This is a genomic window from Salmonella sp. SAL04162 (assembly GCF_046551535.1).
Lineage (GTDB): Bacteria > Pseudomonadota > Gammaproteobacteria > Enterobacterales > Enterobacteriaceae > Salmonella > Salmonella enterica.
This window is the reverse complement of the sequence record NZ_JBGDVX010000017.1, coordinates 1-57,671: the sequence shown is the minus strand read 5'-3', so window position 1 is coordinate 57,671 and position 57,671 is coordinate 1. Positions and strand designations below refer to the sequence as shown.

Here is a 57,671-nt window from a genome sequence, read left to right as displayed (position 1 = left end):
TGAATTTTTACAAAGTAAGACATGCTTTGTTTATGCTTGAAAAACATCAAATAATAAAACAATATGAAGATAAGAAAGGCACAAAAAAATATTTAAGATTTTCAGTTTGATCTTGCCTAGCTATCTCCAGACAACAGTAAAATAACTGGCATTAAACCATAACGCAGAGTTGCGGGCTGGTATCCCTCATGGGCGGTATCAATCACGATTGCCCCACGATTTTTTATGCTCTCCACATTACAGGTGGTTATGAGGATCCTGTGTCTGGTGTAATACCGCCAACACTTCAATACCAGCCGGAACTTCGCGGTAATAGATAATATGGCTCTCAACAGGGAAACGCCGCACACCGACATGAAGATCTTCACTACGATCACGTCCGGGGCCCCCTGTGTCTGAATGAAGACGACCTGGCGCAGATCCGCCACTAATACTTTCCCGGCACTCCCTGCCTGACCATCAGCAAATACTGGTAAGGCAGGGAGATATCAGGTTCAGCCTGCCAGCCCACCGATTAAACAGCTTAATCATGACTGCCTCATTACCACTCCTGTGGCTGCGGAGCTGTACAAAATGTCAGATTCGGCGGGAGCCATAAAAGTCGTCCGCTGTAAATTTTCACGAAACCGGGTACCATGTAACAGTTCATACAGCCGGTTTTTCATGCCCATTTTTGCCAACAGACGATCCTTATCCTGCCAGATTTTCTTCCTGTCTTTGTTAAGAATATTCGTCATTCCGGCCAGAGTGTGTCGTCCCCTGTAAACTTCCCGCAGTAGTTTTTGCTGGGCCGGAGTGACGCCACATCTGACGGTCGCCCGGTACATCAGCAGGGACATGTAGTTCATCAGACGTTCCGGGTTGTTAAAAATCAGCGGGACTGCGAAATGCCCCGTCGCAGGCTTCGGGGCTGACAGAAAGTCAGTCAGTTTTCCGTTAACCGGATAAAGCTTTTCTCCGAGCGAAACCCTGACCACAGTACCGGCAAGCTCCTGGTGTAGCATGACCGGAATATCTCCCCAGTAGTGAAGCACCACCCGGTCACTGAACAACAGCTCATCGCTGATAACCAGCGCCGGATGAAAAAGAAGTGCGCTTTTCAGGGCGTAGAACAGAAAAATATGTTCGCGCGGACGCAGGCAGAGAATGAGTAAGGCGTCCGGCTCCCGGGCCAGCCGCTGCAGCAGGGTGGTAAGGCTGAAAGTGGCTTCACACCGGCTCCCGGGCAGTATGGCTTTCACCAGATGCTCAGTGGCACTCACCACCGGCCAGCAGTCCCCATGGATGATGACATGATGGTCCTCTGTTTTCTGGTTAATTCTGGTCGCTGTCATCTTTCTCTCCGTTTTTCAGTAACCTCCCGGCATTTCGCCGGGTACGCAGCCGGTTCCACAGTTCGTTGGCCTGAGCTGTGTCGGCATTCCCCACCCGACGACGGGACACCGGCGGGGAGGCGGAGCTTTTCCGCCTGGCAGTCGCGGGCGCATCCAGAACCCGGATAACATAAATTTCATAGCGCAGCGCTTTATTGGTCAGAGCCTCGTGGCGGCATACGCAGACCACCCGTGAAGATTTCTTTCTCAGATAGGCCACCAGATAACTGGCCCGCCTCGCAGTGATATGAAACGCCTCCGATATCTGATTACGCTGAACCCAGTCCTGCTGTTGCATGCACCAGTGCGCCACGATGATATACAGCGGCTCGCCGGTATACTGGCGGACGCCTTCCGGAATAAAGCAGGCATCATGGTTTGTCTGGGAGGGATAATGAATATCATTATCCTGCGTCGTATTATTCATTGCTGTGAGTAATTTGTCAGGGCGCATAAAAACCTCGTCATCAACATTAACGGGAAAATAAATGCCAGAGGTGAATATTGTTTCTGTATTTTTATTTATATCTGTTGCTTTTATTTACGTTTTCCTTTTTGCCGGATAATCTCTTTTTTATCTGTCGGCAGGTCGTAATAAAATCCCCGGTTCATATCGCCGGTCAGTTATATGTCACGACCACTGACATCGACGCTGAAAAATCACCGGTTTTTAAATCTGTACCCGGAATTCTGTCCACCACGGCAGTATAGGTTTTTTGTATACTGTTACCCGGGGAGCCGGTCATCTCTAAAGACCCCATTGACGCCGGAGTATTAAACTTTACGTTGTTTCCGGTGGCATTATCTCTCACGGAGAGCCTCAGGCCGTTATTCTGTCCGCCAGTGGTGAGTTGTATATACTGTTCATCTGTTATGGCCAGAGCGGCTGTCGGTATAAAATTAATCATCAGCGGAACAGTGAATGGCGTGGAGGTTCCGGTCTCCTGCTGCGCTGTTACGGTAAACGCTGCTGTTTTAGATAATGTGGAATCAACGGTTTTATAAAAACGCCCCAGCCTCACCAGTGAAGGCCTGACGGAAACCCTGCCCAGGTTCTCAGGCAGGAACCTTATGGAGAAGGCCCCTGTTCTTACCGGTTTTCCCCACTTAGCAGTTCCATCAGCGGGAATAATATTAAGTGCATCCATGGACGGGATGTCCAGAATCAGTATCGGTCTCTGCACAAATTTAGCCTCGACAAATAATTCCACACTGACTGTCGCATCGCGGGAATATTTTGAACCTCCATATTTGTCAAGCGGCTTAACACCAGTAGCCATCGCGGCACCAAATTTTTTCCGGAACGACGTGGTGGCCTTTCCGTTTTTGAGGTCACTCCATGGTATCGTCACGGGACCCTGGCCCGCTTCCTGTATGGTAAGGTTAATCCCCAGCCCGAGCTCGCCGAGCGGCTTTATTACTCCTTCTATGAAGCTGGAAGGGAACGCCAGAGTGGGGACATAATCAGTGTCCAATGACGGGTATACTGTACAGGTGTAACTTATGGCATAGGCCGGGCTGGTATACAGTATCTTTCCGGTAGTGACCTTCGACATTTTCAGGTTAACGCTCTTCAGCGGGACGGTTCCCCCCTGTGTTTCACATATTGAGTCTGCAAGTCCTTTAGCCATGGACGGAAAACAGACAGCCAGAAGCAGTATCGCCAGCATTCCATTCAGCCGTTTCCTCATGATGAAGAGCCTCCCTTCAGCGCACAGCTCAGGGTGTCACAGGCGTAGGGGTTCATCTGCAGGCCGCCGTAGTCGTCCACATATCCCACCCATAACTGACGGGCACTCTCCGGCAGGCTGGCCTTCAGTGGCAGGTCTGCGAATGGCGCAACCATTTCCCCGTCCCCGAATCCGCTGAGGCGATGACTGCGGTCGGTTCCCAGCCAGATTACGGTGATGTAATACGGCGTCGGGTTCTTTAATGTCACGTGTCCCCCGCTGCGCTCCACCACCAGTTTTCTTTCAGGCCGGTCATTATCTCCCCGGACGATGGCCGCAGGGCGGTAAAACAGTTTCAGCTGGCTCTGTATGGTCAGTTGCAGAACGTTAGCCGCATCCGGTTTTGGCGGGATGCTGCGTACGTTAAACCAGAACAGGGTCTCCCTGTCCTTCGGCAGTCTGTCCGTCATGCTTCTGACCTGCGTGATACGTACCTGAGATTTCTGTCCGGCGTCAATACGCTGCAGCGGCGGCAGGGCCATCAGCGTATCCGTCCGGGTTCCGTCGGCATTTGTCACCCATGACTGTGCCAGAAAAGGTAAATGTTTATCGTCATTATTCAGTATGAGAGAAACACTTTTCTCGTTACTGTTCATAATGATACGCGTCCGGTCAGCGCTGATGGCCGCCTGGCTGCCCTGGCTCCACACGGCCGCCAGTACGAGCACGACAGCACCGGTTGCGGTTAATCTGCTGTTGTTCTTTTTCACTGTCTGTTCTCCGTTTAACTCTCATGTTCCCGGTGGGGTGGTTACCGGCAGGGCAGCAGAAGCGCCCCCTGGCTGAGCGACAGCTTCTCCGGCAGGTCCAGCCGGCACTGTACCCGGCCATTCCACGACACGGTCAGCGCCTGGCGGTCTTCTGCGGTGATACCCGTCAGATAAACCTGACCATCGTCACCCACCATACCCGGTGTTTTCCCTGTACGGGCTGATATCACCTGCGCCCCGAACGGCGGTGCCTTACCGTCTGCCAGCCGGATATTCCCCAGCACCTGCTCTCCCTGGCTGGCATCAATCTTCCGGTAACCGATGGCGCCCTCCGTCAGGACCTGGCTGATAACAGAGTCGCTGACCTCCACATCATCCGGCAGACTGGCGACATCGACGGAGATATCACTGTGCTGATAACTTCCACCACTGCTGACGACTGCAATACCGAAACGGTTGCTGACACTGCTGCCGCCGGATACGGAAACGCCGGGCACACCACCGGTGTCAATCATCATGCGGGGTTCATTGCCCGCCATCGACTGACTGAAGGCGGCACCATGTACCGTGGCGGTCGCCGAGCCGTACCAGTTCAGTCCCAGACTGCGGTACAGACCGGGTTGCAGGGACGCATCCGCACTGACCTGCCCCCATGGCAGACTGCTCTGGATACCGCCACTGAAATTACTGTTACTGCCGGTTTCATTCCGGCTGAGCCCGGCACTGATGTTCCATGAAGTGTCCGGGTTGTGGAAATCGCTGTAGTTCACGTTCTGCTGCATACTGCCCCGGTTATCCTGCTGAAGGCTGTAACTGACCTGACGGCTGTCACCCCACGGAATGCTGAGAGAGGCGTACACCTGGTTCTGCGTTCCTCCGCCCGTGTACTGGTTCCGGGCAAAAGAAACCGATGCGGAGATACCGCGAATACTGCCGAGGCTGAAGAATTTGTTCAGGCTGAGCATGTAATTGTTGTTTGACTCAGCATTCCAGTAATTCAGGCGGCTGACCGACAGGGCCGCGTTCATGTTCAGTGCCGGGATGGACTGACTGTATGTGATGGTGTAACTCTGTTTTTCATGCCAGACACTGTCCCCGTCCACAGACCTGCGCTGAAGGTACTCCGGCAGGGAAAGGTAGTGACGGTCGGAAAAACGGTAGCCGACAAAGGCCAGCGTGCTGCCGGTTTTATCAAAGGTTTTGGCATAGTTAATCCGGTAGCTGTAACCGGTCTGATTCTGTCCCTGCGGCAGTTTCGCATCCGAACGGGTGATGTCTGCAGATAAAGCCCCCATAACCCCCATATTCTGAGCGGCTCCAAGGGCGACGGACTGGTAATCGCCGGTGGAGGCAATCAGCCCCCCGTAAAGCGAGGTGTTGTTAAAGACCCCCCATGTGGCCTCGCCCAGAAGAAAGTCAGGACTGACCGTGCTGTTGTTATGCGGTCCGCCATAAAGAGGACGGCCTGCCGCCGCCTTATAGCGGACCATGCCCTTACGGGCCATAAAGGGCACACTGGCGGTGTTGACCTGCCAGGTGTGGGTGCTGCCGTCGCTTTCCCGCACAGTCACGTCAAGGTTACCGGTGATGTTCCGGCTCAGGTCCGGCAGGACAAAGGGACCGGGCGACACCCGGGTCTGGTACAGAATGCGGCCGTTCTGGCTGACGGTCACCTGCGCGTTACTGTTCGCAATACCGCTGATTTGCGGGGCGTATCCCTGCAGGGAGGGCGGCAGCATACGTTCATCGCTGGCCAGGGTGATACCGGCAAAGCGGAAGGAGTCAAAAATGGCGGAGCTGAGATACGTCTGGCCCAGCGTCAGTTTCGAGCGCAGCGACGGCAGCGGGCGGAACAGATACGTCTGTGGCAGATAAAAATCAGACTGCACGTTCCCGTCTCCGCTGTCATAGCGGTTGTACTGGTAATCGCTGCGCAGACGCCAGGCACCGAAGTTAAACCCGGCTGTGCCGTACAGGCTGTAACTGGTGGAGGTGTCGCCCTGCTGCGGCATATAGCGGTTTGCCGAGAGATTATAGTCCAGCACCGCCCCGGCGACCCCGTCACTCCAGCGAGAGGGCGGCACCCAGTCCGGGTCCCGGTACTCCATCCAGGCCTGGGGAATGACAAAAGTCAGGCGCTGTTTTTCAGCACTGTACTGCACCCTGCTGTCCGGCGTGTTCAGTTCAAGGCAGTGGCCGGCATCCGTGCCGGAAACCGCTTTCAGCCCCCGGGCAATGTCGTCCTTCAGCCCCAGCATATCGACCATGGCGGGCGTCACGCAGATAACCGAATCGTCACGGCCATTAAGCTGTACCACCCTGACAGGGTACTGCTCACTGACAGACTGGTCGTTCAGCCAGATATCCAGCATGTAACTGCCGGGCGCGACATATCCCTCGCGGCTGAATGCCGAGAGGTCTGCTTCTGACGGGTCACTGGTACTGAGCAGACTGGCGTCAAACTCGGTTGCCAGAACCACCGGAGTGGTCAGTGTCAGGGTTATCAGTATGGCGAGCCGGTTCAGTTTCATAGTGTGATATTTCAGCATTATCGTCCGTGTCACCGGCAGTCAGGGGTGACGCCGTCAGAAGTTGCAGATAAAAGCTGTCCTGCTCTCCGTTGTGGACGGCTTCATATTGCCTGGCTGAAGAACTTACTGGTATTTCAGGGTGTAATTGACAGGGATGCTGAATGCTCCCGGTTTGACTGAACCTGCATCTCCCACGTTCATCAGTTTTGCGGTGTAGTTCATATCCGTAGCACCGGGTGACAACTGAACTGGGTTTCCTGCCGTGGTAAAATCAGGAGAACTGCTGGGAGTGATGACTGTACCGTCAATTCCGGTCAGCTGAACGCCAAGACTCGGATTGGCGCCTGAGATAAAGGCTTTTTTACTGCTGCCCGCCGGAGTGCCGGAGAACGCAATCTGCACTTTGGACAGCGCCCCTGCGGGGTGATCTGTGTCTTTATCAAACTCGCAGTTCTGCAGATGAATGGTAAACTGTTTTGCGGTGGCATCATCAACAGCGCCGGTTGCTTTCAGGGCGCGATAGGAGACCTGACCAAATGGCACGCTCAGATTCTCATCACCGGCCTTAATATCACAGGGAGCTTCAGTGATGGTGCCCGTGAAGGTGACCGTACCTTTGCCGAACACGCTGGGTGACAGAACTGTCTCAGCCGCAGACGAAGTCACACCATCCTCAGCAAAAGCTGAAGTACCGTACATCATGACGCCAGCAGTCACCATGGCTAACAAAATCTTGTTACGCATAACACATGTCCTTTTTAATTAACTGAATGAGAAATGAGAGTTGCATGAGCCGGAAGCGGAGATTATTCCCCGGAATTTGTTCTGTCGTTCGGTTCGCGGCAGAGTTAAGCATCCTGATAATCAATATAAACAGACCGACACTGATGTCGGATGGTATGAGTCCGGACGGGCCCGGAACCGGATGCTGCGGCTTATGGCGGGGTATTTATAGGAAAACTCTCATCGCTATTACATCAATAAATACAGATCGATAAGATCGATATATTCGATCGTAAAATAAGATTAATCACCATTAAAACTAATTTTCAGCATAATAATAAGCGTTAAAACGATAACTTACGACGCTGTCTGAATACATAAACAGGTGTATTTGGACGCTACCGGGCAGGGGCTTTTTCAGTCATTGTTACTGTAAAATTAAAAAGCATTTAATTTCTTAAAAAATTCAATTACCAACATTTAGTATTGTTAAAATATTAAATATGGATTTCAATGGTTATTTTATGCTAAATCAGGGATGGTGATTAAAAGCTGATGGCTTTCCCCGAAAAAAAGAAGTTCAGGGTAATAATATTTATTCTCATCTGTAGTGCTTTTTTTTATTAACGTGATATTAATCACATTTAACAAGAAGAAAATGAACAGGTAATTAAGACGCGAACGGATACCGAACAACATCCGGCTCCCCATGTCAGTTGGTTCTGTCGCATGAGTGTAGACAAGTTAGCAAAAATAGCGCTGCTGATTTTTCAGGCAGCCAGTAGATAAAATTGTTCCGCCGGTGTCAGCCCGTCGCCGGCTGGATGGTGAAACTACCCTTTCCATATCATGTGGATCAGTTCGATGCCAGCCAAAGTAACAATTTTGATGAGGCAACAGTGCGCGTTGGGTAACAAAAATGCTGAGTCAATGCGGTCAATGCGGTCAATGCGGTTATTGTCGTCTCATAGACTGTTACATATCCTGTCTGGTTTCCCGGTACATAGCTACGAGCTTCCCCCCGCTTTATCAGAACAAAGAATACCTGACAATGCTGGTGAACTTCTCATTGTAGGATTCCACCACTGAATATGATTTAGATCAATCTTATATTTCGTAAATTAAATTATTACAAATATTGTTAACCGAAAAAAACACAACTCTGTGTGATTTTTGCTCAGTTAATTGACTGTTTTTCCGTTTTATTTTAGTTTTCTGCGCGATTACTCGCTTATTACGATGAATATTATCGATCGTTACGATCGATAATAATGTCTTTAATTGTTGAAACTAAAAACATCAATATTTCATTAAGGTTGTTCCGACTGGAAAATGAAAGGAGTGTCCGGACCAGATTAAGCTTACCGATTACGATTTAACCTGAGTGAGACTGAGAATCATCATTGTGGTGAAATGCGACACTATTTCATTTTTATGAAAATAGTCTGTTTTTGTCTTTTTATTTCTTTTGATTAACTAATAAGTGGAGCCGCCTATGAAAGCGCTAAGCTTGCGGGATATCAGAAAACGTTTTATGGCACAGCCAGAAAAGTACCTTAATCTTAAAAAGCAACGTGGTATGACATTGCTGGAAATCATTATTGTACTGGGTATTATCGGTGTTATTGCGGCCGGGGTTGTTATTCTGGCACAGCGGGCTTTTGATACCAAGGCTATGTCTGACCTGGCGAATAATGCGAATACTGTACGAATTGCAGTTAAAGACGCTTATGGACCAAGTGGGCAATATCCTGCAGAAGATTCTGCGGATACAGCAAAACTGGCAAATTCTGCAGAACTTCTTACTGATACGAAAACACCAATTGGTAAGCTGACTGCGTTAGGTAAGATTTCGCCGGATGAAGCCCTGAATGGTATTTCCGGTAATTATATTGATATCGGCCCGGGAAAGATTGGTGCCAAGGATAATGCCGGATACTTTATTGTATTGAACGGTCTTAATCAGCAACAGTGTCGTGGAATGCTCAACCAGGTGGGTAACCAGTGGGATTACGTTCAGGTTGGTACAGGGGAAGCGGCAGGAACTTATAAAACTCATACCGTCCAGATGGATGCAGATGCCAGTGGTTATACTCCTGGTACTACAGCAGGCGGCACTACAACAGGTGCATCTCTGTCCGAAACCGGTATTTACCGTTCGCTGGCTGTACCAACGGGGACTGGTACGGGTGCTACAGGCGGTGGCGATAACCTTCTGACGCCAGATCTGGTCGTTCACGCATGTGGTAAGGGTTCTGATAATGCCATTATTTTAGGTAGCCGTTAATTTTATCTTTTTTATGCACTCCCTTTTCTTTATCAGGGAGTGCTCTTTTGTATGTCAATAAACAGGAGTAAAGTGTGGTGGGTGAGTCCGTAATAAAAAGAAGGATGAATAAATCCCGGGGGTTCTCACTGCTGGAAATTATTATTGTGCTGGCTTTTCTGGGTATTATTCTGGTAACGGCTGCCACCTACGCCAGAAAGCTGATTGATGAGAAGACCCGTCAGACGGCAGCTGATGCCGTGGCGCAGGAAGTTTATGGCGTACTTCAGTTTGTTAATGCTGACAGCATTAAAGCGACCGTAAATAATAAAACAAAAATAATCATTAACCCAATGTATCAGCAACCAGGAAATGCAATTTCTGATGACCCGGCTGATGTAAATACTCTGGGAATACAGAAAAATCCTCTCTGGCTGGCTCATCCTGGCTCATCCACTGATGCAGCAAGCACAAATGTTTCGCCCTATATTGCCCGGGTTTATTCGAAAAATATTACCACACCGATCTCAAACCAGATAAACATCAGTGACAATGGCATAAACTATTTCAGTCATTCACTGAAATGGAGTCAGTCCGTCTGGGGGCAGGACTCAGTTCGTGGTTATTTTACCGACAGTGGGTGCCCGGGGACCTCAGGTAATGTCTATTTTAATCATCAGTTCTTAAACTGTAATGAAAATCCGGCGCTTCATAACAGTGAAATCGCCATTTCACGTATTGATTTTGACAGTGACAAAGGAACAGAAAGCCGGCCGGCTGACCCGAACAAAACCGTGTCTGTCGGGATCGATCGGGTGGATGTGTATGTCAGTTTCACCCCGGTGGACGGTAATACAGCCCGGATTGATCAGTTCATTACGCCGTTAATGAGGGCGTTCAGGATGAAGAAAATCACGCCGAATACAAATGGAATCTACCTGGTCAGGCAACAGAATCACGCCAGTAATTCATGGACTTTGCTGGATAAAACCAACGGGCAACCGGCTACTGCGACGACATCAGTTAACAACTTAGCCCGGTTCAGTGACCTGCCTGACATGGTCGGTAAGTTACAGAAAGGGCAGACGTATGCCATCCGGTTTACCTTTGATGGTAAGGGAGATTACCTGCGGACGGATGGACTGAATTCTGCTGACAAAGTCTGCTGGAATTCAGCAACGGGTAATGCAGGACCGTGCCTGACATCGCCTTCGCCGGACTCCCTGATATTAAAACGCCGTGATAATCCGCAGGAACTGGCTAATCTGCAGGTCGGCAGTGTTATTTCTAAAGGCAGCTACAGGGACAATAACGGGCATATTCAACCGGACTATTATACCGCCCCACAGATTCAGTACGCCGCGTTCAGTAATACCGACAATAATATCGGGCCTTATTACAAGGGGGGGGCGGACAACCGTCATATGTGTACTGCTGACGGTAACTGTAGCAATGGTCCCACAGTGGATCAAATTACTGATACAGCCAATGGTGCCATTCCCGTTCCCCTGCAGACCTGCCCTTCTGCAGAGGGTTTTACCCGTACAGGAACGACGGATAATCATCAGTTGTATCCCAGACTCAGTGCGGCAGTGTCCTCTGTGGTTTCCGGGATTGTCAAGGATGGTTCCAAAGGGGAGCACTTTGCTGATGATCAGACTGTGGGGGCTTTTTTTAAAAATCAGGAAAAAACCATGACGGCGCTGAGTGGAAGTGAGGTCACTCTGAATCGGCTGGGCGGTACTGTTCTGCAGGTCAGGTCGGATACGGCGAGCGGAACCTGGCGAATTGCCGGCATGGTTGCGTCTGAAGATTCCGCCGACCCCCTGAAAGGTAGGTCGTGGATATATTTCAACCCATCCTGGCTGTCCGTCATGATCACCACCTGGTGCAGTTCTGTTGAGCAGCACTGAATAACCTCCGGGCAGGGTGGTGTTTGTTTATTCCTCTGAAATATCGTCGGTATTTAATTAATGGAAGAAAAAATGAAAGTAAAAATAATTACCGGGATTGCGCTGATGACATTGTCATCCCTTTCTGTGGCGGCGGGGCACTCCGGGGCCGGGACCTCCGTGAGTGACCTGGCCCGCAGCCCGTTTCAGGCTGACCGGGATAAAGCCCGGATGCAGTCGGGGCATCTGACCCCGCCGGTATCTGCTTCCCTGCAGGAAAACCACGGAATGGTCACAGTGCCTTCTGCCGGGCAACCCGTACTGACATCTCCCGGAGCAAAGCCCGTTGCCGGCGCGTACAACCCCTGGCTGACGATGAATCTTCAGGAGAACCACCTGCTCAGTCTGGACATAGGTACCTGGGCCAAAGCGCAGGGCATGCATCTGCTCTGGAACAGTAACCGGGACTACCTTATCTACAGCCCAATCCATCTGACGGGAAATAACCGGGACGAGGTGCTGAACCAGCTGGGACAACTGTTTCTCTCGGAGAATTATGGTCTGGTGGTCAAGCTCTATGAAAAAAATAATGTGCTCGTCATTGACGGCCAGTAATACAGGACGCAATAAAGGAACTCACCACAATGAAAGTTAACTATAAACTGTCCTGTCTTGCGGCAGTACTGCTGCTTCAGGGGTGTACCACTGAATTCAACCAGAAGTACACAGACAAGGAACTGCTCGACAGCAGTCCCGGTCTGCAGAGCCTTGAGGCCCAGAAACAGCAGGCTTTCACGAAGTATAATACCGCTTTTCTCGGCAAGCCGGTCGCCTACAGTGCAAAACAGCAGCACCTGCTGGCACAGCATGTGGAGTTTCACTCGGAAATCCCGGTGTCGCTGAACACGGTACTGGACACCCTGTCTGAGCAGACAAAAAGCAGCTACCGGGTGAATGACCAGGTTCCCGGCAAGACCACTGCGACACCGGATATGGAGGCAGGCCCCCTTATCCGCGACAACACAGTGAACTTCTCCGGGACGTTTGAAGAGTTCATGCGTTACCTGTCCGCTTTGTATGACGTCACAGTCAGCCTGACCGACGATAATATCCTGCAGGTGAATGTCTACAACACCTATGCCCTGAAGCTGGACTATTTTGGCAAGGACAATGACTATGATGCCAGTCTTGACCTGTCCGGCAATGAGGCCATCAGCGGCGGCGTGAAGGGCAAGTCCGAGACCAAATTCCAGAGTACGTTCTGGGATGATGTCACCGCCATGGCGCAGAAGTACGTTTCCAGCGGGGTATATAACGTCTTCAAGGATGTGGGGGTGCTGACCTTCAGCGGCCGCCCGTCTGAATACACTGAACTGGCCGGCATACTGAAGGATTACAAGCAGGCCAACAGCAAACAGTTTGTCATCACCTACAAGGTGTTCATTCTCGACAAGAAAAAATTGCGTAACTTTGATGGCGAACTGGGACTGGCGTTCAAAAAAGGCGGCACATCACTCAGCATGAATGGCGGCCTTATCGGTACGCCCTCCGGCGACATTTATTTCGGTCGCGATTTTTACGCCGACGGTCGTCTGGGTGTGGCGGCGAAACTGGATGCGCTCTATCAGCTGACGGGCAGTAAGGTGCTGCAGAGCGGCACGATGGTGACCCGTAATAACACTCCGGTGCCCCTGAACCTGACCGAGTCGCAGAACTATGTGTCCGGCATCACAGGTACGGTCTCCGACCAGATAGGTGCCTACAGTTCAACGGTCACCACCGCCACCATCACCACAGGAACCAGCGTTATTCTGACCCCGAGAGTGTTATCTGATGGACGGGTGGAACTCACGTCTGCCTATACCAAAAAGAATCTCAACGGGATTGACGTGTTTGGCAGTGACCAGTCTCAGGTGCAGTTACCCAACGTCAGTACCACTGAACTGTTCAACACCGTGGATGTCACGCCGGGTTCGCTCATTATCGTCGGAAAATACCAGACGGATATGAGTTCCGACGACCAGGGCGTCAAAGTTCTGGGCGGGAACCTGAACCGGAATGACACGTCATCCACTGTGGTGATGGTGGTCGGGGTGGACTACTACAACAAACCGTTCCAGGAAGGAAGATGATGCTGACGGAGATGATGAAGGCGCACAATCTTTACACCGGCACCTTATGGGTACCGTTACCCTCCACCACCGATGCCCGGCGGACCCGGTCGGTACGTAACCTGCTGGAGCGCCAGTGGCGGGCGGTGACCTATGAGGTGGCCTCCGTCGCTGAGCCGGGAAAAACGCCGGGTACCCGGACGCCGCGTGAGCTCCGGGCCGCCGGAGAGCGGGAGTTCCGTGGGTTGACAGAGCACCACTCATCGGCCCGGGAGCCGCTGGCGCTGTATATCCGCCTGTTATACGGGGACGGGATATTTTATGCCCGTACGGATGAGGGGATGGTCTGGCTGCTGATAGTCAGTGACGGCGTGATAGTGCCGGGTACCGACTGTCTGCTCAGTCCTGTGGTGTTTGACTCCCTGATGGAAGACCGGAAGTTCAGTCAGTACAAGTCACTGCCGGTCAGGGAGCTTAGGGAGGACTGTGAGGAAGACATCCTGACACACTATCAGGCCAACCAGTTGCGGCTGAAAAAGCGGCGTTATTTCTTTTATGGCGCACTGGTCTGTCTGGGGCTGGTTCTGCTTGCCATTCCAGCGGCATTCATCCTGATGGGGTAGATTATGAGCCGTTCATTATATAACTGGTTGTACCGGGATACGCTGTCATCACATGGCAGGACAGCCCTGCTGTTTGGTGGCGTGGTGGTGTTGGTAGCCGCCGTGGGGGGCGGTACCTGGTATTACTTTCACGCGAAAGCGGTCGAGAAAGAAGAGCAGGCCAGACTGGCCGCGGCGACCCTTCAGCAGAAACGGACGAATATTCATGACTTTTATACTAAGGCGCTGACCGGGGCGGATGCCCGTGGTTTTCTTGCGCTGTACACGGAAATTCTGCACAGTCGCCAGCCGATAGCGCTGGCCGGATTCCGGGAGGACAACTTCAGTTGTACAACGGACACCTGCAGTTTTTCCTATCAGGCCGGGGAGAACACGGTGTTCAGCGTGCAGGACAAGTGGTTCAGGGATGTCTCTTATGCACCGTCCTTCTCCCAGGATTCGGTGGATTACACCGGTATTCCGTCGGGCATGGACACTAACCCGGTACTGGACGCTTTTAACCGCCAGGAGAAAATCAGTGAACCTGCCTGTAATGACATACTGAATTATGTCTACAGCTATAACTCTCTGGTGGATGCCGGCCGTCGTTTTACCCTTACTGAGTTACCTGCCTCCTCCGTCAGTGCGGATGAGGCGTCGCTGCCGGGAAATCCTGATAACCACGGGTTGCTGGCCGGAAAGTGGCAGGTGTCACTGCCTGACGACTATGTCAGCGTCTTCTCATTCTGGCAGGACAGGCCGTATTCCTCTTCCTTTATTTTTCAGTCAGTGGCCGGGAAACAGGGCATTCTGGATATCAGCGGGACATTCTTATGCAAAAAATAAACGTTTTTCTTCCTTTATTGATTCTGACCTCATTTTATCTGCAGGCCGCGCCGCAGACGCCGGTAAACAACCTGCCTGCCGCATCTCAGCCGGCCGGGGCTGCGACGCAACCTGACACGGCCACCGCCGGACAGGAGCAGATAGTCCGCGCCCTGCAGGATGACATTGTGTTTGAACGCCAGAAGCGGCAACTCAGTAATGAACTGGCTCTGGAGAAACTGCGGGCGGAACTGCAGAAGGTCCGGGGTGAAAATACGCCGGCGGTGGCAACGATGCCGGTGGCGCCGCCGGTCGCCACACCGGTACGTGACGAGTCGCCTGTACCAGTGCCCCGGGCTGCACCTCCATCGGTGGTGCTGGTTTCACAGGTGGCCGGGGTATCCCGGGTGGGCGTATCCGTTAACGGGCAATTGCAGTTTGTCAGCCGGAATGAAAAATTCTCTGCTAACGGAAAACACTACCGGCTGGTGCCGGCGAAAAACAGTCAGCTTATTGTCCGGGAAGTGAAGTGAGTGTACTGACCACGGTTCTGATGCTGGATGAGTCGGTGCTGGCTTCGCCTGACTGGACGTTCCGTCAGCCGGAAGAGGGGATGTTGTGCGGTGAGAAGGACGGCGTGAATTACCTGCTGGTCAGCGACCTGCGCATCGATACCCTGGCGGCCGTTCAGGTGGACTATGAATACCTGACACGGGTGAAGAAGGTGCCCTGCCAGGGCGCGGCGCTGGTATCCGGGGAGCTGTATTACCAGATACTGGAAAACCTCACGCTTTCCTCTCTTACGGACAACCAGAGCAAATCGACGGAAATACAGCGTCAGCTGGAAGATTTGCTGACGCATGCCACATCGCTGGGGGCCAGTGATGTGCATATCACGCGCCGGGAGGCCATCGCCACTGTGGAGCTGCGCATCAACGGGGTACTTATTCCCGATGAGCAGATGCTGTCCACAAAGTGCGATGAGATGGTGTTTGTGCTCTATAACGTGCAGGCCAGTACCAAGGAAACCACCTGGAACAGAAGTGTGCCGCAGAGTGCGAACATTCTGTACACCCTGGCCGGGAGGAAATACCGCTTCCGTTATGCCCATTTCCCTATTTTTGGCGAGACGGAAGGGTGTTATCACGCGGTACTGCGCATTATCCCGTCGGGCGTGCGTAAGAGCAGCCTGATAGACCTGCGGGAGATGGGAATATCGGATGCGGAGGCGCTGGATATGCGGCGGATGCTGAGTAATCCCTACGGGGCCTATCTGGTCTCCGGCACTACAGGGTCGGGCAAGTCCACCACCCTGAAGGTGCTGATGGAGTGGATGCAGCATTATCGCTATGACGACAAGGGCAGTTTCCTGACCATTGAGGACCCGGTGGAATACCAGATAGCCGGCGCCAGGCAGAGTTCGGTGCTGGATGCGGATGATGGCGGATTTCACATCGCCATCAAGTCTGCTCTGCGGCGTGACCCTGATGTGCTGATGGTGGGGGAAATTCGTGACCCTGTTTCCGCGAATGCGCTGTCAGGTGCGGTGGAGAGCGGTCACTACTGCTTCACCACTGTACATGCGGGCAACATTGTGACGCTCCTGCAGCGCCTGTCGGCACTCGGAATGACCAGTGACAAGCTGTCCACGCCGGGTTTTATTGCTGGTCTCCAGTGTCAGAAGCTGTTGCCGGTACTGTGCGACCACTGCAAAAAGCCCCATTCCGGAGCAGTACTGGGTGGTCGGGCATTTGATGTGTATGAACGTAACCGTGACGGGTGTGAGAAGTGCAACTACAGCGGAATATCTTCCCGCCAGCTGGTGATTGAATATATGCGCCCGACTGACCCGGAGCTTGAGGCCATTTCCCGCCAGGACTGGTACGGGGTCTACAGCCAGTGGCGGAAGAAACGCCACACGGTTGACACGCTGGCAGAAGGGTTTGACCTGAGGGAGAAGGCCGTGGCCTGTGTGCTGGCCGGACGGGTATGCGTATCCTGGTTCAGTCTGGAGTTCGGGGACGTGGAGCCGGAAAATCTGGAGGTGTTACTTGGCAAAATTCACTAAGAAACAGCGGTTTTATTTATATCAGTTTTGTGCGGACATGATTAAAGCTGACCTGCCGCTGTATGACTCTGTCGTCAAGCTACAGACAGAAGGCCGGACCCTGCTGGGAGCAGGGTTTGTAAAAAAACTGCAGGCGTTTCTGGACAAGATGGCCACAACGGAGTCGGTGTCCGGGGTGTTTGAAGGATTCGTTCCCCGTGAAGAACTGGGGGTGATTTATTCCTCAGAGAAAAGCGGCGCCCTGGCGGACGGATTTCTCAGCATTGTGGCCACCCTGAAGTTTGAGCAACAACTGCGCTCACAACTGATAAAAGCGGTGTCTTATCCACTGATTATGCTGTGTCTTGCCCTGGTGGTGATTGGCGGGTATGCGGTGAAGGTGTTTCCGGCGTTTGAAAAGGTCATCCCGACAAACCGCTGGCCGGGGATAACGCAGGTGCTGTACAGCTTCGGGACAGAACTGTACCACGGACTGTGGATACACATCATCGTGGTTTTCGTGGTGGTGGTCATCCTTGTCCGGCTGGTGATGAGTAATGTCACGGGAAAACTGCGTAACAACATTCTGGATCGAATACTGCCCTTTTCAACCTATAAGCGGATGTCGGCCTCGCTGTTTCTGAGCAGCCTGTCCGCGATGCTGCGCAACAACATCCCGCTGAATGAGTCCCTGGATGTTATCCGGCTCAATGCCAGCCGCTGGATGCGGTACCACATCGCGCTGATGCAGAACAACATGGCGCTGGGGCAGCCCTACGGGAAGGCGATGAATACTGGTCTGCTGGGGGCCAGCGAACTGCTGAACATCAGCCTGTACTCCAGTCTGCCGTCGTTTTTTGACGTGCTGCTGGCGGTTTCTGACAGGGCAAGGAAAGATATCGAGGAGAACATGGAGCGTCTGGCCGGTATTCTGCGGTCGCTGGCGACCCTGGTACTGGGGGGCTGCGTGGTCTGGGTGTTTGGTGCCCTTTATGCCCTGTCCGATGCGATTTCCAAAATGAACTCCTTTTAACAGAGGAGTGAGGAGATGAAGATGAAAAAACATGATGCTTCAATGATAAAAAAAGGGATTTTACTTTCACTGGCCCTGCTGTCACCGGAGATTCTGGCAGCGGAGAATCTGAATTTCAACTATACCCGGGCGGATGCCTCCAGTCTGGATCCGCGCCTGTCAAAACTGGCGCAGGCCTGTCATACACTGACCGACACGATGGATATCAATGTCCTGTTTGGAGAAATGAATACCCAGAATGTGAGGGTGGTGATGTCGGTATACGGGAAAAACGCAGGTAAAGGTTATTCCGCTGTGTATTCGCTCCCGGGCACTTCGGGCAAGTCAGCTACTGACCCTGATTTGGTTGTTCCCTGGTCACTTACATTCAAGGGAGCCGCCAGTCTCACTGTGGAGCAGACATCCACCACTCCGGTTACGGACACAGCGTATGATGACCCGTTCTGTTTTCCTGATAATGGGCAGAATTCAAACCCACAGTGGATAGTTTCCAAGGGCCAGATTCCTGTATATGACAATCCTCCCTACGCTGGTAGTTATGGTTCGAAGGACTTTCAGAAGTATTGTATGAATTTTAACAGAGAAAACGGTGGTGAAAATACTTACTGGCCAGAATTTCAGAATCCCCCACAAACAGTCAGAGATGGACTGAACAAGCCCTGGGATGAATATCAGGGAAAATATATTTTTTATCGTCACAAATATTCTTATGATACAGGTGCGACTGAACAGCACGATAGCTGGTCAGACATTGAGCAGACCAAGGACGCCGCAGGGGGGTCTTCCTCTGTACCCGGGGTTGTTAATGAGTTCCCTATTTATAAAGAGGGAACGTTAAATTCTGTTCTCAGGAATGGAAAGTTTTTGATAAAACTGAATAACAGGAATGTCACCAGACTGATACTGGATATATATTATACCGATTTGGGAACTCATTCGATCTTTACATGGAAAAGAGATGGGGGTTATCTGAGTAACGTCCTGGCTTTCCAGGGCGTTCAGGAGTCAATAGCAGTAATATCGGCAGGCGATATTCAGAATGACCCTTATCAGCCATTTTATAATGATAGCGTGAAAGGGAGCAAAGCATATTTCAGGGGCACCCTGGTGGAAGAAGGTTCGCTGAATCAGAAGTATAAAGATTATATTAAGAACATAATGCCATTATCTTTACCTCCGGCATACCGGGGCGACATTAACCTCGTTAATACACACAGCCTGACGTTCAAAATAGGGTCTGCTAATGGTAGTGCTGCAGGAGGCAGTACGATGGTTACTGTATATGGTCAGCCGCTGAAATTTGGTTCTCTGTATTCAGCAGACAAAGAGGCTGTTGATGCAATGCAGGTGAGAAATGCCTGCTACTGACGGACGGAGGTAGCCATTGATGGTGACTGAACAGGCGTATTATTTTGTTTTTCTTGTTCTTTGTCTGATGACCGGGATGTGTACTGGCAGTTTTATGAACGTGGTTATTTATCGTCTGCCCCTGATGATTTTCGGGGCCGGTGACGATGACAGACCGTTTTCCCTTGCCTGGCCGCCATCACACTGCCCGGTCTGCCATCACCGGATACAGTTTTATGACAATATTCCGGTAGTGAGCTGGCTTGTGCTGCGCGGAAAATGCCGGCACTGCCGGACGCGTATTCCGGTCGTCTATCCCCTGACGGAAGCCGTTACCGGCCTGTGGTTTGCCGTGGTGTTCTTTTGTTTTGCCGGGCCGGTGAGCACCCTGCTGACATTTTCAGGTGTGGCAGGACTGCTGCCGCCCCTGGTGCTGTTCTGTCTGCTGTACTGCATTACCGTGACGGACTTCCGCCATTATCTTATCCCGGACGTCCTGTCTCTCGGTCTGCTGTGGTCCGGACTGGTGTTTTCTGTCTGCGGACTTATCCGGGTGTCACCCTTTCAGGCTGTTACGGGGGGAGTGCTGGCCTGGTGCATTATCAGCGCAGTCCAGTACGGATACCGAGTTATCCGCAGGCACGAAGGACTGGGGGGCGGTGATGCCAAACTTTTTGCCGCCGCATCCGTCTGGGTGGGGCTGAGCCAGGTACCGTGGCTGATTCTGTTTTCTGCCGTCTGCGGTGGCGTACTGTACGGAATAAAGAAGTTTTATCAGCGTAATATTCTTGTACAGACACCTGAATTATTGCCGGGGCAGGATGCTGACAATGGTGATAATGATATTGTCTGCACGGGAGTTTATATTCCGTTTGGTCCGGCCATTGCGCTGGCAACCCTTGTGCTTTTTTTTACCCGGATATGATGAATCAAGTTACCAGACAGAAGCTGATGCGCTTTCTGGTTCCGGGGCGCCTGGGAACCGGTTTTTTACTCGGCGCCGGTTTTATGCTGTGGCTGGCCATCGAAAGAAAAACAGAATTTGATGAATTTATTTTATTCATTATTGATTTTTTAAATCTGACACATGCATGAGGCTGAAGGGTTTCTGTATATGAATATACTGGCACCATTTAAATATATCCGGTCCGTTCTGACCGGATTATGTCTGCTTGTTATCAGCCACTGCGTCATGGCCGCAGACTGTTTTGATATGGCCGGAAAGGATGCGGGTATTGACCCGGATTTATTACGGGCCATCGCCTGGCAGGAATCCCGACTCAATTATGACGCCATAGGTAAAAACCCCGCTACTGGCTATGGCATGGGGCTGATGCAGATTGATTCCCAGCATCTGGGATATATGAAAAAACGGGGGGTTGACCGGGAGTTACTGGTCTCGGATATCTGTACCAATATTTACAGCGGTGCGCTGATTCTGGCGAAGGCCTTTAATAAATGGGGCGCCACCTGGGAAGCTGTGGGGGCTTATAACGCCGGTTTCGCCGGGACACCGAAACAACATGTCAGACGCATGGCGTATGCCAGAAAAATTTATGCCACGTACTGGAAACTTAAAAAAGGTGAAGACAGTCGTTAACGGCAATAAGCAGGGTATGGTAGTTTTTTTAAGGAAAATGATAATGAGAATAATAATACCAGCAGTGATATTAATCAGTAGTGGTGTCCTGATGGACGGAACCGTGCAGGCCGGTACCTGGACGGATAATAATGATGACGGTTTTCTGGATGCGTCAGAGAAGGCCGCTCTGTCTGAGTGGTTTACGCCGGAAAAGGTCTCCGTCGGTTTGTCTGTCGGTACGTTGAATGGCAGCGCGAAGGAGCGTGTGTATGACAATGGACGCAGACTCAGCCAGCTGGACTGGAAATTCAAAAATGCTCCCATTCTGAAAGGGACTATTGACTGGGATATTACACCGTGGGTCAGGCTGGGTGCATCAGGGTGGGTGACCGCAGGCAGTCACGGGGCCAGTGATATTATCGACCGGGACTGGATGTTCCCGGACCAGGACAGATATACCCATATTTCCGATTCGCCCTCAAAACTTCGCTCTGCCAGCGCCTGGGATGTGAATGCCACCGTCTGGGGGGTGAGTAATGATAACTGGCGTCTGGGACTGATGGCCGGCTGGCAGCAGACGGATTACAAATGGGATGCGCATGGCGGATATTACAGCTACTGGAATGGTCTGTTTGAAGGCAATTTCCCCAATAAGAAAATTGGACTCTATAAACCGCAGTTTAAAATGCCTTATATCGGGCTGACGGGCGGTACCCGGTTCCGTAATATTGAAATGAACACCACGGTTAAATACAGCCACTGGGTCCGGGCGTCCGACACCGATGAACACTATTTGCGGGAACTCACTATCCGGGACAGTAATCGTGATTCGGATTTTTATTCCGTATCCGCAGATATCGGATATTACATCACGCCACAGGCTAAGGTCTTTCTTGAAGGTGAGTGGGTGAGGATAACCAATGGCACAGGGAACAAAATGCAGACATATCATGATACCGGGGAGGTGTTTCATTTTCAGGATGCGTCAGGTATTGAGAGTTCGTCATATAACGTGACGGCAGGACTGAAATATTATTTCTGACGGACAGGTCTGAGGGCCGGCTCATCGCGCAGTGACTGTCGGGTGTCCGGTCATCAGACTGTTATGGTCCGGTGCAGGGGCGGAGCCCGGAGATGAAGAATACCGATATTTATGCGTTCAGTAATTTTGAATTCCTCGCTATTACTTTTGCGCAAATGGCCCGACAGGGGAGGGCGGTTAATATGGATGCCGTCACCGGAAATATGGATGACAGACAGCGGGAGTGGTTTCTTGAAAGATACCGGTTCTGGCTTGAATCCTGTGCCGGAGAATATCAGCAAACCGGGCCGGAAACTGACCTGTGAACGTTTTCTGTGGAGTAAATACAGCGTATGCAGAACCAGAACGCACAACCTGACGATCAACCTGAGTATGAATATGCGGGATTCTGGCTGAGAACCGGCGCATGTCTCGTTGACAGCCTGTTTTTTTCACTGCTTTTATTGCCGGTAACGATAACGTTTTATGGTACCGGTTATTTCCTGAGTGACAGCTTATTCCGGGGACCTGCGGATGTGGCAATCAACTGGATTGTGCCGGCTGTTCTGACGGTCATTCTGTGGCGGGGGTTCCAGGCCACGCCCGGAAAGATGGCGCTGAGATTACGGGTGCTTGATGCTGAAAGCGGCTGTCCCGCCAGTACCGGGCAATATATCGGCCGTTATCTGGGTTATTTTGTGTCGACAGTTCCCCTGGGCCTCGGTTTTTTCTGGATCGCCTTCGACCGCCGCAAGCAGGGGTGGCATGACAAACTGGCCGGAACCGTTGTTGTGAGGAGTCTCCGTCTCCCCGCGGTGACATTCCGGGGCAGACCGTCGTCACGCCGGTGAGCAGAAAACGGACCGGCTTTAACGTCCCGTTCAGCGTCAGGCACTTTCAGATAACCGGAGGAATGATATGTGTATAAATTATCCGGCCAGGTATGAGACCGGTGATATTGTTTTTACCTGTATCGGATCAGCATTATTCGGGCAGGTCTCGGCTGCCTCCCGGTGCTGGTGTAATCATGTCGGCATGATCACGGGGCACAACGGTGAGGATTACCTGGTGGCAGAAAGCCGGGTGCCGTTTTCCACGGTAACCACCCTGTCACGGTTTATCCGTCGCTCAGCCGGAAAACACTATGCCGTGAAACGACTGAAGGGGGGACTGACTGAGGCGCAGAAGCATGATGTGTTGCTTCAGGTAAAACCCCGGCTGCATAAGCTTACCATACCGGATTCAGCTATGGCTCTTCCCGGCAGTTCTGCTCAAAGTTTGTGTTTGATATCTGCCATGAGGCACTGTCTGTCCGGGTGGGGAAAATTGAGACCTTCGGTGAACTGTTGCAGAACAACCCTGACGCACGACTGACATTCTGGAAATGCTGGTTTCTGGGCTCCATTCCGTGGAGTCGCCGTACGATAACGCCAGCCAGTCTGTGGCGTAACTCTGACCTGGAACTGATTTATCACAGTCATGCGCCGGGCCGTAATGATCCCCTGCCATGCTCTGATGATGTCTGACTGGTAAAGCGGCTGAGGGGATGAGGTGTTTTTATCTCCGGGTCACACGGCTGTGATCTCCGGTTTTTCCGGGGACTTTTTACAGTAAGTTAACTTTTTTTTGTTGAAAAACGACCTCTGCCGGGGAGAAACTTTTTTTATTTCAGGCGAAAGGCGCTGATGCCGGTTCTGTATGACAGGACGGATTTTTTATTTCCTGCACCTGTTATTCTCGGAAAAGAAACCAGAAGGTGTCTGAGAGAAAAATATTCTGAAAACCGGGTTAACCGTACCTTATGCGCTCGGGTTTACAGCGACGGGCGGTAGCGTATGTGGCGGTGAGCCGGGGTTATCCCCCTGTGGCCGGTGAAACCTGTGAGGCGTATTTATCCGGCGGGCCTGATGGCTGTATATCACCGGGGCGGCAGTATTTATCGTTCTGCGGTAGTGCCATCCGGGCAGGCTGAAAAATGTATTCCCGGCTCCGGGTGTGGTTGCTAGCATGTATTTAAACGGAAAATAATTATGGCAAAACTGATGACTTCTCTGGCACAGTGCTCCCAAAGAATGACCTGGGGAGAACGACGCGTCGCCCAGCGCCTGGAAACCCATCTCGGTGATGACTGTCTAATCTGGTATGACATTCCGGTGGGGAGACAATATCAGCATCCGGACTTCGTGATCATCGATCCGTCCTCAGGGCTGATATTCCTTGAGGTCAAGGACTGGCGGAGGAGCACGTTCAGTCATGCTGATCCCCTGACGGTCATCCTGGAGACCGGGCAGGGAGAAAAACGAGAAAAGAATCCGCTGGTCCAGGTCAGGGAATACGCCTGTGCAACGGCTGAGATGTTGTCCCGGGAGCCCCTTCTGCAACAAACCGGGATATACCAGGGCAAACTTAATGTGGCGTGGGCATACGGTGTGGTGTTCACGAATATCACAAGGCAGCAACTGAACGCGCTTTCTGCTGACGGTGCTGTTGAAGCTGTATTTCCGGAAGCCCTGACGATTTGCCAGGATGAAATGACGGAATCGGTTTTACCGCAGGCCTTCAGAAACAAAATCGCGGGCCTGTTTACCACCCGTTTTCGGCCTGCCATCTCTCCGTCAACACGGGATATTATTCGCCGGCACCTTTTCCCGGAAATCGTGATACCGGCCAAAAAATCAGACAGTAATCTGCTGAAAGTGATGGATATCCAGCAGGAAATCCTGGCGCGTAATATCGGGGAGGGTCACAGGGTGATACATGGTGTTGCCGGCTCGGGGAAAACGCTGATTTTACTGTACCGTTGCCAGTATCTGGCAGAGAATTCGGAGCGTCCCGTTCTGGTCCTTTGTTTCAATATTACACTGGCAAACTACATCCGGGAGTGCATTGCCGATAAAGGGTTGTCGCAAAAAGTGCATGTGTATCATTTTCATGACTGGTGTGGCGTTGCCGCGCGTAAATTCAGGCTTACGGTCAGTCGTGAAGGCCCCTGGTTTGATAACAGTTTCGCAGCCCTGGAAGGTGCCGTTGACACAGGTGTGATAACGGATACCGGCTATGATGCCGTTCTGATTGATGAAGGCCACGATTTTGACCGCCGGTGGCTGGCCCTGATTGCCCGGCTGTTTGATAACAGTAAACGTTCTTTACTGCTGATGTATGATGACGCCCAGTCGCTTTACCGCCGTGAGCGGGCGCTGAACTTCTCACTGGCAAGCGTGGGAATTCAGGCGCAGGGGCGTACCTCAGTCCTTCGCGTTAATTATCGTAACCCGGAATGTATCCTCAGTTTTGCATACGCTTTCTCACGCGACTATTTTGAAAAACACCGTAACCAGGAGGTTCCGCTGGTGCTGCCGGAGGCCTGCGGTGATAAGGGAAAAGCACCGGACATTATGCAGTGCAACTCTGCCGAGGAAGAGGCGTTTCATGTCGCTGACTGGCTGGGGCAAAAATATGCCCATACCGGGCGCTGGGGGGATATGGCGGTGCTGTGCCCGACGCGGTTTTCGGCTCAGCGTCTGACGGAAGTAATGGAAGAACGGGGGATCCCTTTCGTTATCAGCTTCACATCAGCAGATAAAAGGCATTATTCCCACAAGGATAATGTCGTACATTTATTGACCTTCCAGAGCAGCAAGGGACTGGAGTTTCCTTTTGTGGCAGTCATCAATGCATCTTTTGTGCATCAGGGGGCGGACGATGAGGGAGAGGCCATTCCTGCGTTATATGTGGCTTTTACACGCTCAACCCGGGAACTGCTGGTGACGTTTTACCGGGAAAACAGCATCAGCCGCCATCTGGCAGAATTTGCGGAAATGGACTTAAAGACACTTCAGAATGGCGGCCTGCCATAAAATGCAGCAGGTGTGAACCCACCCGGCAGAGTGAACATGCCAGTCCGGGGGACAGGGGACAGTATCCGGGCAGACGGTAACCTGAACGGCAATGATACAGACAACCGGAAGATATGGTGACAGCGGATATTCATTATCAGACAGAAAAGTACTGCTTTATGGAAACCGGTGAACCAGCACATCTCACTCGTCAGTGGGCGGAGGTGCTGCTGGCGTGCCGGGAACAGCAGGCGACACCGGAGGAACGTCTGCGTATTGCCCTGCTCAGTGTGGACTATGTGACCAGTTTTGAACTGCCCTTCCGGTTGTTGTTGCTCCGGGCACCTCAACTGATTGCGGAGGTAAGGGTAAGGCAGAAACTGAGTCAGAAAAATGTACTCTTCAACGGTAAACGTTTTGGCTGTGTTTACAGCATGAAAACTGATATCAGCTCGGTTCCGGAAGAATTCCAGTATCATCTGTCGCACCGTATCCGGCGGATAACATCAGCAGGCAGTACTGAAGCGCCTTACCGGCAGATTGCCAAAGAGGTAAAAGTCCCACTGAAACGTCTGGAACGGGCGCTGACATCGGGTCTGGAAGTGACTGCGCTGGACGGGCTTTTCTGGTTTGGTTGCCAGCGTCTTGCGGCGGACGTGCTGAGACTGAGAAAAGCGGGGATGCGGATAACCACTGCGGAGAAAATGGTATCGGATAATATTACCGGAACGACGCGTGGTATACCGGTCTACTACTGTGAATGAAGCCAGATGAGGCTGCTCCTGGCGTGGATTATTTATCGGTAGCGGAAGAACAGAGTGAATGATAAGGAAACCGTACATCTCATTCAGGGTATATGACAGGGAGGCATGATGTGGAATATTCATCCGGAGCGGGGGGAGTTTATCCTGCCGGAGCAATATCTTTCTCCTGTACAGGCCAGTATCGTGGCTGGTCGGCTGGAAACGAAAGGGATAGCGGTCATGCTGCTGGATGAGCATGTTGTCTGGAATAACCAGTTACAGGCGCAGGCGGTGGGAGGCGTGAAGCTTCTGGTGAAACCGCAGTACCTGGGAGCAGCCCGGTCTGTTCTGAAAGAGATCAGACAGGGGGCGTATTGTCCGGAGAAGGAGCATGAATACGTCAGGGAGAATAATATATCGAATAACAACCGAATGTGGACTGTATTGAGTACTGTTCTGATTATTCTTTTTTTACTGTTATCCTTGATGGCATTGCTGCGGACAATAAAAGGCTGGCTGTCCGGGTAAGAGAAATAAACCCGACGTTCATACAGGGATTTTACCGAAAACGACGGACCTGAAACGGCTGATAAATTCCGGTGCAGGGGAATAAATGAAAAAAATAATGTTGTATCTTTTTTTGCTCAGTGTCGGCGGGTTGCCTGCCCTGTCCCGTGGAGCGGAACTCTCACACGATGTAACCCGGGAAGATGTTCAGAACAGAGATATCCGGCAATATGAACTGAACCATTTTATTGCTGATTATCACTATTACGAACCGGGGGATATTGTCCCGGATATTTATCTGACGCCACCCTATATTATTAAAGCATGGTGGCTCAGGAATCTGCCCCCACCGCTACCGGGAAGCCACTGGACCTGGATGGATGGCACATATGTGATGGTGACAGATGACGTGGGCGTGGTTATCAGAGCCATATCCGATGATATTTTTTACAGTAACAGAAAGTGACACCTGTCAGCCCCGGAAATAAGGAAATTATTTTTCCCTGCGGGGGATATATTTTTATAAATTCATCAGCATGTGAGTAACGCGTCATGAAACAACGTATAAATGTAGATCATATCACAGAGACTTTCCTCGGATACACACTGATTAACACCACATCTGTCCCTTCCAGCCCGGACCTTCCCAGTTGTGATAATCAGTACAGGCTGGCAAAACTGGTTGCAGAGCAGTTTTCTGAGGTCAGCAGTATCAGGACGGATATCAGGGAGAATGCCATCACCACTATCACATTACCGGCCAACAGTTCCGGCTGTCCCGCTATCGTCTTTTTTGCTCATCTCGATACCGCGCCTGACCATACTGGTGATACCCGTGCCATCCGCATAAGCCATTACGATGGCGGAGATATCGTCCTGCCCGGAAGCGGGGAAATCCTTTCCCCGGGTGAACATCAGGAACTGCTGGCGTACACCGGACAGGATATTATTACCACAGATGGTACCAGTCTGCTGGGAGCAGACGACAAAGCTGCAATTGCCGCCGGAGTTGAAGCGCTCCGCTATATGACAGACCATCCTGAGTTTAAACATGGCGATATCAGCCTGGTTTTATTACCCGATGAGGAAACAGGGATCCGGGGGGCAAAGGCACTGGATGTTGCCGGACTGAATGCTGATTACGGTATCTGTCTGGATTGTTGTGGCGTGGGAGAATATGTCACAGAGAACTGGTATGCCGGGAGTGCGCTGCTGACATTCACCGGGATCACCGCGCATCCGATGAGTGCCAAAGGAAAGCTGGTTAATGCGCTGTACATAGCGACAGAAGCGGTTGCGGCTCTGCCGGAAAGAGAACGTCCTGAGCATACAGAAGGACGTGAAGGTTATTATTGGCCCCACAGGCTTAACGGAGACACAGGCAGGGCAACGCTTGAAATTGCGATACGTGATTTTGAAACGGAGGGGTATCAGGCCCGTAAAACGATGTTGCTGAATCTCACCCGAGAACTGAAACAACGGTGGGGTGAAGACAAAGTGGATATCGAACTCACAGATATTTATGACAATGTCAGACCTGGACTGGAGAAAAACCCCGTCATTCTGGCAAACGTTCAGCAGGCTATGCGTAACTTGGGGATTGTGCCAAAGCCATTAGTCATGCGTGGTGGCTATGATGGCAGCGTGATTACCCCCAGGGGGCTGCCAACCGTGAATATTTTCACGGGCGCACATAACTTTCACTCAACCCGGGAGTTTTTGCCCGTGGAATCATTGCGACTGGCAGGGGAGATGCTGCTGGAGCTGATTGAGCTGAGCTGCCGTGAGGTCACCGCATGAAAAAGTGGATCACTGAATTTGTTCTGTATGCGGTTTATATGGTATTCGGTGCAGCCTGGGCGACAACGGGAGCCGTGATGCCGCAAATCATGACGGATTTTCATGTGGATGTATCGCAGGCGGCCCTCATGTCTAATGTAATATTGTGGGCCAAAATTGTCGGTTCCGTTTGTACCGCGGTTCTGGTAGCAAAACTGGGAACACGTAAATCCTATTTACTGGGATGTGTGATGATTGGCCTGTCAGTCTTTATTCCCTTCACCCGGGATTTTATTGTCCTGCTGGTTATCCGCTTTCTTGGCGGATTAGGTGGCGCTATTTGTCTGGTTTCTCTTGTCCCCACTGTCGCCCGTTTTTTCGACAAAAAAATGGCAGCCACGCTGAACAGTATTAACTGTACCTCGAATATCATCGGGACCATTATTGCGTTAACGCTTGCGTCCTGGCTGTCCATACAATTAAATGGATGGCGTAATTTACTGGCTGCTTACGGGGTGATCACGCTGATGCTCGGGGTTATCTGGGCAGTCTGTTTTCAGGATGAAAAAGCCTCCGACAGTGAAACAGGAAATACCAGCCGTCAGGAAAGGTGGATGGCGCTGAAAACGGTGGTGTTCAGCCGCATTGTCTGGGGAATGATAGCGCAGTATGCCGGGGCGATGATTATGATGGTATTTATGTTCACATTCCTGCCTCTGTATTACGCAAAATATGCTCATCTCCCGGCTGATTCACATGCTCACCTGAGTGGTACGGTGAACCAGGTGGGCATCATGCTGGGCGCACTGGCTGGCCCGTATTTTAAACATCGTGGCTATCACTATAAATCATGGATGTTTATATCCAGTATTTTTATGGCAGTCACCACGTTTGCGATGTTGTTTGCCGACAGCGATATTGTCATTCTGGTTTGCTCATTTCTGACGGGGGGGCTCTTTGCCACTTGGTTCGCTTTTATTTTCTCAATCCCGAAGGAGGGGCTGAAAGAGGCCACAACACAAACTGTAACCTGTGCAATGTCCACATTCTGGTTCTGTACGTTCATCATCGCGACAATTAACAGCCAGTTGATTGGCTGGTCAGTTGACATGACGGGAGGATTTACGACAGGTTTCACTTACGTCTTTGTCCTGATGATTATTTCTCCACTGGTGGCACTGTTTGTTTTTCCGAAGCAACCCCGAAGTGCAAAAGAATGCCACTGATATCTGTCTCTGATAATGAATACCATATATACCTGTGATCTTTGAAGGTGCTTGATTTCGTGAAGAACGGGGATCATGCTCAGGGTTATGAAAATACATCTGACTTCTGAACAACAAACGGCTCTGAAACTGTTGCACAAAAGCAGCAGGGACTTGCGCGTTCGTGACAGAATAAGATGCGTTCTCCTTGCTAATGACGGCTGGTCTGCGTCCATGATAGCCCTGTCCCAGTTGATTGATGAAACTACCGTTCGCCTCCATCTACAGGACTGGTTTGATGACGAAAAACTGAAGCCCGAAAATGGCGGTTCAGACAGCCATCTCAGCGAAGCACAGGCCGCTGAACTCACGGCTTATCTGGCGGAGAATCTTTTACCCGCCACGAAGGCTATCATAGAGCGGGTTGCACAATGGTGGGGCATCAGCTACACCGTACCGGGCATGAACAAGTGGCTTCACCGCACTTCAGCTATAAAAAACCAGTGGGTGTCCCGCATAAGCTCAGCGCTGAGGCACAACAGGCGTTCGTTGAGACTTATGAGAAACTGAAACAGGAAGCCGGAACTGACGAGCCAATCCTGTTCATCGATGGCGTTCACCCGACTCAGGGAACAAAGCTGGCGTATGGCTGGATGCCAAAAGGCCAGAAAACCGTGGTGAAAACCACGGGCAGCCGTACCCGCCTGAACATCATGGGTGCACTGAATCTTAACGACATTGGCAGTACAGTGGTGCGTGAATATTACAGTATTAACAGCCTGAATACTGGTCGCTTCTTTATCGCCATCCGTGAGACTTATCCAGTGACTCAGAAGCTGCATATTATCCTCGACGGAGCAGGCTATCACAGGGCTGAGCTGATAAAGGAATGGGCTTACGTGATGAATATCGAACTTCACTACCTGCCACCCTATAGCCCGAATCTGAACCCGATAGAACGGCTGTGGAAGGTACTGAATGAGGTGGTGCGCAATAACCGTTACTTCGCCACAGCAAAAGACTTCAGGGAAGCGATAAAAGGATTTTTTGACCAGACCCTGCCGGAAATGGCTGAATCTCTGGCGGGACGAATTAACGACAATTTCCAGACCCTGAAAAATGCATCTTCAAGTTAATCGCGTATAAATGCTTTCGGCAGAGTTTATAATTTCCCCTTAATATGTAAAAAATAAATCTATGGCAGAAAATAAAGTTAAAGGTGTGGCTTATCCACATAAACTGGAGAATGATCCATCTTTTTTCAGGGCGGATAATATTCCGTGTTCTGATAACGATAGTATTATCACCGGAGGTTTTACTAAAGATACACTGGTATCGACATCTGAAGGTCCCCGTTTCTCTGGTGAGCTGTACCTTGCAGATAAAAGGCCTGAAGTTATTACCCGGGATGGGTCAGTGTTACAGTCTGATGGGGTGGGAGTCGGGGGCGTCCGGGAAATTTTTGGATTACTGACGGACAGTTCTTATATAAAAGGAACCGCTTCTCAACGGGTTTTACGTATTAATCCTGACTGTACATCGGAAATGACAGAACTGACAGGTTTACGTAAAGGAGAATTTGTTGTATATCAAAAAGGTGTTTTTGGATATGACGTTCCGGAATATAATGATGAATACCTTGATGTCGCTGATGCTCTGGAATTAGGCAGACATATAAGTAATATTTCGAGGAATAATATTCAGGTTTCAGATCAGTATTACATGGATAAGTTTCATAATAAAAGTGGTTATTTTTCAATTAATATTTTCAATACTCTTAATAAATTTAATAATTTTGTTTTCCGCGTGCCTGAGAAACTATTATGTGCGCCGGCAGAATTTATTGCTGCATACCTGAGAGGTTACTTTGACGGAGGAACCCGTTTCCACCTGAATCATATTACCGCCACAGCAGCCTGCCGGGAATTAGCTTCTGACATTGTTTATCTACTTTCTTTGTTTGGAATAACAGGAAAAATAACCGGAACTCACACAGGTTTTGAGATCATTGTACGTGATGCCAGTGATATTGAACGTTTTATCAGAGATATTGGATTTTTAAATAAACATGACTTTTCCGGCAGCCGGCCCACGACTGTCAGTACAGGTATCAATTATAAGGAACTTTGTGATGAATACAGTCTGAGGGCATCAGCATCGTTACAGGAGGTTAATGTGCTGCCTGATACGATAGCTGAATTAATGGGAGCCCTGAACGCATACAACGAAAATTTTATTTTACTGGGAATGGAAGATAAGCTTGAAACTCTGAAGCTACTTTCACGCAAAGACTGCAGGATCACTGAAGTGACAGAATATGCAAAATACACAGGGAAGGATGAGGTATTCGGTGTCATTTATGTGGAAGAGGGCCACACTTGGTGTGCCAATGGTATTGTGGTATCGAATAGTATATACGGGTATGAGACCGATAGTCCTGAAAAACAGATTAAAAAAGGATCGGAGTGAGTAATGAAAGTAATCCTCCTCCTGCAGGACGCTGTATTTACCAGACAGTTCGCAGACTACAAATGATTTCCGGAGCGTTAATCCGGGAGTGATGACTGGCTGAGACGGAACGGCGGACATCCAGCTCCTGAAAAGTAAAGGACTGGTAAACCTCCCGGCTTAGTGGAGTATCGCTGGCTGACACGATGGCTGGTGTTCCTGTTCGGGTATGTATTCTGGCCAGTGTCCTGGCCAACTGAAGATGGCTCTGAAGCGAGAACCCTTCTCCGGTACAGTCTGTAAAATTCAGAATTCAACAGAAAGGAGGCATCATGGCAATATCTTCGCGTAACCAGTTACCAGGAAAAGTAAGCGCTGTTGCAGACGGCGCAGTGAATGATGAAATCGAGTTAACTCTCACCGGTGGCGCCAGACTTGTGGCCATCGTCACCCACAACAGTACGGAAACGCTGGAACTGAAAGAGGGCAAGGATGTCATCGCGCTGATCAAAGCACCATGGGTGACTCTGGCAACCGAAGACTGCGGACTAAAATTCTCGGCCCGTAACCAGTTTGCCGGTTATGTCATTCAGGTCACGGAAGGCGCGGTTAACGCAACAGTACACATCTGCACGGACACCGGTTTTGAACTGGTGGCGGTTATCACCAGTGAAAGCCAGCAGGAGATGAAATTGGCTGTCGACAGCCGTGTCATTGCGCTGATTAAGGTTTCTGCAATCCTGATTGCAACCCGCGCATGATGTATCGTACACGCTGCTTTGTGCGGCGTGCTGCTCACTACCAGGAGTGCTTCCAGCGACGTTCACAAACCGTCGACGAGACAGTAAAGTTCGGTAATATTATTCACAGATATTCCCTGAACGGTGAAATATTGTATGAAAAACCAGACTTAACAACAAAAGCAATATTTTTTATCAAAATAAATCGACTAAACAGATTTTCATTCCAGTCACAGGTTACGGCTGGTTCGACTAACAGTCTCTGGCTATTCGGGAGGAATGATGACGCCGGTAATCACCAACGATATAACCTTCCGTAAGCTGACTATCTTCATGACGTTTATGGAGAAAGGTAACATTGCCCGGACAGCAGAAATGCTGAATATCAGCGGAGTCAGCGTCCATCGGGCACTGCATACCCTGGAAGAAAATGTCCGATGCCCGCTGTTTGTACATAAAGGACGAAATCTTATCGCCCAGCCAGCGGCCTGGACATTACTGGAGTATTGCCAGGAAGTCACACAGATGATGGTTCGCGGGCTGGAAGAAGCGCGCAGGGCGGCGGGAGTCGGTCAGGGGCGTTTACGTGTGGGGACGCTCTATTCGCTGACTCTGGAGACGGTACCGCACCTGATTATAGGGATGAAGCTGCGACGTCCTGAACTGGAGCTGGAACTGACAATGAGCTCCAACGAAAATCTGCTGAAAATGCTGGAAGAGAACACGCTGGACGCCATCCTTATTTCTGTCTCTGAAAGCAATATTGATCGTAACAACCTGGAAGTATTGCCACTGTTTCGCGATGACATTTATCTCGCGGCGCCAGCAACGGCTACCCTCAATACCTCATCACCGGCTGACCTGCGCGATTACCGGGAGCAGAAGTTTGTCTCGCTGGCGGAAGGGTTCGCCACCTGTGCTGGGTTTCAGGAAGCCTTTCATATCGCCGGATTTGAGCCGGAAATCGTCGCCAGGGTAAACGACATTTTCTCAATGCTCAGCCTGGTGCAGGGGGGGGTTGGTTTTACCCTGATGCCCGGGCGTATGAAGAAGGTGTACGAGAATTCCGTGCAACTGCTGAAACTGTCAGCGCCGTATCAGATGCAGCAGCATATTGCCATTGTCTTTCCACGCAACCGCGAACGCGACCCCGGCCTGCTGGCACTGACCGCCGAAGGTCGCATATACGCCCGCAATCTGGGGAAAACTATCCCCGCGACCTGAATTTTTTTGCCAGATGCACAGCGACATCCATGCCGCTAAGTTCCAGTGAAACTGACTCACCTTCCCACGTAACCTGACGCATCAGGCCGGTCAGCGTACCGCCGGGCGGCATTTCAATTGCCAGACGCGCCTCACGCTCATTAGCGGAAATTACCGCCTCCTGCCAGCGCACCGTACGTGCCATATTCATCGCCAGATCACTGGCAATCCTTTCCGGTTGCCACAATACGCGTCCGGTACTGCCACTGAGATACGCGCAACGTGGACAGGATAGTGGCACATGGCTGAAGGCCTCCATCAGCTTCTTCGCCGGTTCGGACAACAGTTCGCAGTGTGATGGTACGCTGATAGCCAGACGATGAGCCTTATTTGCCCCTTTTTCAAGTGCCCGTTTCGCTACATTAATCATCGCCTCATCGGCACCAGCTATCACAATCTGAGTTTCAGCATTCAGGTTAGCGATATATGTTCCACTGTCTGCGATTAACTTTTCAACCTGAGACAGCGTCAGCCCCATAATCACCGTCAGGCCATAGCCGTGCGGATACGCCTGCTCCATTAAATCGCCGCGCAGTGCCACCAGCTTAAGAGCATCGGTAAAATCCAGCGCCCCGGCAATAACTGCCGCAGAATATGCGCCAATGGACAGTCCACTGACAATATCCGGCGCGACGCCGCGACGCTCCAGCTCCCTCGCCCAGGCCACCCCGGCAATCAACAACGCCAGTTGCACTGCCCGGGTGTGTTTCAGCGCGTCGGGGGAATCCAGTCCGTCCGCCTCCGCGCCTAACACTTCTCGCGCCTGTGCTAATTCCGCTCCCGGAAGGTTTTGCAACATACCAGGATGTTGCGTCCCCTGCCCCGGAAAGGTAAACAGAATTTTCATTATTCCTCCCTGCCCCACGGATCGCTCACCAGCCGCGGCCCCTGCGAGGTTTTTAACAATACTTTGCCATCGCGCAGCCACTCATTGAGCGCAAACGCGCCGTGCGGCGTTTCCACCTGGGTGTCTGCCCGGCAGAGTCCGCCCGTTAACTGCTGCTGCCACGTTTTAAGCTCCTCACGCGCCAGCGGCTGCGGCGCGCGGATCAGCAGATCCAGATCGCTTGCCGCATGGATAACCGGAATACCGGTCGCCAGCGCATAGCCGGTACTGCCGGTAATTCCCCACGTCCACGGCCACGTTTGCTGAGCCAATAATAAAGCTACCTGAACCGGCGGCTGAGAGATAAAGGGCGAGCGCAACAACGTCTGCGAGTCGACCAGCGATTCCGGCGAGCAGATACGAACGACGGCCGCCGGCTGCGCCCAGCCCGCCGCACGCTGGTCGCGCTTCATGCCGCGCACGCCAACGGGCACACGCCCCTGCGCATCAACATCACGCCGCACTACCACCGGCAGACTGCTATGCCTGACGGTATCCACCCAGGATTCCGTGACATCTTCGAGCGCGTCGCGCGCGTTCAGCCAGATAAGGTCGTGTGGGCGTAATGTTGTGCTCATGATTTAGATTCCTGAAGTCAGCGAGATAAACAGCGGCAGCGACAGGATACACAGGACCGAGCTCAACAGCAGCACGGCTTCTGCATCTGGAGACTGCACGCCAAAGCGGTTACCGAACACCACGCCGAAGAAGCCCGCGGACAGCGCAATCATCAGGATAGCGGTAATCGCCACGGAGCCATGCAGGCCGAAGATAAGCACGATACCCCAGGCAATCGCCGGTTGAATCAGCAGTTTGGCGATGGTGGAGGTGATCACCACAGTGTTGATCTGCAGTTTACGCGCAGACAGGATCACCCCGGTCAGGAACAGCGCTGCGGCGGTAGCAGACAGACCCAACGGTTTAATCGCCGCGAGGAACAGTTCCGGCATTTTGATACCGATAGCGGAGAGGATAACCCCCAGCAGTGGGCCCATCACGATCGGTTTTTTCAGCGAGCGCCACATCAGTACAGGCAGCATCGCCAGGGTAGAACCGGTGTTGTTGCCTTCGGCGCGCGCTTTTTCACGTTCCAGAATCAGCAGACAGAACGGCGTCATCAGTACCGAACCGCAGGCAATGGAAACAGCGACGGACAGCGAGGTCGTCGCGCCTTCGCCCAATACGCTGCCGAGAATCGGCAGACCGAGCGCCGCATAGTTTGGCAGCGCCACCGTCAGGGTCAGCACAGCGGCATCCTGCGGCGACTTTTTAAAGACGGTTGTCGCCAGGAAGTAGATAGCCGCATAGGTAATCCACATAGCCAGCGTCAGTACCAGAATCAGCGGCGACTGGGCGAGAATTCCCGTCCAGGGCGTTTGTACCGTCGCGCTAAACAACGTCGCTGGTAATGCGAAATCCATGACGAAAATATTAAGCAGGGAAACATTCTTGTTATCGACCATTTTGGCCTTCCCGGCCCAGAATCCCAGCAGCATGATGATAAAAATCGGTGCAAGGGCATGAACAATCACGTAAGTCATAAATCACCTGTCATTTAAAAAGTTAGCACTGGCGCGATGGTTATTATTTTTCAGATACAGCGGCCCGCGCGGGCGCAACGAGCGCGCCCACGGAACCGGGCATCCGGCAGGTCTCTTTTTACTTACCAGCTTGCCCGCATACGTTCGCGCACAAGGGCTGAACTGCGGCGATTGTCAGCGCCCAGACGGCTTTTCAGCGTCGGGTCCTGACGAGCGTCATTGATGGCCTGTTGCAGGGTGGTTTTCACCAGCGCCAGATCGGTAACAGACGGGGCATCCGGATTGCTGATATCCAGCAGGTTCTCCAGCAGCCCCAGGGTGGCGTAATTGCTGATGTCATACGCCATTGGCGGAATGGTCGCCGCCAGTTTTTCCAGCGCCCCGACGGTACGCAGGGTAATGCGTGCTGCGGACTCTTTACCCATCGCATGGATCAGCACCCCTTTATCGTTAAACGCAATCAGACGGTTCGCCTGGTAGCCGTGCGCCAGAAACGCGCCGGACATCGCTTTACCGACGATCAGGCCAATCACCGGATGCCCCGCCAGTCGCGCGTTGGCATAGGCTGCCGCCGCACCCGCCAGCGCCTGATGAATACCAAAACCCTCTTCACGACGACCGTAGGCCTGGCCTGGCACGTCAATCACCGCCACAATCGGGCGTTTCACCACTTTATCGGCATCGGCGTCGATGGTTTCGCTTACCACTTTCGCCAGTGTCCAGCCTTCCAGCAGCCCGACCTCGCCTTTAGCAGCGCGCGGGTAGTGGTTATTGGCATTGGGCACCACGGCAATAAAACGCACCGCTTCACTGTTCAGCTCGCCGTCGGCGGCCAGCACGGACGGGCACAGCCCTTCAAGACGTTTGGCATTGGGTACCAGGGTTTCCAGCCATAATTGGCCACGGCTCATTGCGTTACTCATCATTTCACCTCCCGGGCGAAAAGCGCTTTAATCTGTTCAGCATCGGCCTGTTTGCGGGTGTCGAAGTTCGTCAGGCGATCGAGATACCCGTCGTAGTTATCGGTGCGATGTTTTGCCGGTACGCCTTTGGCCAGCGCCTCGTTCATCGCCGCTTTCACCGCGTTGACGCCGTCGCCGACCAGCGCTTCCACCAGCCCGCTTTGATGACGCACTTCACCACCGGTCATGCTCCAGATAAACGGACGATCGCGGGAGTCGTACTCTTCGATCCCGGCTTCCTGTTCGATAACCTGCGGGCCGTTCAGACCGAGACGCGCTTCGCGGGTGACAATCAGATAGCTGCACAGCGCGGCGGCAATCGACATCCCGCCGAAGCAGCCAACGGTCCCGGCCACGATGCCGATAACCGGGGTATAGCGACGCAGGTCGACAATCGCCGCGTGGATATCGGCAATCGCCGCCAGGCCCAGGTTGGCTTCCTGCAAACGCACGCCGCCGGTTTCAAGGCACAACACGGCCTGAGTCGGAATGCCGTTGCGGTTATCTTCTGCCGCCAGCTCCAGCGCCGCCGCCATTTTGGCACCGGACACTTCGCCCATGCTGCCGCCCTGGAACGCGCCTTCAATCGCGACGACGACCGCAGGCTGACCGTTGATGGTGCCTTTTGCGACGACCATACCGTCATCGGCCTGTGGGACAATACCCTGTGGCCCAAGCCACGGAGAGATAATGCCTTCAAACGGGTCCAGCAGTTCGCGGTAACTGCCTTCATCCAGCAGCGCCTGCGCACGCTGACGCGCTTTTAATTCGATAAAACTGCGGTCATCACGCATAGCTCACCTCTTCAAATACCTGTTCGATACGAATGCGCGCCACACCCGGGGTTGCGCCGAAATCGTGGATGGTCAGTTGGCCAGCCGGCAGACTGCTGACCGTTTGCAGACGGTTGAACAGCGCTTCCCAGCGGCTACAGCTGTTATCGACGGAAGTGGTGATATCAATGGTTAACGTCTGGCTCTGGTCGGCGGTGAATAACACCTCCATATCCCCGGAGCCCACAACGCCTGCCAGAGCTTTGCCGCTTAAGGTGCGGCTGGCCGGTACAGTTAACGTAATATGTTCCATAACATCCTCTTAATGCTTTAAATAAGACGATTCGATATGATCGAGAAACAGAGTGGCGGCAAGCAAATCCGCAGCGCCGCCCGGCGAGGCGTTCAGCGCCAGCATATGGTTATCGAGAGCCGCTAACGCGGCCTGTCCTGCCGGATAAGCGCTGCCGCCCGCACAGAGTACGGCACGGGCACCGTTTTGCATGGCGTTCAGCCCTTCCAGCCCTGCGCGGGAAAGCACGCAGGTGTCGGTCAGCGAGGTCATGATCGCCATCAGGGCATCGAGCCGCGCATGCGTTTCGCTACTGCCGCTCAATCGGCTTAAACGCAATTGCGGTAGCGCCCGCTGCATAATGTGTGGAAACGCCTGCTGCGCCTCTTCTCTGGCCCCAGACACGCGATAGCGGTGCGTGGCGAGAAGCCCTTTACTGAAGGTTTTCGGCACGGCTTCATCCGGCAACCTTGCCAGCCCGGCAGCAGAGTCTGCAACCTGCTGTGCCTTACCGGTTCCACCAAGCATTGCTACGGCGCTGACCAGTAGTCCCAGCGCCCAAATCGCGCCGCGATGGGTGTTCACGCCGTTGGTGACCATCATCATCTGCTGCTCGCCTTCACGACCGATCTTCCCTATGGTTTGTCTGAGCGCAATGTCTGTCGGACGTAGCCAGCTTTGCAGCGCCAGCGCCTGAAACGTAGGGGTCAGGCTGTGCGCCGAGCGTTCCATCAGCGAAAGCGTAAGATCGTGATGCGTGCCGTTCCCCCGACTGTCCACCAGACCGGGCTTCGGGCTTAATCGTGCTTCGTCAATCAGACACTGCGTGGCGGTTCGCGCCAGCCATTCGGCACCGTCTTCAACCTGAATCTGGGGCAGAAGTTTCATTACCAGCTCCGGAATTTCGCAGGTGGGTTGTAAAGACCGTCGGACCATTCTACCAGGTCGGCGATGCTACCGGCCGCCAGCAGCGAACGGGTGGCGTCGGTACGACGAATGCCCATATCTTCCGGGTAGACCACCTTGCCGCTACTACGCAGTTCGGCGACGCGTTTCGCGTCAACGCCCAGACCGATGTCGGTGATACCGGCAACCGCCGCCACCATCGCGCGGCGCTCTTCCAGATCTTTAGCCCGGTAGAGATAAGCGATGCCTTCTTCGGTCAGCACATGGGTCACGTCGTCGCCATAAATCATCACCGGCGCCAGCGGCATACCGGAAGCTTTCGCCACGTCAATGGCATCCAGTTTTTCCACGAAGGTCGGCTTCACACCCGCCTGGAAAGTCTCCACCATCTGGACAACCAGCTTTTTACCACGCTGCATCGGATCGGGTTCAGTGATCATGTTCAGCCAGGCCGGTGTGGCATGACGGCGACCATGTGGATCGTGGCCCATGTTTGGCGCACCGCCGAAACCGGTAAGACGACCGCGGGTTACCGTGGAGGAGTTGGCCAGACCATCAACTTGCAAAGTGGAACCAATAAACATATCCACCGCGTACTGGCCTGCCATCTGACAGAAAGCGCGGTTAGAGCGCATGGAGCCATCAGCCCCGGTAAAGAACACATCAGGGCGGGCGCGAATGTACTCTTCCATCCCCAGTTCACCGCCGAAGCAGTGCACGCTTTCAACCCAACCACTTTCAATCGCCGGGATTAACGTCGGGTGCGGGTTCAGCGTCCAGTGTTTGCAGATTTTGCCCTTCAGGCCGAGCTGTTCACCATACGTTGGCAACAGCAGTTCAATGGCTGCGGTATTAAAGCCGATTCCGTGGTTCAGCGACTGCACCTGGTGTTCTGCGTAGATGCCTTTAATAGCCATCATCGCCATCAGGATGTGTTCCTGTTTAATCAGGCGCGGATCGCGGGTAAACAGTGGTTCGATAAAGAATGGTTTGTCTGCGACAACGACGTAGTCAATCCAGGAGCCCGGAATATCGACGCGCGGCAGGTCGCACTCGTCGTCCACCAGTTCATTCACCTGAGCGATAACAATACCGTCATGGAACGTAGCGGCTTCCACCAGTGCCGGAGTATCTTCTGTACTCGGCCCGGTATAGAGGTTGCCTTTGCGGTCGGCTTTATAACCGGCAATCAGCGCCACGTTCGGGGCCAGGTCAACGTACAGACGGGAGTAAAGCTCAATATAGGTATGGATGGCACCGATTTCCAGTTGGCCATCTTCCAGTAGCTGCGAAATACGCAGGCTTTGGGGACCAGAGAACGATAAATCCAGCTTGCGGGCGATACCTTTTTCAAAGAGATCCAGGTGTTCGCTGCGCCCGACGCTGGGTATAATCATGTGCAGGTCATGCACTTTCTCAGGGTTTACTTCGGCCAGCATGCGAGATAAGAAATCTGCCTGCTTCTGGTTATTCCCCTCTAATACCACGCGGTCACCCGGCGCGATCAATTTTTCCAGCATCGCGGTCAGGTCTGCGTTCGGCAATACCTTACCCTGCACCGGAACAGAAGCCAGACGTCGCTGTTTTTCAGTACGACGGGTGTTCCAGATTCGTGCTGCTGTTTGCCCAGATAACATTATTAATCTCCTTATTCAGATAATCATTTTGATTACTTAACACTGAAAAAAGAGTGTGTGCCCTGGTGAGAAAATCATCAATTAAGCGCAGGGAAGAATTATTAGCCTGAAAGTAATAATAATGTTCTGATTGTACTATAAGGGCCTCTCCGGCATGTCAACGCCGGTATTTACGGTTTCTGCTCGTCAGTAAAAATAAAGTATCTCTCTTGAACGATAAAATTATGGATCGACGTGATGATACGATTTGTCCCATTCTTCGTTCTTTCTGAGTATCGCGTTCAGGATAGTCAGCAGTTCGCGCATACAGGCAACCAGTGCCACTTTTTTAGCTTTTCCGGCTGCAAGCAGACGGATATAAATGGTTAGGAAAGTGAAAAAATGTTTTAAAAATTTCATGGCCATGAACACAGGTATCAGGAACGCAGTCAGGGCGGGGGACTAGGTGAGGTTATGACAATAAAATGCTATTTTCGGAGTGTTTTTTACCTGAAACCCGTTTTTCTGACGAATTTCCCCTGCAGCCTGTGCCAGAAGCCATCGTTTTCTGTCTATACTGTGCAGCCTTTCTGCCACTAATTCCGTGGCATGTCTGCCCGCCGCTCTATGCAGAGGCAGGTCCAGGGACTGACGCAGTCGCCATATTTATCGAGAAAACGGTTCCAGCCGTCATCGACGGTGAAGAGCAGCTTAGCAGGACGGGGGACATACGTCCGGAGGATTAGTGAGCCGGAAGCCAGTAACCATCACCGACCGACTCATCAGCCCAGTAGTCGGTATGTTTGTCCCGCGGGTCGAAGGAGACGGGCTGAAAACCGGTTTCTGTGGCGATGATAAAGGCATCAGCAGGCCAGCGTCGCCTTCGGATGATTCGGGAGGCTCAAAGCCGCGCATGATACAGACAAGAGGCGGGTCAAAGTGGGTGTCGGGGAAAAAACGGGGCCCAGGTGGACGTAGTGTCGGACGGTGCCTTCCGGGGTGTCATAAAAATACTCGATGTTGTCACCATAGCCACTGCCAGGAGGAAGGACGACCATAAAACGTATTGGGAACGAGGGGGAGAGTATCGTGAAGACGGCACTGATTTACGTTTTCAGGGAGCTTTGCTGCGTGTCATGTGGATGATTATCTGAGGAAATTAACATACCACAGAGTATAAAGTGGGGAACCGGTCATGAACACCGCAGGAACAGCGAAGCTGTGACGCTCGTTTCTGTGGCTGATATTGCGCAGTCGGAGGGTGTCATGATCCGTGCTGAAAATCTGGTTTATAGCCAGCAGGGAAGACGTCTGACGGATGTCGTTTCGCTGGACTTGCCGTGCGGCGAAATAGTGGCCATTCTGGATCCTATATAGTGCAGGAAAATCCACGTTACTGCGTCAGTTAACCGGGTATCTGAAGCCACACAGCGGACATTGCATGTTGTTGGGCAGACCGCTGAATGGATGGTCAATCACCGGGCTGGCAAAAAACCTTGCGGTCATGCGGCAGAACAGCCACATGGCCTTTCCGTTTAGCGTACAGGAAGTGATGGTATCACCATCGTACACGTAATCCTCATGATGAAACCGCGCAGATCATGGCGTTGTGTGATTGCCAGGATCTGGCCTACCGCAACTACCGACAGCTATCCGGTGGCGAGCAGCAGCGGGTACAGTTGGCGCGTTTACTGGTCCAGCTCCAGGAAGCTGTCCTTTTACCTAAGTAGTTGTTTCTTGATGAACCTACCTCTGCACTGGATATTCACCATCAGCAGCATCTTTTTCGTTTATTGCGTCAGCAGGTGAACGAGTGGCAGTTCAATGTCTGCTGTGTATGCATGATCTCAAGCTTGCCGCACGCTACGCTAATCGTCATTGATCGATAAACATTGCAGGGCATCGAAGCGGCATTTTTCAAGGGAGTTGTTACCGTTACTTTTCGAAATATATTGTGTCTTTGCGATTATGTCTAAAATCCTGATAATCGCTATTTAATTTATTATATAACGAGGTGTGAGAATGCAGTTTAAACATCTGACAGCCGTTCTGTTTGTTGCTGGTATAACAATGGGGCTGAATGCGCAGGCCAGTGCTGATATCCGGGTGACCTATGCGGGGTCTATGGGCAAGGTAATGGATCAGGCCTTAGGTCCTGCTTTTGTAAAACAGCAGGGCGGTAAATATGAAGGACAGGGACAGGGGGCATACGGTATGGCGCGTCTGCTGGCAAGTAAGAAAATAACGGCCGATGTGTTTGTTTCCATCACACCTGGTCCGATGAAAATCCTGAAAGACGCCGGTTTGATTGATAACGCCATTCCGGTTGCCAGTACCAGTATGGTGATAGCATACAGTCCTGAAAGTAAATTTGCGTCCCGGTTCTCGCAAGCCAAAGGCAGCGACGCAAGCTGGTTAAAAGTTCTGGCATCACCAGGCATGAAATTCGGGCGAACCGACCCGCTTAATGACCCGAAAGGCCAGAACATCATCTTTACCCTGTTACTGGCAGAAAAATATTACCGGGAGCCCGGTATTTCTTCTGAAATTCTTGGCGGGTATCAGAATCCTGCCCAGACAAATCTTGAAGGAGGCCTTCTGGCTCGTCTTGAAAGTGGGCAGGTGGATGCCGCTGCCGGTTATGAAAGTGAAGTCATTTCAGCCCACCTTCCGTATGTGGCACTGCCGGATGAGATTAACCTGAGCAATCCGGCCATGGCAAAACAATGGTATGACACGGTAAGCTTCAGTGTGAAAGACAGTGAAGGGAAAGAGAAAGTCCTTCATCCTCAGCCACTGGTCTACTATGCAGCTGTACTGAAGAATGCACCGCATGGCACTACAGCAGGTAAAGCTTTTGTTGATTTCATGCTGGATAAAACAGGACAGGCACTGTTTAAACAGAATGGTTATGCTTCGCCGAAAGGTGATGTGCTCTATAAACAATGAGCACATACAGTAAAACCACGCTGTGGCTGTCACTGCCTGCGTTGTTGCTGCTGGCAGTGCCCTTTGTGACGCTGGTCAGCGTCACTCACTGGGGGCATTTACGGCTGGCCTGGGGAGATAAAGATGCCATCATAACCTCTCTCGGATTAGGCGCAGTCTCGCTGTTGTTGATAGTTTTCAGTGGATTACCCATAGCCTGGTGGCTGTCACAGTCAGATGGCCGTGTAAAACTGTTAGTTGAACTGTTTGTGATGATACCACTCCTTACCCCGCCGCTGGCGATGGGCATTTTACTGGTAAGCGCCTATGGACCTTACAGCCTGCCGGGCGAGATGCTGGGCAGGTTTGGCTGGACGCTGGTGAACAATCCTGCCGCTTTTATTGTGGCGCAGTGGTATGGAGCATCACCCTATTTCATTATCACAGCACGTTCAGCTTTCGCCGCCGTTCCCCGGGATATCCTGGAAGCAGGTTGTACACTCGGTGCATCACCATGGCAACGATTCTGGCGATTATCTGTACCGCTGGCAGGCCCCGGGCTGGCTTCTGCGACCGCATTGGCCTGGGTACGCGAGACAGGTGAGTTTGGTATCGTAATGATATTTGCTTACTTTCCACAGGGAATGCCTGTACAGCTGTATAACAATCTGCAGAACGACGGTGTTGATGCTGTATATGTATTGTTATGGTTACTGCTGCTGTTTACATTGCCTGTTCCATTATTGTGTTTTTCAGTCTCCCGACGAATACGCCATGCCAGGGGGACCTGAACGTGATTTTTTTAATGGCAAAATAAATCCGGGGTATGGGACGACAATAACTCAGTCCGGGAGATTGCCCGGGACGGAAATAATTTGATTTGCTGATATTGCATAGCGCTGCAGTATACGAATCAGATAGCACGCTAAGAATTGATTCACGTCAATGTGGATTGACCTCTGCCTATGCAATAACGCACTGGTTTTAAGTGTGAAAGCGGGTATCCGTTATTTTTTAATGTGTTCAGATGCCCGCATCAGGACGGGACGTCTGATTCGCTCCTCTTTTTTCAGTTCAACTGAACGGCGATATACAGATCCCGCAGGTCTGTCTTTCGTATCAGCAGTTCAGCATAAATTTACTCAGGAAAGAAAATGATTATAAAAAAATCAGTACTGTTGATATCAGTCGGTGTGGCAGTAGCTTTGGTGTCTTTCGCATCACAGGCAGAAGTGACGCTTCTGAAGCAGGACACACAGGCCGGTGATCCACTGAGCCGTCTGAATTTTACTGTCGGCGGCAGTATTCGTCCCCAGCTTCAGAATATGACGGGCAGGGATGGTAAAAACAGTTACAAACGTAATGGTTTTGATGGAGGAACACGTTTTCGTTTTGCGGCAAATTACTACCTGTTTGATGACATTAGCTGGATCAGCTATTACGAGCTTGGGGTGAATATCCCCTCAGTGTTTGACTGGGGTAATCACTACGCAGACGGGGCGAATCATACTTCCCGGCGTATGCTGTATACCGGCCTGAAGAGTAACACTTGGGGTACGCTGACTTTCGGAAAACAGAACAGCATTTATTATGACGTGGTGGGTGCCAAAACGGATATCTGGGATTATGACATGATAGGTCAGGCCCCGGGTAACGGTATTAACGGTGACTATGATGGTTCTTATCGTACACGTAACTCACTGAAGTATAAGAAGACCGTGGGTGATGTTGAGCTCTACGCTTCTTATCTGTTCAGTGATGACTATAACGCCAATAACGGTTTGCGCTACAAACGTAAAGACGGCGGTTCTCTGGGAGTGGATTATCGAATTACCGGTGATTTGATCTGGGGAACGGCGTGGAACTACACCCGAGCACAGATGCGTGGTAACGGCAGCAAAACGTACGATCAGAATATCCTGGGCACGGCACTGAGCTGGAAACCTGATAACTGGACTTTCTCCATGGGGGGGGGTTGGTACCAGAATTTCATGACCACCAGGAAAGTCGCTGTAAATGACTACTTTGCCGGAGATGCGTGGGGTCTGGAATATTTTGCGGGTTACACCTTCCCGGTTGGTCAGTATGCGGTGAAATCCATTCAGCCATACTTTATGGGCGACCGTATTGAATACGTAAATGGTCGTAATTATCAGCGTACCGATAACGGGCTGGGGATCAGCTTCCAACTGGATTATGGTTTCCGTATTGATTATGAACATGTCCTGACTTCCAGTACCGATAAACTGGGAGATATGAATCTGGTGCGTCTGCGTTACGACTTTTGATTGATTACACGGACGGAGCAGTATTTTCTCCCTGTTAATGATTCCAGGACAACAAGCTGTGCCGTCACTTTTATCCGTCGTTGACATCCAGCCCTTACTGACGCCCTTCTAAGAGTCAAGTCGTTATTTGAGTACTGTTGATCTGTCGATTTTGATTACGTAGCAGAGTATAGACTTCTCGCGAGATATAACGTTTCAGGCAACGCAGCGCTTCCATTTTCGAGTGACCTTCAGCTACCCGTTTTGCCACATATTCCTGTGTTTTCGTGTCCGTACGTAACCGACCGATCGCGATAATATGCAGCGCACTATTGGCGGCACGATCGCCACCGCGATTTAATCTGTGCCGATTTTTTTTACCGGAAGAGGTGGGAACAGGACTCACCCCGCATAATGCTGCGAAGCCTGCTTCTGAGTGGAGTCGCTGGGGATTATCACCGGCTGTTATCAGCAATTGCGAAGCACACTCATAGCCCACCGAGTTGCGTTTAATAAGCTCCGGAGCCAGTTCATCGACGATTGACGCTAACATAACGTCCAGATCTGCTATTTCATCGTGAAGCTCAAGGTACCGACGGTCCAACGATTTCAGGGCAATTCGATAAGCATCCTGCACATTACGGTACGCAGTAACATCGGGCCTCCACGAGGCCAGGGTACGGATCAGTTGCATCCGGGTCAGACTGCGTATCTGGTCACGCAATTCATCCGGAGCAGATACTATATTCATCTGGATCATTTGCAGCGCAGCGTGCTGCTACAGCCGTTTTACGGCAAACTTTCAATACACGCAAAGCTTCAATCGTTTTCCCGCCAATGCGCTGCGTATCCAGAAGCTTGAACGATGGCTGAAAAAAGTTAATAAATAATCGATTAGCCATGTACATCTGGTTCATCGCTTTTACCGCGGGTTCACCGTCAAGACGGCCGTATCCCGCCAGCTCTCTGACCACAGAACCATTTTTTTGCTCTATCCAGGCCTGATCGTTTTTCCGGTATGGCCGAGAACGCGTCAGCGCGATACATCTGGCAGAACAGTATTCGAATAAGACTTCGTTGATAAATTCGGCTCCGTTATCAACATCAAGACCGGGAAGCGGGAATGGCAGACTTTTTTGAACTTTATCAACGGCCCGGATGACCAATTCAGCGTTACGTGCTGATAACGCCACACATTCTGTCCATCCACTGGCGATATCGGTCAGCGACAGCGTCCACAAAAAGGTGCCAGAGAGATGTCGGCCACAGTGTGCCACCAGATCCATTTCCATAAATCCCGGGTTGAGTCCGTCAAGTTGGTGTAAATTCAGTTCCAGCTTTCCGGTTCGGTAATGTGCCTGTTATGCGCTGAGTGGCAGCGCTTCGATTACTCCAGTTTCAGTCGCCTGGTCTATCTCCGCCATAGTGTGTTGTGGCAGATAACGGTTCTGAAGCAGCCATTCCTCGTTCTGTTCCGTCAGTACGGCACCCAGGAGCCGCGTGATACTCTCTTCGTTAGGGAAGATGCCCACCACGTCGGCACGCCGTTTCACCTCTTTGTTCAGGCGTTCCAGCGTGTTGGTGGAGTGGAGCTTCACCCTGTGTGCTTTCGGGAAGCTGAAGTAAGTCAGCACGTCTGCTTCGGTTTCGTCCATCATCTCCGTGACTGCCGGGTTACTCTTCTCCGGTTGACCGGCAACCTCACGCCAGGTGGCATGGGCGCTTTTCTCGTCGGTCTGCACGAACGCCTGTTGCAGTGCCGCACGTACCACCGACTGGTTCGCCCTGCTGACACGGCTCAGTACGTTGCGCATGAAGTGAACCCGGCAGCGCTGCCAGGTGGCTGAGAACACCTGCTGTATCGCTGCTTTCAGTCCACTGTGCGAGTCGGAGATGACCAGCTTCACACCTTCCAGACCGCGCTCCTTAAGGCTCAGCAGGAAGGCCAGCCAGAACGCTTTGGCTTCTGACTCGCCGATGCCCACTCCGATGATTTCCCGGCGTCCGTCCAGGTTAACCGCGCAGGCGATTATCACGGCCACACTGACCACCCGGCTGTTCTTGCGCACTTTCACGTAAGTCGCATCCAGCCACAGCCAGGGCCATTCGCCCTCCAGCGGTCGGTGCAGGAAGGCCTGTACGCGCTCATCGGTGCCACGACAGATGGACGATACCTGGCTGCGGGAGATGCCGGTCATCCCCATCGACTGTATCAGGGCATCCACTTTGCGGGTGGATACGCCGTTTATCCACGCTTCCTGGATAACCGTATTCAGCGCTTTCTCCGACAGGCGGCGGGCTTCGGGGAAGGACGGGAAGAATGAGCCTTCACGCAACTTCGGGATACGCAGCTCCAGCGTACCGGGCCGGGTGTTGTACTGGCGGTCACGGTAACCGTTACGGTAAGTCTCACATTCATTGCTGCGCTCATGGCGTTCTGCATTGATGTGCTGAGTGACGTCAGCCTTCATGATACGGTTGAGCATGAACTCAGTGAGCTCGCGCAAAAAGTCCTCACCGCCGAGTTGCATCAGGGTATTGCTGAATGTCATGCTGTTGTCAGCCATCGGTTGACTCCTTTTAAGATAATTGTCTTCACAACCATTACCTTACCGGATAAGCCGATGGCTCTCACCATCCTGCCGAATTTACACCACGTCCTAAGACTCTACCAAGGCCATCGCAGAACACTGCAACACAGGTTGCAGGAATGGCGGGTCAGAGTGGTCAGAGAACTGGTCTACGGAACTCGTACTGATGGTAACATTTTAGCTGAGGCAAGAAAGTAACATTAACTGATGAGGCAACACGTCGGCAAAACTAGTTGACGTCTAATACACTGGATCGGATCTGGGTGAATGGCCATCGATATGCAAAAGCGGGTTGCATACTCAATGATTTCACTCCTACCGGGGTTTCGCAGCTGAATCTGTTCGATGATACTCTGCCCTGAAGCAACAGTAATCAGCTGCAACAGTAATCAGCTGATGAAAGTCGTGGACGGTATTAACCATTCTGGTCTGGGGAAAGTATGGTTTGCGGGACGAGGCATCGCTCCTGACTGGCAAATGAAACGAGAGATGCTTTCACCGGCCTATACAACTCGCTGGTCTGAACTGCCAGTAGCGAAATTATGAGTCACGAAGAGGTTGAAAAACGTGGTGATTTCAGTGTGAAAGAATTCCAAATTTTCCTTTATAATCAGAATAATAATCATGAAACTGGCATGGTGAAAAACATAAAAAAGGATGCTCTCCGGCATCCTTTTCCCTTACACACCTGACTCCGGAAGTCTTTTCAGAATACGTTTTATTGCTTCATCAATCTCCAACTGTGCCTCAGCGGAAATACGGGAAAACTCATAAACAACCAGTCGTTTCTTTGAATCAGTTTTCTTTCTGGCAAACTGATTGCGATCTGAAAATTCTCTCAGCTTCTCAGTTTGAACCGTTCTGGTAGGGCAGGTTGTCAGCGATTTGCTCTCAGCCCTGATAGCCGCCAGAATTTTGCTTTTATCAATTGCCGGATAATCTGGCATGGTCTTCAACCGATGCTGAACTTTTTCCATCAGTTCTGTTACCGATGCTTGCTTGTTGTTTGCTTCTTCAGCCAGTTTCAGCAAAAACTGATAATCCGACAACGAAATATCATTTATCACCGGGAATACTGCAACCATTTCATCTGGCACTGCTGCGGCCTGAAACGCACGAGTCACTTTCGCCGGAGAGAGATTCTCTTTCAACGCAATCTCTTCTTTCGTCATGCTAATTCCATAGGTGACTTCGAGTCGTTTCCCCAACTCGCGAAGGCTATGTTCTCTGGCTGTCTGGATATCTTGCGCCAACTGCCGTGCATCGGCGAGTGAGATATCATCTTTAGTTACTAGGATTTCGAATTTAACGTTATTAAATATGCAGGCGGCACGGCGTCGGGTCCCATCTAATATCTCAATTCGTCCATTAACCTCCCGTCCGATAGCCGGGAAGAATTGCTGCAGCTTTATCGTACGGGAAATATCACTGACGGACTCGCGCGTAAGCATAGCCTGATCTCGCCCATTGACCGATGCATCAACGAACGTCTTTGATTCAATCTCTCCGCTTAATACAACCGTTTTGACAAATTTGGCCTGCTTGCCGGATTTAAGAGTAAACGTTTTGACATCTCCGTCACCTTCAAGCATACGGGCAAACTCTGAATTGCTATTACCGAGAACTCTCCCACGAGCTAAAACCTTTTTCATTTAGACGCTCCCCGGATGTATTCAATGCGGTCAAAAACTGCTTTCGTAAACCGTTCTGCTTCAGTACGTGCCTTTTTCAACGCTTCAGCACTACCAGGGTATGAAACAGGGTTAGCACTAATAATAGTGTCAAAAGATTCACCACATCGTTCGAATCCATCCAAACGTGGTAGTGACGAGTCCAGAATATTACTTGCATACACTTCGCGGGCCAGGCTATGCGAAGTTTCGTGATCACGCTTATTAGTCATTTTTGACATGAAACCGATACTCGCGCTCAGGCGTGGTTCCACACCTTCGTCTTCAAGACGCTCTAGCATTTCAGGCAAACGTGTTAGGTATTTAAGGGTTGAATGGAAATCAACCTGTGCCGGTGGAGTAGGGGTCAGAAGCAAATCACTCGCTGCCAGACCATTCAGAAGGAACGGATCAAGATGGGGGCCAGTATCTATGAAGACAAAATCATAGTCACCAGCGATACGGTCAATGATTGTTTTCCTGAGGACTTCCGAAGGTTTAAGACCTGGTAAATGTTCTGCAACTAAAGACTCCCACTGGCTCGCCACAAAGCCGTCATCAATAGAAGCAGGGATGACATCAACGCCAGGAATAATGGTGGGGCGAATAACTGCTTCTCGCAATGTTTCAACATCGAGATCATTCAGCATTGCCTGAGCAGCTGTTTCAAGGACCGTACCAATGCTATGGGTGTGATCCAAGAACATGGTACTGGAAGCCTGTGGGTCGAGGTCTATTACAAGGATGCGAAGATCATGCCGCAGCAGGTCCTGATGTACACGCAACGCATGTGCTAGCGTAACTGTACTGACTGTTTTTGATACACCACCTTTAAGGTTTACAACGAAAATCACGTAGGGCTCTTTATGGATATCGCGATATTTAGGTATCTGTCGGTGGGCGTAGATATCGATAACATTCTTTATCGTCAGAGCATATTGTTCGACGTTACCAACCTGCTTTTTATTAAATATATAGCCGTTTTCTTCCATTTCTTTCATGGCCAGTTCTACGATGCGCCGGCTCAGCTTTGGCAGTTTTGCGACAGCGTTACGAGTATATGTCTGATGATACTCTGTCAGATTAAATTCTTTCCTTTGTTCCTCAATATCTCTACTCATAGCCTGAAGTAAAGCGCTTGCTCTGAGAGCTATGGTACCCACACTACCGTAATCGCGTTTCATTATTGTCCCCTCAAGATGGAATCCTTGCACCTTGCACATTGATGGCGTAGAAGCTCACTCGATTGTACACAACAAATAAAAACGTACAACATATAATGATACGACATTAAATTATTGTACATTGTCACCTGCATGTCATGTAGATCAAAAAGACAACTGAGGCTGTACTCAAAGAACAAACCGTGAGTCTGTTCAGAACTTGCTTCTGAGCAAGCGAGGGGTTGGACAAGCCCGACGGGCGCGTCAGAATGTCACATTGGGGTATACCTCTGAGGGACCATAAATTGATGCACTGGATCTTATCAATGTGACCATATAAGTGATACCATCCGCTATATTACTATTTAAACGTGACCACATGGGTAAAAAATGCTCATTTTTGGCTATCTGCGGGTATCAACATCCGGGCAGGATGCAACCCGTGCAAAAAATGCCCTGAAACTATTCGTCCGTCAGCATGGTCAGCGTATCGCCGGCTGGTACGTGGATAATGTCACAGGTACCACGATGAACCGTCCTGAACTGATTCGACTTCTTGATGATGCAGAACTCGGCGACATAATCCTTATTGAACAAGTCGACCGGCTCTCCCGTCTGAATGATGTCGGCTGGGAATTATTGAGAAAGCAAATCACCGACAAGCAGCTGTCCATCGTCAGTCTTGATCTGCCAACCAGTCATCTGGCGCTGACCAGTATCGCCAGCGATGAATTCACCCGCAGCATGCTGAAGGCCGTAAATGGCATGATGCTGGATATGCTCGCTGCTATTGCCCGAAAAGATTACGAAGACCGTCGACGTCGTCAGTCAGAGGGTATCAGTAAGGCGAAAGCTGAAGGAAAATACCGGGGCAGGGTGGCCGATGCGCAGAAACATGAACTGATACGCACTCTGCGACTGGTCAACGGAAAATCACTGCGTGAAACGGCCCGCCTGGCTGGCGTTTCCAAAATGACTGTAATCAGGGTCTGCAACAACGTGGAAGAATACCCCCATGAAAATTGAGAAATTTTTCTACGCAGGAAAATTTACGATTGGTTTCGGGATATCAAGCGAGCTCTGGCATATCGAAAGAAAGAATGGCGGCAAAGCTATCAGCTTTTTTCACTTCGGCTATACGCCTGATCTTAACCCGCAACAAAAGTTTAAAACGTCATTAATTATGCTTACCGTCTTGTGGTTCACAATTCGGTTAGGTGTCATCGACTGGGAAAGGATGACGTAATTCGCGTCTGAAAGAAGGGGACCGAACCACCCCGGAACGATCCCCTGAAGGAATGGCAATTCCGTTCACCGCCAATATTAGCTTTTTCCGGGCTGTGATAACATCTCCGGGTCATTTTTCAGAGCCAGGGCAGATGAAGAAGAAAAACAGCACACCCACTCCTCACGATGCCACGTTCAGGCAGTTCCTGACGCAACCGGATATTGCCCGGGATTTTATGACGTTGCATCTGCCGGCAGAACTGCGCGCTGTCTGCGATCTCAGTACGCTGAAACTGGAATCCGGCTCGTTCGTTGAGGAGGATCTCCGACAGTATTTCAGCGACGTCCTCTACAGCCTGAAAACCACAGCCGGTGATGGGTATGTTCACGTACTCATAGAACACCAGTCCTCCCCGGATAAGCATATGGCTTTCCGCCTGATACGCTATGCGGTGGCTGCCATGCAGCGCCACCTGGAGGCAGGGCATAAAAAGTTGCCACTGGTGATACCGGTGCTGTTCTATACGGGTAAGCGCAGCCCGTATCCGTACTCCACCCGGAGGCTGGATGAGTTTGACGATCCGGCGCTGGCAGGCAAACTCTACAGCAGCGCTTTCCCGCTGGTAGATGTTACGGTCATTCCGGATGATGAAATCGCTGGCCATCGCAGCATGGCCGCCCTTACTTTACTGCAAAAACATATTCACCAGCGGGACCTGGCAGAACTGGTTGACCGGCTGGCGCCCATCTTGCTGGCCGGATATCTCTCTTCATCACAGGTAATATCGCTGGTACACTATATAGTCCAGGCAGGCGAAACAGTCGACGCCGAAGCCTTTGTACGCGAACTGGCACAGCGTGTGCCGCAACACGGAGACGCTCTTATGACCATCGCACAACAGCTTGAACAGAAGGGCATCGAGAAGGGGATTCAGCTCGGTGAACAACGTGGTATTGAAAAAGGCCGTTCAGAAGGGGAGCGCGAAGCGACTCTGAAAATAGCCCGTACCATGCTCCATAACGGCATTGACCGTAATACCGTTATGAAAATGACCGGTCTGACTGAAGACGACCTGGCGCAGATCCGCCACTAATCCCCCTTTCCTGGCACTCCCTGTCCGGCCATCAGTGAATACTGGTGGGGCAGGGAGGTACCAGAGTCAGGCTCTGCCTGGAGACTGTAAACGAAATTGTGTAAATGCCTGAATTTGATATGTTCAATTCAACATCAAATGAAGGTCAATTTATGGACGAAAAACAATTGCAGGCGTTGGCTAATGAACTGGCCAAAAATCTCAAAACCCCTGAGGATCCCAATCAGTTCGATCGGCTGCTGAAGAAAATCAGCGTCGAGGCAGCGCTCAATGCCGAAATGACCCATCACCTCGGCTACGATAAAAATCAGCCAAAACCGGGAACCAACACCCGCAATGGCTATACCCAAAAGACTGTTATCACTGGCGATGGCCCGCTGGAACTACGTACACCGCGCGATCGTGATGGTTCCTTTGAACCTCTGATGGTGAAGAAAAACCAGACCCGGATCACCGGGATGGATAATCAGATTTTATCGTTGTACGCCAAAGGGATGACCACCCGCGAAATCGCCGCCGCGTTCAAAGAGTTGTATGACGCCGATGTCTCGCCTGCACTGGTCTCTAAGGTCACTGATGCCGTCATGGAACTGGTTGTCGAATGGCAGAATCGGCCACTGGATGCGATCTATCCTATTGTTTATCTTGACTGTATCGTCCTGAAAGTCCGGCAGGACAGTCGCGTTATCAATAAGTCCGTGTTCCTGGCCCTGGGTATCAACATCGAAGGTCAGAAAGAGCTGCTGGGCATGTGGCTGGCCGAAAATGAGGGTGCGAAGTTCAGGCTGAATGTGCTGACAGAACTGAAAAATCGCGGTCTGAACGATATCCTCATTGCCTGCGTTGACGGGCTGAAAGGCTTCCCTGACGCCATCAACGCGGTGTATCCCGAAGCGCGTATCCAGTTGTGCATCGTGCATATGGTACGCAACAGCCTGCGGTTCGTTTCCTGGAAGGACTACAAAGCTGTTACCCGTGATCTGAAAGCCATCTATCAGGCCGCGACGGAAGAGGCTGGCTTGCAGGCTCTGGAAGCGTTCTCCAGTGCCTGGGACAACCGTTACCCACAGATAAGCCGCAGCTGGCAGGCAAACTGGGCTAACCTGGCGACATTCTTCGCCTACCCAACAGACATCCGCAAGGTGATCTACACGACGAACGCCATCGAGTCGCTGAACAGCGTGATCCGCCATGCCATCAAGAAACGCAAGGTGTTCCCGACAGATGACTCGGTGAAAAAAGTGGTGTGGCTGGCAATCCAGGCCGCCTCACAGAAATGGACGATGCCGCTGAAGGACTGGCGTATGGCGATGAGCCGCTTTATTATCGAGTTCGGTGACCGCCTGGACGGTCACTACTGAGAAAAGGTATTTACACAAAATCCGGTACAAGCTCTTCAGTCCTTAAAAGCGTTGTCATCGCTGGCATATAAAGAGATTTACGCAAAAATGCGTGCCCTGTTTTGGATAATCGGGGACGTCCCCTGACGCTACTTCCGGATTCATTAAGGCGAGGATCAACCCCGGCATAAGCAGCTGCCTGACGAGCATTTATAAAACGCCCAGGATGAATACCAAAGGACAACAATACAGCGGCTGTTTGTGCCCCTAATCCTGGAATACTTTCCAGAAGTTTTTTCATCTTTTTCATCTCTGTATTTCTGTTAATATAAAGTTGTATCTCCTTCAGTAGGGTAGCAATTTCATTATTCAGCGTGAACATCCGGTGAAGTCATCTTCACAGGAATTTTCAGTCAGTTAGCATTACCGACATCCATTCACCGACTTACCGGAGGAACCGATGTCAAAACACCGATGGTCCATTGAACAGAAAAGGCAGCACGTTGCCGCCTGGCGCGCCAGCGGCCTTACACGCCAGCAATACTGTGAACTCAATGATATCCCCTTCAAATCACTTCGCGAATGGCCGAAGGATGTCGCAAAAGCTGAACGCCGGGCTAATGAATCCACCATTCTTCCCGTTCAGATTGCGCCAACACTGCAGGCTGATGCTCCACCGCCCGTCGCGAACGAGCCGGTTACACTCTTCATCCCCGGTGGTATACGGATGTGCTGCCATCCTTCACAACTGACTGATGTCTTCAGGGCGCTCAAATATGCTGACTCCTGATAATGTCTTCCTCGCTGTTAAACCCGTCGATATGCGGCGCGGCATCGACACGCTGACGCAGTATATACAGGATGAACTCGGGTCGACGTGGCATGAGGGAGCCGCCTTTGTCTTTGTCAACAAAGCTCGTTCGCGTATCAAAGTGTTGCGCTGGGATAAGAACGGGGTGTGGTTGTGTACCCGCCGTCTGCACAAAGGCAGCTTCCGCTGGCCACGTGCAGATGACGCCGCCTGGCATCTCACTCCCGACGAATTTAGCTGGCTTATCGCCGGGGTCGACTGGCAGCAGGTTAAGGGGCACGATCTGGCTAAATGGCTCCCGGAAACACCTGCCGGATATACGCAAAATACAGCGGTAACTCAGTGAAAAATAATGAATATCCGTACCGGAAGTGCTATGCTCTCCGGTATGGATATCTCCGCTCTCACCACCACGAATGACATCGAAAAACTGCGCGCTATGGCACTTGCCATGGTGCAAAAAGTCATCGAAGAAAAAGAACGGGAATTACAGACCAAAAATCAGCGCATACAGCTTCTGGAAGAAATGCTGAAACTGGTGCGTCAGCAACGCTTTGGTAAAAAATGTGAGTCGCTGGCAGGGATGCAGCGTTCCCTGTTCGAAGAGGACGTGGACGCCGACATTGCCGAAATCACTGCGCAACTGGATGAACTGCTCCCGCCATCTGTTGAAGAAGACGACAAAGCGCCCCGTTCACGTCCGGTACGTAAACCTTTACCGTCCCATCTTCCGCGCGTTGAAAAGGTTATCCAGCCAGCCACTGACCATTGTCCTGAATGTAACGAACCGCTGCACCATATCCGTGATGCGGTGAGTGAAAAGCTTGAGTATATACCCGCGCACTTCGTGGTGAACCGCTATGTGCGCCCGCAGTACAGTTGCCCCTGTTGCCAGAAGGTATTCAGTGGTGAAATGCCGGCTCACATCCTCCCGAAAAGTGCCGTTGAACCGTCGGTCATCGCGCAGGTGGTGATCAACAAGTACTGTGACCATACGCCTCTGTATCGTCAGAATAACATCTTCGCCCGCGCGGATGTTGACCTGCCCGACAGCTCGCTGTCCGATATGGTCGGCGTCGCGGGAGCGGCCCTGTCGCCGCTGGCGGAACTGTTACACAGGGAACTCCTGACCCGTGGCGTGATACACGCCGACGAGACCGGGATGCATATCCTGGACACGAAAAAAGGCGGTAAATCCCGTTCGGGTTATTATCGTGTTGCCTCATCAGTTAATGTTACTTTCTTGCCTTAGCTAAAATGTTACCAACAGACAAGTTCCGTAGACCAATT

53 protein-coding genes and 9 pseudogenes (1 of these 62 running past the window's edge) are annotated in these 57,671 nt (G+C 51.5%); 39 read left to right on the top strand and 23 right to left on the bottom strand.

Translation table 11 applies throughout. The annotated features are described in order from the left end of the window. Positions 1-110 carry the 3' portion of a FaeA/PapI family transcriptional regulator gene (locus ACLJRH_RS23840; RefSeq protein ID WP_410958149.1) on the top strand. 79 nt of this gene lie to the left of the window's left edge, so 110 of the gene's 189 nt are visible here — the last part of the coding sequence; its start codon lies beyond the left edge, outside the window; it ends in the stop codon at positions 108-110. A 127-nt stretch (positions 111-237) separates the two neighbouring features. Here ACLJRH_RS23840 and ACLJRH_RS23835 read toward each other — a convergent pair whose 3' ends face one another. The 8 genes and pseudogenes from ACLJRH_RS23835 to ACLJRH_RS23800 form a co-directional block, all read right to left on the bottom strand. Next, positions 238-432 (bottom strand): type II toxin-antitoxin system RelE/ParE family toxin, encoded by a 195-nt coding sequence (locus ACLJRH_RS23835; RefSeq protein WP_410958168.1) that lies wholly within the window; start codon positions 430-432, stop codon positions 238-240. Between the two features lie 95 nt (positions 433-527). Then, entirely contained in the window at positions 528-1,334 is an 807-nt protein-coding gene (locus tag ACLJRH_RS23830) for a transcriptional regulator (RefSeq protein WP_410958148.1), read from the bottom strand. Beyond that, entirely contained in the window at positions 1,315-1,827 is a 513-nt protein-coding gene (locus ACLJRH_RS23825; protein ID WP_410958147.1) for a CaiF/GrlA family transcriptional regulator, read from the bottom strand. The genes ACLJRH_RS23830 and ACLJRH_RS23825 overlap by 20 nt, the downstream gene beginning before the upstream one ends. 166 nt (positions 1,828-1,993) lie before the next feature. Further along, entirely contained in the window at positions 1,994-3,064 is a 1,071-nt protein-coding gene (locus tag ACLJRH_RS23820; RefSeq protein WP_410958146.1) for a fimbrial protein, read from the bottom strand. Further along, entirely contained in the window at positions 3,061-3,813 is a 753-nt protein-coding gene (locus ACLJRH_RS23815; protein ID WP_410958145.1) for a fimbria/pilus periplasmic chaperone, read from the bottom strand. The genes ACLJRH_RS23820 and ACLJRH_RS23815 overlap by 4 nt, the downstream gene beginning before the upstream one ends. A 41-nt stretch (positions 3,814-3,854) precedes the next feature. Continuing rightward, positions 3,855-6,344: a fimbrial outer membrane usher protein StdB gene (gene stdB / locus ACLJRH_RS23810; protein ID WP_410958144.1), complete on the bottom strand. Its 2,490-nt coding sequence runs from the start codon at positions 6,342-6,344 to the stop codon at positions 3,855-3,857. A 123-nt stretch (positions 6,345-6,467) separates the two neighbouring features. Next, positions 6,468-7,088, bottom strand: coding sequence for a fimbrial protein (locus tag ACLJRH_RS23805; protein ID WP_410958143.1), 621 nt, complete (start codon positions 7,086-7,088; stop codon positions 6,468-6,470). A 749-nt stretch (positions 7,089-7,837) separates the two neighbouring features. Continuing rightward, positions 7,838-7,942, bottom strand: a pseudogene (locus ACLJRH_RS23800) (IS6 family transposase); the annotation flags it as partial. Between the two features lie 620 nt (positions 7,943-8,562). Between ACLJRH_RS23800 and ACLJRH_RS23795 the strand changes: the two are divergent. The 26 genes and pseudogenes from ACLJRH_RS23795 (at position 8,563) to ACLJRH_RS23670 (ending at position 34,275) form a co-directional block, all read left to right on the top strand. After that, positions 8,563-9,354 (top strand): type IV pilus major pilin, encoded by a 792-nt coding sequence (locus ACLJRH_RS23795; RefSeq protein WP_410958142.1) that lies wholly within the window; start codon positions 8,563-8,565, stop codon positions 9,352-9,354. A 104-nt stretch (positions 9,355-9,458) separates the two neighbouring features. Next, a complete protein-coding gene (locus ACLJRH_RS23790) occupies positions 9,459-11,246 on the top strand; it encodes a Tfp pilus assembly protein FimT/FimU (protein ID WP_410958141.1) in 1,788 nt (595 codons plus the stop codon). Between the two features lie 72 nt (positions 11,247-11,318). After that, positions 11,319-11,840, top strand: coding sequence for a TcpQ domain-containing protein (locus ACLJRH_RS23785; protein WP_410958140.1), 522 nt, complete (start codon positions 11,319-11,321; stop codon positions 11,838-11,840). 29 nt (positions 11,841-11,869) lie between these two features. Further along, a complete protein-coding gene (locus ACLJRH_RS23780; protein ID WP_410958139.1) occupies positions 11,870-13,357 on the top strand; it encodes a type II and III secretion system protein in 1,488 nt (495 codons plus the stop codon). Next, on the top strand, positions 13,354-13,959 hold the full coding sequence (locus ACLJRH_RS23775) for a hypothetical protein (protein ID WP_410958138.1): 606 nt from the start codon (positions 13,354-13,356) through the stop codon (positions 13,957-13,959). The genes ACLJRH_RS23780 and ACLJRH_RS23775 overlap by 4 nt, the downstream gene beginning before the upstream one ends. Before the next feature lie 3 nt (positions 13,960-13,962). Further along, positions 13,963-14,784, top strand: a complete 822-nt coding sequence (locus ACLJRH_RS23770; protein WP_410958137.1) for a hypothetical protein — start codon at positions 13,963-13,965, stop codon at positions 14,782-14,784. Next, on the top strand, positions 14,772-15,296 hold the full coding sequence (locus ACLJRH_RS23765; RefSeq protein WP_410958136.1) for a lngG: 525 nt from the start codon (positions 14,772-14,774) through the stop codon (positions 15,294-15,296). The genes ACLJRH_RS23770 and ACLJRH_RS23765 overlap by 13 nt, the downstream gene beginning before the upstream one ends. A gap of 20 nt (positions 15,297-15,316) precedes the next feature. Beyond that, positions 15,317-16,831 carry an ATPase, T2SS/T4P/T4SS family gene (locus ACLJRH_RS23760; protein ID WP_410958167.1) on the top strand — a complete coding sequence of 505 codons (1,515 nt, stop codon included), beginning with the start codon at positions 15,317-15,319 and terminating at the stop codon, positions 16,829-16,831. Then, positions 16,815-17,843, top strand: a complete 1,029-nt coding sequence (locus ACLJRH_RS23755; protein WP_410958135.1) for a type II secretion system F family protein — start codon at positions 16,815-16,817, stop codon at positions 17,841-17,843. Before ACLJRH_RS23760 ends, ACLJRH_RS23755 begins: the two co-directional genes overlap by 17 nt. Before the next feature lie 21 nt (positions 17,844-17,864). Then, positions 17,865-19,211 carry a hypothetical protein gene (locus ACLJRH_RS23750; RefSeq protein ID WP_410958134.1) on the top strand — a complete coding sequence of 449 codons (1,347 nt, stop codon included), beginning with the start codon at positions 17,865-17,867 and terminating at the stop codon, positions 19,209-19,211. 19 nt (positions 19,212-19,230) lie between these two features. After that, complete coding sequence (locus ACLJRH_RS23745; RefSeq protein ID WP_410958133.1) at positions 19,231-20,115, top strand: prepilin peptidase; 885 nt, start codon at positions 19,231-19,233, stop codon at positions 20,113-20,115. Between the two features lie 216 nt (positions 20,116-20,331). Continuing rightward, positions 20,332-20,790 (top strand): transglycosylase SLT domain-containing protein, encoded by a 459-nt coding sequence (locus tag ACLJRH_RS23740; RefSeq protein WP_410958166.1) that lies wholly within the window; start codon positions 20,332-20,334, stop codon positions 20,788-20,790. Between the two features lie 43 nt (positions 20,791-20,833). Further along, on the top strand, positions 20,834-21,814 hold the full coding sequence (locus ACLJRH_RS23735) for an omptin family outer membrane protease (protein WP_410958132.1): 981 nt from the start codon (positions 20,834-20,836) through the stop codon (positions 21,812-21,814). A 92-nt stretch (positions 21,815-21,906) separates the two neighbouring features. Further along, positions 21,907-22,119 carry a glycogen synthase gene (locus tag ACLJRH_RS23730; RefSeq protein WP_121768057.1) on the top strand — a complete coding sequence of 71 codons (213 nt, stop codon included), beginning with the start codon at positions 21,907-21,909 and terminating at the stop codon, positions 22,117-22,119. Between the two features lie 27 nt (positions 22,120-22,146). Beyond that, positions 22,147-22,644, top strand: a complete 498-nt coding sequence (locus ACLJRH_RS23725; RefSeq protein WP_410958131.1) for an RDD family protein — start codon at positions 22,147-22,149, stop codon at positions 22,642-22,644. Between the two features lie 67 nt (positions 22,645-22,711). Next, positions 22,712-23,319, top strand: a pseudogene (locus ACLJRH_RS23720) (YebB family permuted papain-like enzyme). Between the two features lie 504 nt (positions 23,320-23,823). After that, a complete protein-coding gene (locus tag ACLJRH_RS23715) occupies positions 23,824-25,650 on the top strand; it encodes a DEAD/DEAH box helicase (protein ID WP_410958130.1) in 1,827 nt (608 codons plus the stop codon). A 116-nt stretch (positions 25,651-25,766) separates the two neighbouring features. Continuing rightward, positions 25,767-26,393, top strand: a complete 627-nt coding sequence (locus ACLJRH_RS23710; RefSeq protein WP_410958165.1) for a helix-turn-helix domain-containing protein — start codon at positions 25,767-25,769, stop codon at positions 26,391-26,393. Between the two features lie 105 nt (positions 26,394-26,498). Then, on the top strand, positions 26,499-26,900 hold the full coding sequence (locus ACLJRH_RS23705) for a hypothetical protein (RefSeq protein ID WP_410958129.1): 402 nt from the start codon (positions 26,499-26,501) through the stop codon (positions 26,898-26,900). Positions 26,901-26,985: 85 nt separating this feature from the next. After that, entirely contained in the window at positions 26,986-27,345 is a 360-nt protein-coding gene (locus tag ACLJRH_RS23700) for an RcnB family protein (protein WP_410958128.1), read from the top strand. Between the two features lie 86 nt (positions 27,346-27,431). Continuing rightward, positions 27,432-28,679 (top strand): peptidase T, encoded by a 1,248-nt coding sequence (gene pepT, locus ACLJRH_RS23695; protein WP_410958127.1) that lies wholly within the window; start codon positions 27,432-27,434, stop codon positions 28,677-28,679. Then, on the top strand, positions 28,676-29,884 hold the full coding sequence (locus ACLJRH_RS23690; RefSeq protein WP_410958126.1) for an MFS transporter: 1,209 nt from the start codon (positions 28,676-28,678) through the stop codon (positions 29,882-29,884). The genes pepT and ACLJRH_RS23690 overlap by 4 nt, the downstream gene beginning before the upstream one ends. 87 nt (positions 29,885-29,971) lie before the next feature. Further along, positions 29,972-30,999, top strand: a pseudogene (locus tag ACLJRH_RS23685) (IS630 family transposase). 61 nt (positions 31,000-31,060) lie between these two features. Further along, positions 31,061-32,332, top strand: a complete 1,272-nt coding sequence (locus ACLJRH_RS23680; RefSeq protein ID WP_410958125.1) for an LAGLIDADG family homing endonuclease — start codon at positions 31,061-31,063, stop codon at positions 32,330-32,332. A 311-nt stretch (positions 32,333-32,643) separates the two neighbouring features. After that, complete coding sequence (locus ACLJRH_RS23675; RefSeq protein ID WP_410958124.1) at positions 32,644-33,072, top strand: TOBE domain-containing protein; 429 nt, start codon at positions 32,644-32,646, stop codon at positions 33,070-33,072. A 261-nt stretch (positions 33,073-33,333) separates the two neighbouring features. After that, a complete protein-coding gene (locus tag ACLJRH_RS23670) occupies positions 33,334-34,275 on the top strand; it encodes a LysR family transcriptional regulator (RefSeq protein ID WP_410958164.1) in 942 nt (313 codons plus the stop codon). On the opposite strand, the gene mdcH is transcribed toward ACLJRH_RS23670, so the two are convergent. The 9 genes and pseudogenes from mdcH to ACLJRH_RS23625 all read right to left on the bottom strand — a co-directional run. Continuing rightward, positions 34,259-35,161, bottom strand: coding sequence for a malonate decarboxylase subunit epsilon (gene mdcH, locus ACLJRH_RS23665; RefSeq protein ID WP_410958123.1), 903 nt, complete (start codon positions 35,159-35,161; stop codon positions 34,259-34,261). The genes ACLJRH_RS23670 and mdcH overlap by 17 nt on opposite strands. Beyond that, a complete protein-coding gene (locus ACLJRH_RS23660; protein WP_410958122.1) occupies positions 35,161-35,778 on the bottom strand; it encodes a malonate decarboxylase holo-ACP synthase in 618 nt (205 codons plus the stop codon). The genes mdcH and ACLJRH_RS23660 overlap by 1 nt, the downstream gene beginning before the upstream one ends. 3 nt (positions 35,779-35,781) lie before the next feature. Further along, positions 35,782-36,741, bottom strand: coding sequence for an AEC family transporter (locus tag ACLJRH_RS23655; RefSeq protein ID WP_023247900.1), 960 nt, complete (start codon positions 36,739-36,741; stop codon positions 35,782-35,784). A 122-nt stretch (positions 36,742-36,863) separates the two neighbouring features. Further along, a complete protein-coding gene (mdcE, locus tag ACLJRH_RS23650) occupies positions 36,864-37,664 on the bottom strand; it encodes a biotin-independent malonate decarboxylase subunit gamma (RefSeq protein WP_410958163.1) in 801 nt (266 codons plus the stop codon). After that, positions 37,664-38,497: a biotin-independent malonate decarboxylase subunit beta gene (locus ACLJRH_RS23645; protein WP_410958121.1), complete on the bottom strand. Its 834-nt coding sequence runs from the start codon at positions 38,495-38,497 to the stop codon at positions 37,664-37,666. The genes mdcE and ACLJRH_RS23645 overlap by 1 nt, the downstream gene beginning before the upstream one ends. Beyond that, complete coding sequence (gene mdcC / locus ACLJRH_RS23640) at positions 38,490-38,789, bottom strand: malonate decarboxylase acyl carrier protein (RefSeq protein WP_410958120.1); 300 nt, start codon at positions 38,787-38,789, stop codon at positions 38,490-38,492. The genes ACLJRH_RS23645 and mdcC overlap by 8 nt, the downstream gene beginning before the upstream one ends. 9 nt (positions 38,790-38,798) lie before the next feature. Beyond that, complete coding sequence (locus ACLJRH_RS23635; protein ID WP_410958119.1) at positions 38,799-39,656, bottom strand: triphosphoribosyl-dephospho-CoA synthase; 858 nt, start codon at positions 39,654-39,656, stop codon at positions 38,799-38,801. Then, entirely contained in the window at positions 39,656-41,311 is a 1,656-nt protein-coding gene (mdcA, locus tag ACLJRH_RS23630) for a malonate decarboxylase subunit alpha (protein WP_410958118.1), read from the bottom strand. The genes ACLJRH_RS23635 and mdcA overlap by 1 nt, the downstream gene beginning before the upstream one ends. A 222-nt stretch (positions 41,312-41,533) precedes the next feature. Further along, positions 41,534-41,671, bottom strand: a pseudogene (locus tag ACLJRH_RS23625) (IS110 family transposase); the annotation flags it as partial. A gap of 885 nt (positions 41,672-42,556) precedes the next feature. Here ACLJRH_RS23625 and ACLJRH_RS23620 point away from each other — a divergent pair. The 4 genes and pseudogenes from ACLJRH_RS23620 to ACLJRH_RS23605 form a co-directional block, all read left to right on the top strand. Beyond that, a pseudogene (locus ACLJRH_RS23620) lies at positions 42,557-43,166 on the top strand (ATP-binding cassette domain-containing protein); the annotation flags it as partial. Positions 43,167-43,312: 146 nt separating this feature from the next. Beyond that, positions 43,313-44,239 (top strand): extracellular solute-binding protein, encoded by a 927-nt coding sequence (locus ACLJRH_RS23615; protein ID WP_410958117.1) that lies wholly within the window; start codon positions 43,313-43,315, stop codon positions 44,237-44,239. After that, positions 44,236-45,009 carry a molybdate ABC transporter permease subunit gene (locus ACLJRH_RS23610; protein ID WP_410958116.1) on the top strand — a complete coding sequence of 258 codons (774 nt, stop codon included), beginning with the start codon at positions 44,236-44,238 and terminating at the stop codon, positions 45,007-45,009. The genes ACLJRH_RS23615 and ACLJRH_RS23610 overlap by 4 nt, the downstream gene beginning before the upstream one ends. 363 nt (positions 45,010-45,372) lie before the next feature. Further along, positions 45,373-46,506, top strand: a complete 1,134-nt coding sequence (locus tag ACLJRH_RS23605) for a porin (RefSeq protein WP_410958115.1) — start codon at positions 45,373-45,375, stop codon at positions 46,504-46,506. Positions 46,507-46,621: 115 nt separating this feature from the next. Here ACLJRH_RS23605 and ACLJRH_RS23600 read toward each other — a convergent pair. From ACLJRH_RS23600 to ACLJRH_RS23590, 3 genes and pseudogenes are all read right to left on the bottom strand, one after another. Further along, positions 46,622-47,309: pseudogene (locus tag ACLJRH_RS23600) on the bottom strand (transposase); the annotation flags it as partial. A 201-nt stretch (positions 47,310-47,510) separates the two neighbouring features. Further along, positions 47,511-47,771 (bottom strand): annotated as a pseudogene (locus tag ACLJRH_RS23595) (ISNCY family transposase); the annotation flags it as partial. 75 nt (positions 47,772-47,846) lie between these two features. After that, positions 47,847-49,052 (bottom strand): IS256 family transposase, encoded by a 1,206-nt coding sequence (locus ACLJRH_RS23590; RefSeq protein WP_410958114.1) that lies wholly within the window; start codon positions 49,050-49,052, stop codon positions 47,847-47,849. Between the two features lie 272 nt (positions 49,053-49,324). On the opposite strand from ACLJRH_RS23590, the pseudogene ACLJRH_RS23585 reads away from it, so the two are divergent. Further along, positions 49,325-49,622: pseudogene (locus tag ACLJRH_RS23585) on the top strand (DUF4113 domain-containing protein); the annotation flags it as partial. 134 nt (positions 49,623-49,756) lie between these two features. On the opposite strand, the gene ACLJRH_RS23580 reads toward ACLJRH_RS23585, so the two are convergent. Together ACLJRH_RS23580 and ACLJRH_RS23575 are read right to left on the bottom strand one after the other, a co-directional pair. After that, on the bottom strand, positions 49,757-50,728 hold the full coding sequence (locus ACLJRH_RS23580; RefSeq protein WP_410958113.1) for a ParB family protein: 972 nt from the start codon (positions 50,726-50,728) through the stop codon (positions 49,757-49,759). Beyond that, a complete protein-coding gene (locus tag ACLJRH_RS23575; protein WP_410958112.1) occupies positions 50,725-51,930 on the bottom strand; it encodes an AAA family ATPase in 1,206 nt (401 codons plus the stop codon). The genes ACLJRH_RS23580 and ACLJRH_RS23575 overlap by 4 nt, the downstream gene beginning before the upstream one ends. Positions 51,931-52,299: 369 nt before the next feature. Between ACLJRH_RS23575 and ACLJRH_RS23570 the strand changes: the two genes are divergently transcribed. From ACLJRH_RS23570 to ACLJRH_RS23555, 4 genes are all read left to right on the top strand, one after another. Next, the gene (locus ACLJRH_RS23570; RefSeq protein WP_410958111.1) at positions 52,300-52,935 is read left to right on the top strand and encodes a recombinase family protein; all 636 of its coding nucleotides are present in this window, start codon (positions 52,300-52,302) and stop codon (positions 52,933-52,935) included. Beyond that, positions 52,925-53,155 (top strand): hypothetical protein, encoded by a 231-nt coding sequence (locus tag ACLJRH_RS23565; RefSeq protein WP_410958110.1) that lies wholly within the window; start codon positions 52,925-52,927, stop codon positions 53,153-53,155. The genes ACLJRH_RS23570 and ACLJRH_RS23565 overlap by 11 nt, the downstream gene beginning before the upstream one ends. Positions 53,156-53,288: 133 nt before the next feature. Beyond that, entirely contained in the window at positions 53,289-54,230 is a 942-nt protein-coding gene (locus ACLJRH_RS23560; RefSeq protein WP_410958109.1) for an Rpn family recombination-promoting nuclease/putative transposase, read from the top strand. 152 nt (positions 54,231-54,382) lie between these two features. Beyond that, entirely contained in the window at positions 54,383-55,591 is a 1,209-nt protein-coding gene (locus ACLJRH_RS23555; protein WP_410958108.1) for an IS256 family transposase, read from the top strand. Between the two features lie 10 nt (positions 55,592-55,601). On the opposite strand, the gene ACLJRH_RS23550 is transcribed toward ACLJRH_RS23555, so the two are convergent. After that, positions 55,602-55,880, bottom strand: a complete 279-nt coding sequence (locus ACLJRH_RS23550; RefSeq protein ID WP_410958107.1) for an IS110 family transposase — start codon at positions 55,878-55,880, stop codon at positions 55,602-55,604. 150 nt (positions 55,881-56,030) lie between these two features. Here ACLJRH_RS23550 and tnpA point away from each other — a divergent pair, with 150 nt between their 5' ends. The 3 genes and pseudogenes from tnpA to ACLJRH_RS23535 form a co-directional block, all read left to right on the top strand. Continuing rightward, entirely contained in the window at positions 56,031-56,360 is a 330-nt protein-coding gene (tnpA, locus tag ACLJRH_RS23545; protein WP_410958106.1) for an IS66 family insertion sequence element accessory protein TnpA, read from the top strand. Next, positions 56,347-56,727 carry an IS66 family insertion sequence element accessory protein TnpB gene (tnpB, locus tag ACLJRH_RS23540; RefSeq protein WP_410958105.1) on the top strand — a complete coding sequence of 127 codons (381 nt, stop codon included), beginning with the start codon at positions 56,347-56,349 and terminating at the stop codon, positions 56,725-56,727. The genes tnpA and tnpB overlap by 14 nt, the downstream gene beginning before the upstream one ends. A 6-nt stretch (positions 56,728-56,733) precedes the next feature. Then, a pseudogene (locus ACLJRH_RS23535) lies at positions 56,734-57,591 on the top strand (transposase); the annotation flags it as partial. Between the last annotated feature and the right edge of the window lie 80 nt (positions 57,592-57,671).

Excerpts from the sequence above, each read along its gene's own strand:
- ACLJRH_RS23590 (WP_410958114.1), bottom strand. The coding sequence starts at position 49,052 with ATGGCTGACAACAGCATGACATTCAGCAATACCCTGATGCAACTCGGC.
- ACLJRH_RS23750 (WP_410958134.1), top strand. The coding sequence starts at position 17,865 with ATGAAAAAACATGATGCTTCAATGATAAAAAAAGGGATTTTACTTTCA.
- ACLJRH_RS23745 (WP_410958133.1), top strand. The coding sequence starts at position 19,231 with ATGGTGACTGAACAGGCGTATTATTTTGTTTTTCTTGTTCTTTGTCTG.
- ACLJRH_RS23730 (WP_121768057.1), top strand. The coding sequence starts at position 21,907 with ATGAAGAATACCGATATTTATGCGTTCAGTAATTTTGAATTCCTCGCT.
- ACLJRH_RS23605 (WP_410958115.1), top strand. The coding sequence starts at position 45,373 with ATGATTATAAAAAAATCAGTACTGTTGATATCAGTCGGTGTGGCAGTA.
- mdcH (WP_410958123.1), bottom strand. The coding sequence starts at position 35,161 with ATGAAAATTCTGTTTACCTTTCCGGGGCAGGGGACGCAACATCCTGGT.
- ACLJRH_RS23735 (WP_410958132.1), top strand. The coding sequence starts at position 20,834 with ATGAGAATAATAATACCAGCAGTGATATTAATCAGTAGTGGTGTCCTG.
- ACLJRH_RS23570 (WP_410958111.1), top strand. The coding sequence starts at position 52,300 with ATGCTCATTTTTGGCTATCTGCGGGTATCAACATCCGGGCAGGATGCA.
- ACLJRH_RS23825 (WP_410958147.1), bottom strand. The coding sequence starts at position 1,827 with ATGCGCCCTGACAAATTACTCACAGCAATGAATAATACGACGCAGGAT.
- ACLJRH_RS23765 (WP_410958136.1), top strand. The coding sequence starts at position 14,772 with ATGCAAAAAATAAACGTTTTTCTTCCTTTATTGATTCTGACCTCATTT.
- ACLJRH_RS23770 (WP_410958137.1), top strand. The coding sequence starts at position 13,963 with ATGAGCCGTTCATTATATAACTGGTTGTACCGGGATACGCTGTCATCA.
- ACLJRH_RS23690 (WP_410958126.1), top strand. The coding sequence starts at position 28,676 with ATGAAAAAGTGGATCACTGAATTTGTTCTGTATGCGGTTTATATGGTA.
- ACLJRH_RS23805 (WP_410958143.1), bottom strand. The coding sequence starts at position 7,088 with ATGCGTAACAAGATTTTGTTAGCCATGGTGACTGCTGGCGTCATGATG.
- ACLJRH_RS23785 (WP_410958140.1), top strand. The coding sequence starts at position 11,319 with ATGAAAGTAAAAATAATTACCGGGATTGCGCTGATGACATTGTCATCC.
- mdcC (WP_410958120.1), bottom strand. The coding sequence starts at position 38,789 with ATGGAACATATTACGTTAACTGTACCGGCCAGCCGCACCTTAAGCGGC.
- ACLJRH_RS23565 (WP_410958110.1), top strand. The coding sequence starts at position 52,925 with ATGAAAATTGAGAAATTTTTCTACGCAGGAAAATTTACGATTGGTTTC.
- mdcE (WP_410958163.1), bottom strand. The coding sequence starts at position 37,664 with ATGAGTAACGCAATGAGCCGTGGCCAATTATGGCTGGAAACCCTGGTA.
- ACLJRH_RS23670 (WP_410958164.1), top strand. The coding sequence starts at position 33,334 with ATGACGCCGGTAATCACCAACGATATAACCTTCCGTAAGCTGACTATC.
- ACLJRH_RS23760 (WP_410958167.1), top strand. The coding sequence starts at position 15,317 with ATGCTGGATGAGTCGGTGCTGGCTTCGCCTGACTGGACGTTCCGTCAG.
- ACLJRH_RS23615 (WP_410958117.1), top strand. The coding sequence starts at position 43,313 with ATGCAGTTTAAACATCTGACAGCCGTTCTGTTTGTTGCTGGTATAACA.
- ACLJRH_RS23775 (WP_410958138.1), top strand. The coding sequence starts at position 13,354 with ATGATGCTGACGGAGATGATGAAGGCGCACAATCTTTACACCGGCACC.
- ACLJRH_RS23645 (WP_410958121.1), bottom strand. The coding sequence starts at position 38,497 with ATGCGTGATGACCGCAGTTTTATCGAATTAAAAGCGCGTCAGCGTGCG.
- ACLJRH_RS23820 (WP_410958146.1), bottom strand. The coding sequence starts at position 3,064 with ATGAGGAAACGGCTGAATGGAATGCTGGCGATACTGCTTCTGGCTGTC.
- ACLJRH_RS23725 (WP_410958131.1), top strand. The coding sequence starts at position 22,147 with ATGCAGAACCAGAACGCACAACCTGACGATCAACCTGAGTATGAATAT.
- ACLJRH_RS23830 (WP_410958148.1), bottom strand. The coding sequence starts at position 1,334 with ATGACAGCGACCAGAATTAACCAGAAAACAGAGGACCATCATGTCATC.
- pepT (WP_410958127.1), top strand. The coding sequence starts at position 27,432 with ATGAAACAACGTATAAATGTAGATCATATCACAGAGACTTTCCTCGGA.
- ACLJRH_RS23580 (WP_410958113.1), bottom strand. The coding sequence starts at position 50,728 with ATGAAAAAGGTTTTAGCTCGTGGGAGAGTTCTCGGTAATAGCAATTCA.
- ACLJRH_RS23705 (WP_410958129.1), top strand. The coding sequence starts at position 26,499 with ATGATGTGGAATATTCATCCGGAGCGGGGGGAGTTTATCCTGCCGGAG.
- ACLJRH_RS23700 (WP_410958128.1), top strand. The coding sequence starts at position 26,986 with ATGAAAAAAATAATGTTGTATCTTTTTTTGCTCAGTGTCGGCGGGTTG.
- ACLJRH_RS23780 (WP_410958139.1), top strand. The coding sequence starts at position 11,870 with ATGAAAGTTAACTATAAACTGTCCTGTCTTGCGGCAGTACTGCTGCTT.
- ACLJRH_RS23790 (WP_410958141.1), top strand. The coding sequence starts at position 9,459 with ATGAATAAATCCCGGGGGTTCTCACTGCTGGAAATTATTATTGTGCTG.
- ACLJRH_RS23555 (WP_410958108.1), top strand. The coding sequence starts at position 54,383 with ATGGACGAAAAACAATTGCAGGCGTTGGCTAATGAACTGGCCAAAAAT.
- ACLJRH_RS23715 (WP_410958130.1), top strand. The coding sequence starts at position 23,824 with ATGGCAAAACTGATGACTTCTCTGGCACAGTGCTCCCAAAGAATGACC.
- ACLJRH_RS23655 (WP_023247900.1), bottom strand. The coding sequence starts at position 36,741 with ATGACTTACGTGATTGTTCATGCCCTTGCACCGATTTTTATCATCATG.
- ACLJRH_RS23660 (WP_410958122.1), bottom strand. The coding sequence starts at position 35,778 with ATGAGCACAACATTACGCCCACACGACCTTATCTGGCTGAACGCGCGC.
- tnpA (WP_410958106.1), top strand. The coding sequence starts at position 56,031 with ATGTCAAAACACCGATGGTCCATTGAACAGAAAAGGCAGCACGTTGCC.
- ACLJRH_RS23795 (WP_410958142.1), top strand. The coding sequence starts at position 8,563 with ATGAAAGCGCTAAGCTTGCGGGATATCAGAAAACGTTTTATGGCACAG.
- mdcA (WP_410958118.1), bottom strand. The coding sequence starts at position 41,311 with ATGTTATCTGGGCAAACAGCAGCACGAATCTGGAACACCCGTCGTACT.
- stdB (WP_410958144.1), bottom strand. The coding sequence starts at position 6,344 with ATGAAACTGAACCGGCTCGCCATACTGATAACCCTGACACTGACCACT.
- ACLJRH_RS23610 (WP_410958116.1), top strand. The coding sequence starts at position 44,236 with ATGAGCACATACAGTAAAACCACGCTGTGGCTGTCACTGCCTGCGTTG.
- ACLJRH_RS23675 (WP_410958124.1), top strand. The coding sequence starts at position 32,644 with ATGGCAATATCTTCGCGTAACCAGTTACCAGGAAAAGTAAGCGCTGTT.
- ACLJRH_RS23575 (WP_410958112.1), bottom strand. The coding sequence starts at position 51,930 with ATGAAACGCGATTACGGTAGTGTGGGTACCATAGCTCTCAGAGCAAGC.
- tnpB (WP_410958105.1), top strand. The coding sequence starts at position 56,347 with ATGCTGACTCCTGATAATGTCTTCCTCGCTGTTAAACCCGTCGATATG.
- ACLJRH_RS23560 (WP_410958109.1), top strand. The coding sequence starts at position 53,289 with ATGAAGAAGAAAAACAGCACACCCACTCCTCACGATGCCACGTTCAGG.
- ACLJRH_RS23550 (WP_410958107.1), bottom strand. The coding sequence starts at position 55,880 with ATGAAAAAGATGAAAAAACTTCTGGAAAGTATTCCAGGATTAGGGGCA.
- ACLJRH_RS23680 (WP_410958125.1), top strand. The coding sequence starts at position 31,061 with ATGGCAGAAAATAAAGTTAAAGGTGTGGCTTATCCACATAAACTGGAG.
- ACLJRH_RS23635 (WP_410958119.1), bottom strand. The coding sequence starts at position 39,656 with ATGAAACTTCTGCCCCAGATTCAGGTTGAAGACGGTGCCGAATGGCTG.